The organism is Variovorax sp. CCNWLW235, from assembly GCF_037204085.1.
Classification (GTDB): Bacteria; Pseudomonadota; Gammaproteobacteria; order Burkholderiales; family Burkholderiaceae_C; genus Variovorax.
Genome location: NZ_JBBCBW010000021.1, coordinates 1 through 57671 on the forward strand (window position 1 = coordinate 1; position 57671 = coordinate 57671).

Genomic DNA, 57671 nt, shown 5'->3' on the forward strand with positions numbered 1-57671 from the left:
AGCGAAATAAAGGAGGAGGGGCGCAGCCCCGGGGGACATTCGCGGAGGGGAGTACCCGGTGGCCTTTGCACGCGCCCCGAACAGCAGCCCCGAACAGCCCCCCAAATCCGGAGACCGTCAGGCCGCAGCAGTCGCAGGATTCGGGCGCGCAGTACGCGACGTCCCTTGCGTATAGCGGTCCATCGCCAGCCCGTCCGTACGAATCTCCGGCCGCTGACCCGTCACCAGGTCGGAGATCAGCTTGCCCGAGCCGCAAGCCATCGTCCAGCCCAGCGTGCCGTGACCCGTGTTCAGGAACAGGTTCGGGTAGCGCGTGGCGCCAACGATGGGTGTGCTGTCTGGCGTCATCGGGCGCAGGCCGGTCCAGAAGGTGGCGCGCGGCAGATCGCCACCGGGGAACAGGTCGCTCACCACCTTCTCGAGCGTGGCGCGGCGATGCGGGTTCAGCCGCAGGTCGAAGCCGCCGAGCTCGGCCATGCCGCCCACGCGAATGCGGTTGTCGAAACGCGTGACCGCCACCTTGTAGGTTTCGTCGAGCACGGTCGATTGCGGCGCCAGCGATTCGTCGACAAGCGGCACGGTGAGCGAGTAGCCCTTGACTGGATACACCGGAATGTCCAACCTCAGCGATGCGATGGCCGCGCGCGAATAGCTGCCGAAGGCCATCACGTAGCGGTCGGCCGTAAGAATCTTGCCGGCCTTGGTGCGCACGCCGGTGATGCGGCCGCCGTCGGTCTCCAGTCCGTCGATGGTTTGCCCGAAGCGGAAGTCCACGCCCAGGCCGCGTGCAATGTCGGCAAGGCCGCGGGTGAACAGGTGGCAGTCGCCGGTTTCGTCGTTCGGCAGGCGCAGGCCGCCCGTGAGCCGGTCGCGCGCGCCGGCCAGCGCCGGCTCGACACGCGCGAGCGCATCGCGGTCGAGCAGTTCGTAGGGCACACCGCATTCCTCGAGCACCGCGATGTCGCGCTGCACTGCATCGAGCTGCGCCTGCGTGCGGAACAGCTGCAGCGTGCCGCCGGTGCGTTGTTCGTATTGAAGGCCCGTTTCGGCGCGCAGTTGCTGCAGGCAGCCGCGGCTGTATTCGGCCACGCGCATCATGCGTTCCTTGTTCACCGCGTAGCGCTCGGGCGAGCAGTTGCGCAGCATTGCCGCCATCCAGCGCAGCTGGAACAGCGTGCCGTCCGGGCGGATCGACAGCGGCGCGTGCTTCTGGAACATCCACTTGATCGCCTTCAGCGGAATGCCTGGCGCGGCCCATGGCGTCGAGTAGCCCGGCGACACCTGCCCGGCGTTGCCGAAGCTGGTTTCTTCGGCCGGGCCGGCCTGCCGGTCGAGCAGCGTCACGTCGGCACCCGAGCGCGCGAGGTAGTAGGCCGTCGTGGTGCCGATCACGCCGCCGCCAAGAACGATGACTTTCATGGATATTTACCAGAATGAAGGTGAATACACGAAATCTAAGGCGCACAATGCGGTGAATTTCATTGTTTTAAAGAGGTTTTCAGTGAAATCCACTGAAAACTTTTGCCCAATGCCCCGCGAGGAGTGAAATGCCCGAACTCGACCGCATCGACCGCAAGATCCTCGACCTGCTGCAGCGCCAGGGCCGCATTTCCATGACCGAATTGGCCGAGCGCATCGGCCTGTCGGCATCGCCTTGCGCCGAGCGGGTGAAGCGCATGGAACGCGAGGGCGTCATCAGCGGCTACCACGCGCATGTGTCGCCCGAGGCGCTGGGCAAGACGCTGCTGGTGTTCGTCGAAATCAAGCTTTCCGCCAAGTCCGGCGACGTGTTCGACAAGGTGCGCAAGGAGCTGCTCCACATGCCCGAGGTGCTCGAGTGCCACCTGGTTTCGGGCAGCTTCGACTACCTGGTGAAGGCGCGCCTGAGCGGCATGAGCGAGTACCGGCACCTCTTGGGCGACATCCTCAAGAAGCTGCCCGTGGCGGCCGAGTCGCACAGCTATGTGGTGATGGAAGAAATCAAGGAAACGCTGATGCTCGCGGTCGACCGCTGAGCAAAGCCAGGGGCTACCATCGCGCCCGGCATTCACACCCACATCCACCACCAAGGACATCGGCATGAGCATCACGGTCCGGCGCGACGGCATCACGGGCACGCGTCACATTCTCAAGATTCGCAGCCACGAGATTCCCATCGATGCCTCACCGGCCGGCGGCGGCAGCGATGCGGGGCCCGAGCCCCGCGACCTGTACGACGCGTCGCTCGCGGCCTGCAAGGCGCTCACGGTGTTGATCTACGCGCGGCGCAAGGGCATGCCGGTGGAAGACATCGAGGTGATCGTCGACCGCGACGACAGCGAGGAGCGCAAGGGCGTCTACCGGCTGAAGTCGAGCCTGCGCGTGACCGGCGAGCTCACCGAGGCGCAGCGCGACGAACTGCTGCGCGTGGCGGGCAAGTGCCCGGTGCACCGGCTCATGACCGAAGTGAAGACCGAAATCGAAACCGGCTGGGCCTGACCGGCACCGGCACGCGGGGCACCGGCAAAGCTCAGCGCGCCGCCCCCGCGCGCTTGGCGTAGCGGTCGCCCCAATCGGCCAGGGGCCCGAGCGCCGCATTGAGCGAAGCGCCGAGCTTCGTCTCCGAATACTCCACCCGCGGCGGCACTTCGTGGAACACCTCGCGGTGCACGATGCCGTCCGCCTCCAGTTCGCGCAACTGCTGGATCAGCATCTTCTCGCTGATGTCCGGCAAGAGCCGCTTCAGCTCGCCGAAGCGGCGCGGCTGGGCATGAAGCTCCCACAGGATCACGGCTTTCCACTTGCCGCCGATGACCTCGAACGCGGGGCCGATGCCGCAGTTGTAGGGTTTTTTGGCTTTCATCCGTTCTTGCCCTTGCTGGTTCAATACATACGTTTTGGTAAGTACCTCACTTTATTGTAGGTACTTGACCGTTGGAGAGTGCAATTCCTACGATGCAGGCCTCTTCACAACTTGCGGACAAGTGGCATGAGCAACAAGGAAATTACCGTCTTGGGCCTGGGATCGATGGGCGTGACCATCGCGCGGCTCTACCTCGACAAGGGCTACAAGGTTACGGTGTGGAACCGCACGGCCGACAAGGCCGCGGCGCTGGGGGGCCGGGGCGCCGTGCTCGCGCGCAGTGCCGCCGAAGCCTTGCGTGCAAGCCCGGTGGCACTGATGTGCGTGTACGACTACCGCGCAGCCGACGCGATTCTTGGGGCCGAGGGCGTGGCCGCGGCAATGGACGGCCGCCTGCTGGTGCAGCTCACCACCGGCGGTCCGCAGGACGCGCGCGATGCCGAAGCCTGGGCGCACCGCCAGGGCGCGACCTACCTCGAGGGCGCCATTCAGGCCGCGCCCGACCAGATGGGGCAGCCCGATACGCCCATCCTCATGTCGGGCGCACAGCATGTGTTTCGCGCGGCCGAGCCGTTGCTCGGCGTTCTGGGCGGCGGCATCGTGTACCTGGGCGAAAAGGCGAGCACTGCCGCGGCCATGGACCTGGCCACGCTGTCGACCATCTACGGCACCATGCTCGGTTTTTTGCACGGCGCGCGCGTGGCCGAGCATGAGGGCTTCGATGTGGCGGAATACGGCCGCATCGTGGCGGGCATCATGCCCACCTTCGCCGGGTTCCTGCAGCACGAAGGCAGCGTCATCCAGTCGGGCGACTTCGCAATTTCGCAAAGCCCCATGCGCATTTCGGTGGAAGCGACCCAGCGCATCCTGCAGACCGCGCAGCAGGCCGGCATCAATACAGAGTTTCCGGCCTTCGCGGCAGGGTTGTTCCAGCGGGCCGATGCAGCGGGGCTGGGCGGAGAGGAGCTGGCGGCGCTGATCAAGCTGCTGCGCGGCTGAAGGGGCATGTAAAGGGCATGAAAGGCCGCAGCCAGCCGGAACAAGTGTGAAGAATTACACTACGACCCGCTTTACAGGACACTTTAATGAAGTGGGTCATTCTCGCCATCTTCGCGCTCAGCGCACTCTACGTTCACTTCCGCGGCCAGGTCCGGCATCGTTTTTTCAGGCAGCTTTCTGATCATTCGACCTTCCTGGCGCCGTTGAACGCCTTCATGTACATCTTCTCGAAGGTGCCGAGCACGCCGTACCTGTCGCCCGCGCAGTTCCCCGAGATGCGCGTGCTCGAAGAGAACTGGGAAGTCATTCGCGAAGAGGCGCTGGCCATGCGCAATGGCGGCAGCATCAAGGCCTCGAGCCAGTTCAACGACGTGGGCTTCAACTCCTTCTTCAAGAGCGGCTGGAAGCGCTTCTACCTCAAGTGGTACGACGATGCGCATCCCTCCGCCGCCGTGCTGTGCCCGCGCACGACCGAACTGCTGAAAGGCATCGGCACCATCAAGGCAGCCATGTTTGCCGAGCTCCCGCCGGGCAGCCGCCTCGTGCGCCACCGCGACCCGTTTGCGGGCTCGCTGCGCTACCACCTGGGCCTGTGGACGCCGGGCGTGGAGGGCTGCTACATCGACGTGGACGGCCAGCGCTACCACTGGCGCGACGGCGAAGCCGTGGTGTTCGACGAAACCTACATCCACTACGCCGAGAACACGACCGACAAGGACCGCGTGATCCTGTTCTGCGACATCGAGCGCCCGCTGAAGTACCGCTGGGCCAGCGCCGTCAACCGCTGGTTTGCAAAGAACCTGCTGGCCGCGGCCGCTTCGCCCAACGATGTTGGCGACAAGACCGGCGGCATCAACCGCGCGTTCAAGTACATCTACCAGATCCGCGTCATCGGCAAGCGTCTCAAGGCCTGGGACAAGCGCGCGTACTACCTTGTGAAGTGGTCGATCTTCGGCGGCCTTGCACTCTGGATCTTCTGGTAAGGCGCCATCCTGTCCTTTGCCGCGCGGTCCCCGGCCACCGCTGCCAGCACATGTCCTTCGCAGACAAAGACCTGCCCGTTCCGGTCGACCTTGCCAGCGCCCAGGCGCTGATAGCGGCGGTTCAGAGCGAGGCCAGCGCGCAGCAAATCGCGTTGCGCGTGCCGCCGCCCGAGCCCACCACCTGCTGCGGGCGCGGCTGCAACGGCTGCGTGTGGGAAGGCTGGCTGGCAGCCATTGCGTACTGGCGCGACGAGGCGTCGCTGCTGCTGGTGCAGCGCGACTAACGCGCTTCCCAGAAGCCGCGGTGCGTGGCGATCATTTCTTCTGCCACTTCGGGCACCGGTCCGATCACATCGATCTTCTTCTGTCCGCGCGCGAATACTTCGCGGCAGGGCAGGCTCAGCGTGGGGTTCTCGGGATGGTCGCCCGTGAGCGCGAGCAATGCGCTTTCTTCCGCGCCATAGACGACGCGGCCGATGTGGGCCCAGTAGCTGGTTCCCGCGCACATGGCGCAAGGCTCGAAGGTCGTGACCAACGTGCATTGCCACAGGTAGTCCGCCGGCCAGTTCTGCGCGGCATGGCGCGCGAGCGTGGCTTCGGCGTGATTCACCGTGTCGATGTTGCCCTGCTCGGCGAGGATGGTCTCCCCGTCGGGCGCGACGAGCACGGCACCGAAGGGATGCCGGCCCATTCCCATGGCGCGTCGGGCCACTTCGTCGGCTCGGCGCAAGGCGCGGATGATCTGGTCGCGCGTCATCCGTGGTGCCTTATTGGTTTTGTGAACCGCGGTGCGCCCACCCGGTCGTGTGTTTCTCGATCACGCTGAAGAGTTCATACATCAGCATGGCCATCGCGCCCACCACCATCAGGCCTGCAAAAGCCAGGCCCATCTGCATGGCCGAGCCAGCGGAAATCAGCAGGTAGCCGATGCCTTCGTTGGCCGCCGTCATCTCGCTCACCGTGGTGCCGACAAAAGCCAGCGTGATCGCGACCTTGAGCGAGCCGAAGAAGTAGGGCATGGAGCGCGGCAGGCCGATTTTCATGAGCACGTCCCAGCGCTTGGCGCCGAGCACGCGCAGCACGTCTTCCAGCTCGGGCTCCAGCGTGGCAAGGCCGGTGGCAATGTTGACCATGATCGGGAAGAAGCTGATCAAGAAGGCCGTAAGAATGGCCGGCCCGACACCGATGCCGAACCACACCACCAGGATGGGCACGAAGGCCGCCTTGGGCAGTGCGTTGAAGGCCGTCATCAACGGATAGATCGCCGCATACGCGATGCGCGAACTGCCGATCACGAAGCCCAGCAGCACGCCCACCACAATGGCCAGGCCGAAGCCCGCCATCGTGACCCAGAAGGTGCGCCATGCATGGCCCGCGATGATTTCCTTGAATTCCCAGAACTGGTTCCAGATGCGCAGCGGGCTCGGAAAGATGAAGTCCGAAACGCCGAAGCCCGCGCAGATCACCTGCCACAGCAGGATTACCGCAACCAGCAGCAGCCAGGGCGACCAGCGTTCGATTTGCTTGGTGTTCTTCATGGCTCGCCTTCAGTGGGACACCGCGGCGGCCGTTTGCGCCGCGCTGATGCCCGTGTTTCGAATGGCGCCGATGTGCCCGCGCAGTTCCAGCACGATGTCGGTGAACTCCTTGGTGTAGGTGAGCTCAAGCTCGCGCGGACGCGGCAGCTCGATTTCACGCTTGACCACGAAGCGGCCCGGGCTCTTGCTCATCACATAAACCGTGTCGGCCAGGAATACGCTTTCGCGCAGGTCGTGTGTCACCAGGATGACGTTGAACTGCTGCTCGGTCCACAGGTCGCGAAGAATGCACCAGAGCTCTTCGCGCGTGAAGGCGTCGAGCGCGCCGAAGGGCTCGTCGAGCAGCAGCATCTTGGGCTCGTGAATGAGCGCGCGGCAAATGCTTGCGCGCTGCTGCATGCCGCCCGAAAGCTGCCAGGGAAACTTGTCTTCATACCCAGCAAGGCCCACCTTCTGCAGCAGCTTGCGCGCGCGCTCGACGTATTCCTTGCGCTTGGCCTTGAAGCTCGAACGGAAGGGCTCGACGATTTCGAGCGGCAGCAGCACGTTGTCGACCGTGGTGCGCCACGGCAGCAGCGAAGGCGCCTGAAAGGCCATGCCCGAGATCTTGAGCGGCCCGGTCACGGGCTGGCCGTCGATGCGGATCTTGCCCATCGAGGGCATCTTGAGGCCCGTGGTGAGCTTCATGAACGTCGACTTGCCGCAGCCCGACGGGCCGACGATGGCAATGAACTCCCCGCGCTTCACCTTCAGGTCGATGGCCTCGACCGCGAAGTGGTTCTCGCGCAGCAGCTCTTCGTTGTAGGCGAGCCAGACGTCCTGAAAGTCGACGAAGGGAGCCGCGTCCGTGCTCGATGCGTCCGCCATCACTTGCGCAGCACGCCGTTGAGTTCGGCCGCAGGGGGCAGCATTGCCGCGGTCCACACCGCGTCGGGGCTCACGCGCGTCTTGGTGTTGAATGCGTCGGACACTTGCGAGGCCATCAGCGACATGCGGCCAGCGTTCACGGCGCCGAAGCCTTCGCTGCGCGCATCGGCGCTGTTGATCACGGTGTCGATGGCCAGTTGCAGGCGGCGGGTTTCGAGCTTGCTGTCGATGATGCCGTCGCGCGCCTTTACGGATTCGATTGCCACGGCCGGGTTGGCGATGACTTCCTTCGCGCCCTTGGCAAAGGCCGAGAGGAATTTCTTCACTGCCTCGGGGTTCTCCTTGATGAGCTTGGGCGACGCGATGATCACGTTGCCGTAGAGCTTCACGCCGTAGTCGGGGTAGGGCAGCACGACGATGTCGGCGGCCTTGGCGCCGCGTGCCTCGAGGTTAAGCAGCGATGTGAAGGTAAAGCCTGTGATCGCGTCGATGTCGCCGCGAATCAGCATGGTTTCGCGCAGCGTCGGGTCCATGGCGGTCCAGTTGACGGCGCCGATGTTGTTGGCCTTGGCAAAGATCGGGAATGCGCGGCGGCCCGCGTCGAACACCGGTGCGCCGAGCTTCTTGCCGGCCAGGTCGGCCGGCTTGGTGATGCCGCTCTTCTTGAGCGTCATGACCGAGGCCGGCGTGTTGTTGTAGACCATCATCACCGCGACCGGCTTGTTGGGGCTGTCGGGGTTGTTGGCGTGGAATTCCATCAGCGCCGCAAGGTCGGCAAAGCCCATTTCGTAGGCGCCCGAGGCCACGCGCGTGACCGTGCCGCCCGAGCCGTTGCCCGCGTCGATGGTTACGTCGAGGCCCGCGGCCTTGAAGTAGCCCTTGGCGGCGGGGTGAAGGAACAGCGCGGCCGGCCCTTCGAAGCGCCAGTCGAGCTGGAACTTGATCGGCGTCGTGGTCTGGGCAAGGGCCGAAGAGAGGCCGAAGCTGAGGGCCGAGGCGGCGAGGAAGGACTGGAGCAGTTGGCGCTTGTTCATGCGAAATCCGTTAGAGGTGAATGCTTCCGCATTCAAGCAAAAACGGTGCCCGCACGCGATTGGTGCGAACCCTCCCGATGAACTGCCACGGTGCGCACTAGGGTGGCGGTGTGGCTGCGGTGCACCTGTTTTGTGAGTTCTCGCGAATCCCAGCCGAAAGAAGCTTGAAGCTTGAACCAATTTGGGGCGCCGGCTTGCCGGCCGGCGCCGCGGGTGCCTGCCTCGCGCGCAGGCTCAGAGAGCAGCGCCGATCTTGCGCAGCTCGGCGATCTGCGGGGCCTTGGGCAGCCAGATCTTGTCGAACTCCGCAATGATCGGCGCGGGGTTGTAGCCGGCGTCGCTCTTGATGGTGATGCCGCTCGTCTTGAACTTGTCGATCAGGCCGAGCTCGGTGGTCACGATGTCCCTGATCTGCGCGTCGAGCGACTGCTTCACCAGGTCGGTGATGAGCGACTTGTCCTTGCCGTCCAGCGTCTGCCAGATGCGGCCGGAGACCAGCGGCGCAAAGGGCATGAACAGCGCATTCATCGGCAGCATGGTCTTGGCGACGCGGTCGAAGCGCTGGTTCCATGAAAACTCGATGTCCGCCTCCAGCCCGTCGACCTGGCCGTTCGACATGGCGTCGAAAACAGCGGGTGTGGGAATCGGCGTGGGAGCGGCACCGAGCAATTGATAGAAGTCGCGGTACACCGGCGTCGGGTTGATGCGCAGCTTCATGCCCTTGAGGTCGGTGGGCGTGGAAATGGGCTTGGTCGAAAACACCACGCGCATGCCGGTGATGCCCCAGCCCAGGCCGATGGTGCCGGTTTCGCGCGGCAGCACCTCGAGCAGCTTGAGCGCGGCGGGCGTGCGCACCAGCGAGGCCACGTTGGTGGTCGAGCGCACGAGGTAAGGCGCGTTGATGGCCGCCACGCTCGAGACGCGCGAGCCGAGTTCGGCCGCCTGGATCCAGCCCATGTCCAGCGCGCCGGATTGCAGCTGCTGCATCATGGCCGATTCGTTGCCCAGCTGGCCCGAGTGGAACACCGTGGCGCTCAGGCGGCCATCGGTCGCCTTCTTGAGTGCTTCGCCAAAGCCCACCGCGGCGCGGTTCCACGAGTGGCCGGCCGGCGTGATGAGGCCGAGTCGGAATTCCTTGGCGGCCGCTGCACGCGACACGGTGCTGAACAGGACGGACGACGCGGCGGCGGTACCGGCGGCGGCCTGGACGACGAATTTGCGGCGGGAAAGGGACATGCGAGGCTCCGGTTGAGTGAAGGAAAAAGGGGGCGCTTGCCGGGCTTACTTGAGCAACGCCAGCGACAGGCTCGGAAAGAGCGACAGCAGCACCAGCGCCGCGCAGCAGATCAGGAAGAACGGCAAGGTGACGATGAACATCTTTCCAGGCTTGGCACCGGTCACGGCCGAAGCCACGAAGAAGCTCAGGCCCACGGGCGGCGTCATGAGCCCGAGCACGAGGTTGATTACCACCACCACGCCGAAGTGGCGGGGGTCGATGCCGTAGATCTCGGTGGCAATGGGCAGCAGGATCGGCACGGTCATGATCAGCCCCGGAATGCCGTCGATCACGGTGCCGATCACCAGCAGGATCAGGTTCACCAGCAGCAGGAAGGCGATCGGGTCCTTCGCCACGGTCTGGATCCAGGCGGCCGTGGCCTGCGGCACCTTGCCGTAGATCAGGAGCCACGAGAACACCGCCGCCGCGGCTACCAAAAACAGCACCACCGCCGAGTAGATTGCCGACTTCAGCAGGATCTGCGGAATCATCGCAAAGCGGAATTCCTTGGTGACGTAGCGGCCGATCAGCACCGCGGCCACCGCGCCCACGGCGGCGGCCTCGGTCGGGTTGGCAAAGCCACCGAGGATGGAGCCGACGATCACGATGGGAATCAGCAGCGTGGGGCAGGCCGTGAGCATGGTGTGCAGCCGCTGCTTGACGGTGCGCTTCGCGGTGCGCGGGTAGTTGTAGATCAGACCCATGCACGCAATCACGACGAAGAATGCCGCCGTGAGAATCACGCCGGGAATGATGCCGGCAATCAGCATGTCGCCCACTGCCACTTGTGCAAGCACGCTGTACACCACGAACATCACCGAGGGCGGAATGATCGGCCCCAGCATGCCGCCGTACACCGTGATGCCGGCGGCAAAGGTCTTGTCGTAGCCCTGCTTCTCCATCTCGGGCACCATGATCTGGCTCATGATGGCCACCTGCGCCGTGGCCGAGCCGATGATCGACGACACCAGCATATTGGCCAGGATGTTTACGTAGGCCAGGCCGCCTTTCACCGAGCCGATGAAGGCCAGCGCCAGGTCGACCAGGCGTTTGGTGATGCCGCCGCCGTTCATGACCTCGCCGATCAGGATGAACAGCGGAATCGCGATGAGGCTGTAGCTGTCGACACCGCCGAACATCTGCACCGGAAACGACTGGAACAGCACCGTGTCGCCCGAGTTGAGGATGTACACGATGCCCGCAAGGCACAGGCAGGCGCCGATCGGCACGCCGACCAGCATGATCAATAGAAAGAATGCGGAGGTCAGCATGTCAGTTCACCGCGTCCGCGTTGGTCACATGGAACTCGGCGTGCGTGCGCCGGGGCTGCAGGCCGAGGTCTTCGAGAAGGTTGGAGAGCGCATGCAGGCTGAGCGTGGCCGAGAAGACCGGCAGGATCAGCTGGATGGCCCAGGTCGGCCAGTTCAGCGTTTGCGTGCGCTCGGTATATAGAAAGTTGAAGGATTCGGCGGCGTATTCCTTCGCGTCGAAGCCGTGGCGCACGATGCCCACCGGGTCCATGTAGAGCCAGCACATCGCCAGCAGCGCAAGGCCCAGCAGCAGCACGCCGCCCGAAGCGGCGGCCTTGGCAACGCGCACCGCTTTTTCACCGAGCTTGTCGGTGAGCAGCGTCACTGCAAAGTCCAGCCGCAGCCGCGTCATTGCCGAGGCGCCGACGAAGGTGAGCCACACCACGCAGTACACCGAGGCCTCGTCCACCCAGTAGAGCGGCACGCCCCCATAGCGCGTGACCACGTTCAGCAGCACCAGCACCATGAGCAGGCCCATCAGCCCGGAAAGGAGGCGGCGCTCCCAGCGCAGCACGAAGTCGGACGCGTCGAGCACCCGGCGGGAAAAGGTCCCGCGTTCCAGGGCGTGTTCTTCCATGTGAGAAGGGAGGGAAGGTTGAAGAAGGGCCAGAAGGCCGAGGTTTTAAATATATTAATAAGATATTTGGAATATCCGCTCAGGGTATTAGCAGATTGCATGCCAGCCGAAAAAATGATGAGCGGGCGGAAACGGTGCATGCGACGTACCGCGCCGCAATGAAAAACGCCCCGCTGCGTGCTGCAGCGGGGCGTCGGTCCGGTGGAGTTGCGGGCTGCTACTTCAGCGCGGTCGTCGCGTTCGCCACCGCCAGCGCCGTCATGTTGACCACGCGCCGCACCGTCGACGAAGGCGTGAGCACGTGGGCCGAGCCCGAGGCGCCCAGCAGGATGGGGCCCACCGTGATGCCGTTGGCGCCCGTCATCTTGAGCACGTTGTAGAGGATGTGGGCGGAGTCCAGGTTCGGGCACACCAGCAGGTTGGCCTCGCCGGTGAGCGTGGTCTCGGGCAGCGCGACGCGGCGCACTTCTTCGGACAGCGCCGAGTCGCCGTGCATTTCGCCGTCGCATTCGATGTCGGGCGCCATCTGCGCGAACAGGTCGCGCGCCAGCCGCATCTTGCGCGCCGAGCCGCGGCTCGAGGTGCCGTAGTTCGAATGCGAAAGAAACGCCACCTTCGGCGGCAGTCCGAAGCGGCGCACTTCTTCTGCGGCCATCATCGCAATGCTGGCGAGCAGCTCGGCGCTCGGGTCCTCGTTCACATTGGTGTCGGTAATGAACACCGTGCGCTTTTCGAGGGTGAGCGCGTTCAGCGTGGCAAAGCCCGGTGCGCCGCGCTTCAGGCCGATGAGGTTGCGGATGTGCTCCAGGTGCACGTCGAAGCGTCCCACCAGCCCGCAGATCATGGCGTCGGCATCGCCCAGGTGCAGCATCAGCGCGGCAATGATGGTGTTGGAGCGGCGCACCATGGTCTTGGCGGCCTCGGGCGTTACGCCGCGGCGGCCCATGAGCTTGTGAAAGCTCTCCCAGTAGATGCGAAAGCGAGGGTCGTCCTCGGGGTCGACAATTTCCACGTCGGTGCCCACGCGGATGTGCAGGCCGGCCTTCTTGATGCGCGCCTCGATCACCGCCGGGCGGCCGACCAGAATGGGCTGCGCCAGGCCTTCGTCCACGGCCAGTTGCGCGGCGCGCAGCACGCGCTCGTCTTCGCCCTCGGCATAGGCCACGCGCTTGGCGGCGGCAATCTTGGCGGCGCTGAACACCGGGCGCATGAACATGCCGGTCTGGTAGACGAAGCGCGTCAGGTGCTGGCGGTAGGCGTCCATGTCCTCGATGGGCCGCGCGGCCACGCCCGATGCATGCGCCGCCTTGGCCACGGCCGGTGCAATGCGCAGGATGAGCCGCGAATCGAAGGGCTTGGGAATGATGTAGTCGGGCCCGAACGACAGCTCTTGGCCGGCATAGGCGGTGGCCACTTCTTCGCTGATGTCGGCCTTGGTGAGCTCGGCGATCTCGCGCACGCAGGCCAGCTTCATTTCTTCCGTGATCTTGCTGGCGCCGCAATCGAGCGCGCCGCGGAAGATGTACGGAAAGCACAGCACGTTGTTGACCTGGTTCGGGTAGTCCGAGCGGCCGGTGGCAATGATGCAGTCGGGCCGCACGGCCTTGGCAAGTTCGGGCCGGATCTCGGGCTCGGGGTTGGCCAGCGCCAGGATGATCGGCTGCGTGCCCATGGTCTTGACCATCTCGGCGCTCATCACGCCCGGGGCCGAGCAGCCGAGGAACACGTCGGCGTCCTTCACCACGTCGGCCAGGGTGCGGGCGCCGGTGTCTTTTTGCGCGTAGCGCGCCTTGGAGTCGTCGAAGCCGCCCGCGCGGCCCATGTAGATCAGGCCTTTCGAATCGCAGGCGTAGATGTTGGCGGGCTTGGCGCCCAGGCCCACCATCACGTCGAGGCAGGCAATGGCGGCCGCGCCGGCGCCCGAGACGGCAATCTTCACGTCTTCGATCTTCTTGCCGACCAGCTCGAGCCCGTTGATCAGCGCCGCGGCCGAGATGATGGCCGTGCCGTGCTGGTCGTCATGGAACACCGGAATGTTCATGCGCTCGCGCAGCTTCTTCTCGATGTAGAAGCACTCGGGCGCCTTGATGTCCTCGAGGTTGATGCCGCCCAGCGTGGGCTCCAGCGCCGCGATGATGTCGACCAGCTTGTCGGGGTCGGTCTCGGCCAGTTCGATGTCGAACACGTCGATGCCGGCGAATTTCTTGAACAGGCAGCCCTTGCCCTCCATGACCGGCTTGGCGGCCAGCGGGCCGATGTTGCCCAGGCCCAGCACCGCGGTGCCGTTGGTGACAACGCCCACCAGGTTGCCGCGCGCTGTGAAGTCGGCCGCCAGCGATGGGTCGGCCGCGATGTCGAGGCAGGGGTAGGCCACGCCGGGCGAATAGGCCAGCGACAGGTCGCGCTGGTTCAGCAGCGGCTTGGTCGGCGTGATGGAAATCTTGCCCTTGACGGGCGAGCGGTGGTATTCGCGCGCTGCATCGCGAAGAGCTTCTTCTGCGGGGGAGAGGGGTGCAGCCATGAAATGTCTCCTTGTTTCTGACGGGGAATGAGGCTACCGCAAAAGCATGGCTTGCTCCCAAAGGGGAAATGCCGAAAACGCCTGACCCCATAGCCTGCACGGAACCGAAGCGCCGGTTCGCTAAACTCCGAAAGTGTTAGCCAAGGTCAACCAGGGTTAAACAAGGCAATGCAGAGCCGTGCAGCCAAGGCCGCCGGCCATCGTCAATCAAGACACACAAAAGACAACGAAGAGGGGCAGCGCATGACACCCGGAGCTTTCACCACCACCGACCCCGACGTCGTGGTCATCGGCGGCGGGCCTTCGGGCTCCACCGTGGCGGCGCTGCTCGCGGACAAGGGGCACGACGTGGTGCTGATCGAGAAGGCGCAGCACCCGCGCTTTCACATCGGCGAATCGCTGCTCCCCATGAACATGCCGCTGTTCGACCGGCTGGGCGTGCGCACCGAGGTCGAGGCCATCGGCATCAAGAAGCACGGCGCCGAGTTTGTCTCGCCCTGGCACGACCATTCGAGCCACTTCGACTTCGGCGAGGCAATGGACAAGAGCTTTCCGTACGCCGTGCACGTGCGCCGCTCCGAGTTCGACGAACTGCTGTTTCGCCATGCCGGCAAGCTCGGTGCGCGCACCTTCGAAGGCCAGCGGGTGACCGGTGTCGATATGGACGCCGGCAAGGGCACGGCCGACAACCGCCCGCTGGTGAAGGTCAAGGCCGACGACGGCACCGAGACCCAGTGGCGCCCGCGCTTCGTCATCGATGCCAGTGGCCGCGACACGTTGCTGTCGAGCCAGTTCGACGCCAAGCAGCGCAACCGCAAGCATGCGAGCGCGGCGCTCTACGGCCACTTTGCCAACGCGGAGCGCCGTCCGGGCCGCTTCGAGGGCAACATCTCGCTCTTCTGGTTCGACCACGGCTGGTTCTGGTACATCCCGCTGAAGGACGGCACCGTGAGCGTCGGCGCCGTGGCCTCGCCTGCGTATTTCAAGGGCCGCCAGGGCAAGTCGCTCGAAGACTTCCTGATGGAAACCATCGCGCTTGCGCCCAAGCTGGCCGCGCGCCTGAAGAACGCCACGCTGATGGAAGGCGCCACCGCCACCGGCAACTACGCCTACGACTCCAAGTTCTGCCGCGGCGACCGCTTCATGATGGTGGGCGATGCGTATGCCTTCGTCGACCCGATGTTTTCTTCGGGCGTGTACCTGGCGATGAACAGCGGCTTCGAGGCTGCCAAGGCGGCCGACCTGTGGCTCAGGGGTGAGGCGAAGGAGGCTGAAAAGGCCTTCCGCCACTACGAGAAGGTGATGAAGCGCGGACCGAAGATGTTCTCGTGGTTCATCTACCGCATCACGTCGCCGGCCATTCGCCGGCTGTTCATGGCGCCGCGCAACATCTGGCGCATGCAGGAGGCGCTCTTGTCTATATTGGCGGGCGACCTGTTCCGCGACACGCCCATCGGCCCGCGTTTCTGGGGCTTCAAGGTCACGTATTACGCCTCGTGCATCGGCATCCTGCCGCAGGCCGTGAAGACCTGGGCATGGCGCCGGCGCAACCTCAAGGAATCCCTAGAGGCTGCAAAGACCTGAGCCGCAGGCTCAGTCCGGCGTAACGGTGTGCTGCGCGAGCGCTTCGAGAGCGCGCACCAGCGCCGAATGGTCCTGCTGGCCGTGGCCGAGGGCCGCGCAGGCGTTCATCAGCTGCGCCGCGCCCGCCGTCTGCGGCAGGGCCACACCCAGCGCCCGCGCACTCTGCAGCGCCAGGTTCAGGTCCTTCTGGTGCAGCGAGATGCGGAAGCCCGGCGCAAAGGTGCGCTTGATCATGCGTTCGCCATGCACTTCGAGAATGCGCGAGCTGGCAAAGCCGCCCATCAGCGCCTGTCGCACCTTGGCCGGATCGGCACCTGCCTTGGACGCGAACAGCAGCGCCTCGCCCACCGCCGCGATGTTCAGCGCCACGATGATCTGGTTGGCCACCTTGCAGACCTGGCCGTCGCCCACGTTGCCGACCAGCGTGACGTTCTTGCCCATCTTCTCGAGCAGTGGCCGTACCTGGCCGAAGGTGCCTTCGTCGCCGCCGCACATGATGGTGAGGCTCGCGGCCTTGGCGCCCACTTCGCCGCCCGAAACCGGCGCGTCGATGTAGCCGCAGCCCAGCGCGATGATGCGCTTGGCAAAAGCCTTGGTGGCAATCGGATCGATGGAGCTGCAGTCGACCACGATCTTGCCGCGCGAATCCTTCAGGCCTTCGGCCACGCCCTGCGTGCCCGGCTCGCCGAACAGCACCTTCTCCACGTCGGGCGTGTCGGGCACCATGATGAAGATCACGTCGGCTTGGCGCGCCACTTCGGCCGCCGAGGCGCAGATGGTCGCCTTCGAGATGAAAGGCTCGGGCGTGTTGCCCTGGGTGTTCACGAACAGCTGGTAGCCCGCGTCGAGCAGATGGCCCGCCATGGGCGCGCCCATGATGCCGAGGCCGATGAATCCGATTTTTTGAGATTGCGACATGTCTTCAGTTTCCTTGGATGCTGTTGTCTGGGTTCACTTCTGCTGGGTCAGGGCCTGCCGCCATCCGAGGCCGTCGACGGTGTCGCTGCGCGGCTTGTATTCGCAGCCGATCCAGCCGTCGTAGCCGATCGAGTCGATGTGCCTGAAGAGCCACGGGTAGTTGATTTCGCCCGTGCCCGGTTCGCCGCGCCCGGGGTTGTCGGCCAACTGGATGTGGCCGATGCGCGCGAGATTCTTCGACAGCGTGTTGCCGAGCTCGCCTTCCATGCGCTGCGCGTGATAGATGTCGTATTGCACCCGAAGGTTGGAAGAGCCCACCTCGTCGATCAGCGCCAGCGCCTGGTCGGTGCGCGTGAGAAAGAAGCCGGGAATGTCGAAGGTGTTGATCGGCTCGATCAGGAGCCGGAGACCTGCCGCCTCGAGCTCGCCGGCGGCAAGGCGCAGGTTCTCGACCACGGTCTTGTGCGCGGCCTCGGTGCTTACGCCGACCGGCACCTTGCCGACCAGGCAGTTGAGCTGCGGGCAGCCCAGGGCCGTGGCGTAGTCGATGGCCATGGCAATGCCTTCGCGGAATTCGCCGGTGCGGTCGGGGTGGCAGGCGATGCCGCGCTCGCCCTTGTCCCAGTCGCCGGCCGGCAGGTTGTGCAGTACCTGCTGCAAACCGTTGGCGCGCAGCGCGGCAGTGAGCTCCTTCTTTTCGAAGGGGTAGGGAAACAGGTATTCCACCGCCTCGAAGCCCGCCTTGGCGGCGGCCTCGAAGCGCTGCATGAACGGCAGCTCGGTAAAGAGCATCGTGAGGTTGGCTGCAAACTTTGGCATGGCGTGTGTCTCCTCGTTCAGTCCAGCATCTCGGCCGCAACGGCGGTCGGTGCATCGGCCGGGTGTTCGGCCAGAGGCTCGAACTCGGTGATGTTGTCGATCTCGGTGCCCATCGCGATGTTGGTCACGCGCTCGAGCATCACTTCGATGACGACCGGCACGCTGAACTCGGCCATCAGCGCTTCGGCGCGCTGGATGGCCGGTGCGATCTCTTCCTGCTTGTTCACGCGGATCGCCTTGCAGCCCAGGCCTTCGACAACCTTGAGGTGGTCCACGCCGTAGCTGCTCTCGATGCCCGCATCGGGCCCTGCGTTGATGTTGTCGAACGCGAGCTGCACGCAGTAGTCCATCTCGAAGCCGCGCTGTGCCTGGCGGATCAAACCGAGGTACGAGTTGTTGACCACGATGTGGATGTAAGGCAGCTTGAACTGCGCACCCACTGCCAACTCTTCGATCATGAACTGGAAGTCGTAGTCGCCCGAGAGCGCAACGATCTTGCGCGAGGGGTCGGCGGCGCGCACGCCCAGTGCGGCGGGAATGGTCCAGCCCAGCGGGCCGGCCTGGCCGCAGTTGATCCAGTGGCGCGGGTTGTACACATGCAAAAACTGCGCAGCCGCAATCTGCGAGAGCCCGATGGTGCTCACGTAGCAGGTATCGTTGCTGAAGTTGTTGTTCATGCACTGGTACACGCGTTGCGGCTTCATCGGCACGTCGTCGAAGTTGGTCTTGCGCAGCATGGTCTTCTTGCGCTCGATGCACGATTTGGCCCACTCGCGGCGGTCGCGCAGCTTGCCGGCGGCCTTCATCTCCTCGGCCACGGCCACGAACTGCTCGAGCGCGGCCTTGGCGTCCGACACGATGCCGAAGTCGGGCGTGAACACGCGGCCGATCTGCGTGGGTTCGATGTCCACGTGCACGAATTTGCGGCCCTTGGTGTACACATCGACCGAACCCGTGTGGCGGTTGGCCCAGCGGTTTCCAATGCCCAGCACGAAGTCGCTCGCCAGCATGGTCGCGTTGCCGTAGCGGTGGCTGGTCTGCAGGCCGCACATGCCGGCCATCAGCGGATGGTCGTCGGGAATCGCGCCCCATCCCATCAAGGTGGGAATCACCGGCACGCCGGTGATCTCGGCAAAGCGCACGAGCAGGTCGGACGCATCGGCGTTGATGATGCCCCCGCCAGCCACGATCAGCGGGCGCTCGGCCGCCTGGAGCATGCCGATGGCCTTCTCGATCTGGGCGCGCGTGGCAGCGGGCTTGTAGGGAGTGAGCGGCTGGTAGGCGTCGATGTCGAATTCAATCTCGGCCATCTGCACGTCGAAGGGCAGGTCGACCAGCACCGGGCCGGGGCGCCCCGAGCGCATGAGGTGAAAGGCCTGCTGGAACACTTGCGGCACCTGGCCCGGCTCGCGCACGGTCACGGACCACTTGGTGACCGGCTTGGAGATCGACTCGATGTCGACCGCCTGGAAGTCTTCCTTGTAGAGCCGTGCGCGCGGCGCCTGGCCCGTGATGCAGAGGATGGGAATCGAATCGGCCCAGGCCGAATACAGGCCCGTGATCATGTCGGTGCCCGCGGGCCCCGAGGTGCCGATGCACACGCCGATGTTGCCGGCCACGGCGCGGGTGTAGCCCTCGGCCATGTGCGAGGCACCCTCGACGTGGCGCGCGAGGATGTGAGAAATGCTGCCGCGTTGGCGCAGCGCCGAATACATCGGGTTGATGGCCGCGCCGGGCACGCCGAAGGCCTGCGTTACGCCTTCTTTTTCCATTACCAGTACGGCGGCCTGGACCGCTTTCATCTTTGCCATGGGACTGTCTCCTTGAGTGGAGCCCACTGTAGAAAGCACAGGCCATTCGAAGAAGACGGCTGCGGACCATAAAGCCTATTCCAGATTGGAATAAGTGATTACGATGCCGACCATGGACAGATTGTTGGCAATGGAAATGTTCGTGCGCGTGGTCGAGACCGGCAGCTTCTCGAAAGCGGCGCTCGAGTTCCACACCACGCAGCCCACCGTCACCAAGCAGGTCGCGGCCACCGAGGCGCGGCTGAAGGTGCGGCTGCTCAACCGCAACACGCGCGGCGTGAGCCTGACCGAACCCGGCGCGCTGTACTACGAGAAGTGCAAGAACATCGTGCGAGAGGCCGAGGAGGCCGAAAGCATCGTGCAACTGCGGCAGAACCAGGCCCAGGGCCTCTTGCGCGTGGGAACCTCGGTGGCGTTCGGACGGCGGGTGGTGGTGCCGCTGGCGCTCGAGTACATGCGCCGGCATCCGCAGGTGCAGCTCGACCTGAGCTTCGAGGACCGCTATGTCGACCTGATTGCACAGGGCATCGACGTGGCCATCCGCATGGGCAAGCTGGCCGATTCGTCGCTGGGGGCACGCTACCTGGGCACCAACCCCTGGGCCATGGTAGCGGCGCCGGGCTACCTGAAGAAGCACGGCACGCCCAAGCGCGCGCAAGACCTGAGCGCGCACGTGGCGCTCATCTACAGCAGCGTGGTGGGCGACGAGTTCTGGCGCATGCACACGCCCAAGGGCGATCCGGTGACGGTGCCGGTCTCCGGGCGCTTTCGTTCGAACAACCTTTCCGCGGTGCTGGCCGCGGCGCGCGACGGCTTGGGCATTGCGCTCATGCCGCGCTACGTGGCGAGCGAATCGCTGGCCTCGGGCAAGGTGCTCGAAGTGCTTGGCGACCATAAGCTGCCCGAGCAGGAAATCCACGCCGTCTTTCCCTCGCCCAAGCTGGTGCCGGGCAAGGTGTCGGGCTTCGTGGCCTTTCTGCAGGGGCGGTTTGCCGAAGGGTGGTGGGGCGGCTGACTGCGCCCACCATCTTCTTCTTCAGGCCGGCACGAAGGCGCCGTGCAGGCCCAGAGGCAGCGTGTAGGGCAGCGTGGCCTGCGCCACCGGGCCGGCCGACAGCCTGTCGGCCGCAAAGCACGAGAGCAGCGTTTTCTGCTGCTCGAAGTCGAGCACGGTGCCCAGTACCCAGCCGGGCTTGGCCCCGTCGGGCACGAAGATGTGCTCTTCGACGATGGCCTGCCTGCCGTAGGCGTAGCGCTGGCTGCGGCCGGTCTCGACATTGGTGCGCGCCACCGCGGCAAAGCCGGGGCGGTCTGCCATGCCCTGTGTTGCATGGATCAGGTGGCGGTGGCGCAGGCCGACGCGGCGCGGATCGATGCGCGGAAACTCGGCGTCGAGCGCCAGCGCGTTCTGACTGGCGCGCCCGGTGCGCAGGTTCAGCGTGGCGACTGTCAGGTGCGGATCGGCTCGCTTCACCCATCGCCCGCGCATCACTTCGCGGTTGGTGGTGAACACGGGGTCGGGGTTGTCCGAGCGCATGTAGTCGATGTGGATCAGCGTGCCGCCGGGCGTGTCTTCTTCCCAGGCGTTGCCCACGTGAAAGAGAAAACCGGCCGGCAGCGTCAGCAGCTGGCGGCGGTCCCAGTCTTTCTTGTCGACCACCAGCACGCGCATTTCGAGTTCGGGCCGCCAGACATGCGCATCGAGAAAGCTCGCACCGGCTTCCTTGCGTTTGCCGTCGTACACCAGCGGCGGCATCAGAAAGACCAGGTGCCGTTCGGTCACCGCAAAGTCGTGAATCATCGGCAGGTCGGCCACCGGCGTGGCGCTTGCGCGGCGCAGCGCGCCGTCGGGCGCAATCTCGTAGAGCGCGAGCATGCTCTGGCCGGCGCTTACGCCGAAGTTCCACACGGTGCCGTCCGGATCGACCCTGGGGTGGGCCGAAAAGGGCATGCCCGCGAGATCGGGGCGCCAGGTTTTCACGCCCAGCGTTTCGAGCGTGCGCGCGTCCAGCCGCGTGGCCGAACCGCCTTCCCACAGCGCCAGCAGCTCGCCTTGCATCGGCAGCACGTTGATGTTGGCCACGTTGATGCTGTCCGGCGAGCTTGGCGGTTCGGCGCCCGGCGGCATGGTGCCGAAGCCTTCGGCCAGGCGGCGGCCGGCCCGCAGTTCGGCGGCGCGCTTGGGCGTGGCGACATAGCGGCCCTGGTGCCGCACGTCGGCCCCGTCGATCACGAAGCGGTGCACCATGCCGTCGCCGTCGAACCAGTGGCGGTAGCGCTGGCCGCCAAGGTCGTGCCCTGCGGGGCCGTTGCGAAACAGCGTGCCGGTAACGGCATCGGGAAAGCGGCCGTGCACCTTGGCGCGCGTGAGCGGCAGGTCGCCGGCCGGCGTGGCGAAGCCGGATTTCCACGGCGTGCCGGCGGCTTCGAATTCAGCCTGCCAGGCGTCCGGGCCGCTAGCGGCGCGGGCAAGCGTGGGCAGCAGGGGCAGGGCGCCGGCTGTGGCCAAGAGGCGCAGGAGTTCGCGTCGTTCCATGATGTGAACCTCAGCGCAGGTGAATGACGGTCTGCACGTCGGCTTCGACATTGAGCGCGGCGGCTTCGAAGTCGGGCGCGCCGCGGTTGCCCTTGGCGTCGTTCGAGAAGCCGTAGCGCTCGATGGGCATGCCCACGGGGTTGGTGTCGAGCTTGCCGTTGCCGTTCTCGTCGGCGAACACCCGCAGCGCATAGCGGCCGGGCGCCAGCCCGGTGAACCGGAGCTGGGCCGCGCCGCCGCGCAGCGGTGTGGTCTGCGCGGCGAGCGACTTGCTGCCGGAAAAGCCCGCGGCGCTGTCGTACAGCGCCACGTAGAGAGTGGCTTCGGCGGCAGGCCCGTCGGCCACGCTCAGGCTCAGGTCGGCGGCAAGCGCGCCCAGCGGCGCAAGAAGTGCGGCGGCGCACAAGGCGTGCGCGCCGCGCCGGTGCGAAAGGGCAAGAAAGTGCATGGGAGACCTCGTCTAGGAAGTTGGAGGTCCCGACGATCCCGCAGGCGCCGTGCGCTGCCCAGCGTCATGCGACGAAATGCGGCAGCGCCCGCGCCAGATGCACGCGGCAGGCGCAAGGCGCGCCCGCTTCGGCCGCTCCAGGCTGGCGGCGGTGCAGCGGCGTTCAGTTGCTCTTGTGGTCGTCGCCCGTGTTGGCGGAACCCGCGGCGGGCGGGTTCTCCCACTGGCCCGATTCGATGAACAGGCTCCACGCCGCCATGAAGAGCGCGGCAATCACCGGGCCCACCACGAAGCCGTTGATGCCGAAGATCGCCATGCCGCCGATGGTCGACATCAGCACGATGTAGTCGGGCATCTGTGTGTCCTTGCCCACCAGCACTGGCCGAAGGATGTTGTCGACCAGCCCGATCACGAACACGCCTACGAAGATCAGGATGCCGCCCTGCCAGAAGTGGCCCGTGGCAAGGAAGTAGATGGCCACCGGCCCCCAGATGAGCGCCGCGCCCACGGCCGGCAGCAGCGAGAGAAACGCCATCAGCACCGCCCACAGCAGCGCGCCCTGCACGCCCAGCATCCAGAACGCCAGCCCGCCGATGGCGCCTTGCGCTATGGCCACCGCCACGTTGCCCTTCACGGTGGCGCGGATCACGGTGGTGAACTTGTTGAGCAGGTAGTGCGTGTGCGGCTTGGCAAGGGGTACTGCTTCGCGCATGGTCTTGGAAAGCGCCGAGCCGTCGCGCACCAGGAAGTACAGCAGGTACAGCATCACGAAGAAGCTGATGAGGAAGTCGAAGGTGTTCTGGCCGATGGTGAGCGCCTGGCCGGCGATGAGCTGGCTGCCCTGCGCCGCGCCGGCGGAGATACGTTCCTGCCACGCTTCCATGTCGCCCAGGTTGAAGCGGTCGAAGATGCTCATCAGCCATTGCGGCATGGCGTTGAGGATCTGCTGGAAGTAGGCCGCGAAGTTGATCTGCCCCGAGCGGATGCTCTGCGTGACCTGCACGATCTCCTGCACCAGCGACACCCCGACCATGGCCAGCGGAAGAATCACGATGAACAGGCAGATGACCAGAGTCGACAGTGCCGCGACGTTGCGCTTGCCCGGCATTTTCTTGAGCAGCCACTTGTAGAGAGGCGTGAACAGGATGGCCAGCGCCACCCCCCACAGCACCGCGCCGAAGAAGGGCACCAGCACCCAGAGGAAGGCGACCGTGACGATGGCAAGCAGGGCGAGGAATACGCCGCGCTGGAGTTGGGGTGAGTTCATATGTGACTCGGACTGTAGCCGAGCCTGAACGCACGTTTATGTCGGTCGAAATGCCTAGTCGGCTAGCGCCTTGCGCGCGGCAGCGCCACCGGCGACAGGGTGGCGCGCAGGCGGGCCGGCGCGTCGGGGCCGGCGGTGGTGTCTACCTCGAGCGAACGCTCGACATTGCCGATGTGGTCGATCATCAGCTTGCGCGCCGTGGCGGTGTCGCCGGCCTCCAGCGCGGCGACGATGGCGCCGTGCTCCGCGCAGGACTGCCCGGCCTCATGCTTCGACTGGTAGAGCGTGGCAGCCAGCGTGGTGCGGGCCGTGAGGTCGCGCAGCACGTCGACCAGCAGCTGGTGCCCCATCTGCTCGGCCAGGCACACGTGAAAGTCGGCCAGCAGGAAGGCGCGCGTGGCGGCATCGGCCCCCTCGATGGCGCGCCGCTCGTCGGCAATGTGGTCGCGCAGCTTGCGTATGGCCTTTTGCAGCGGCCGGCCCTCGCTTTCGGCCAGGATGCCCGCCTCCACGATGCGGCGCGCCGAAAAAGCGTCGCGCGCTTCCTCGGCCGAGGGCTCCACCACATACCAGCCGCGGCGCGACTGCACCTCGACGAAGCCGCGCGCCTGCAGCTGCATGAGCGCCTCGCGCACCATGGTCCGGCTGACCGCGAAGTTCTCGGCCAGCGCCTGCTCGCCGAGCCGCTCGCCCGGCGCGAGCTTCTGCGCCAGGATGGCCTCGACCACCCGCTCGGCAATGGAGGTGGGATTGACGTTGTCGGCAGCCATCGGTTTCAGCGGCTGCCGGCGCCCGCGCCAAGCGGTACCACCGGCAGTTCAGGTTCGGCCAGCGGTTCGTCGTCGGGGGCGTAGGTGCCGTTGAGCACGGCGTGGGCCCGCTCGCGGTCGATGTCGCCCTCCCAGGCTGCCACGGCCACGGTGGCCACGCAGTTGCCGATCAGGTTGCCCAGCGCGCGGGCAATGCCCATGAACCAGTCGACCGAAAGCACCAGCACCAGCCCGATGGCCGGGATGGCCGGAATCGCGTGCAGCGTGGCGGCCAGCACCACGATGGCCGAGCCCGGCACGCCGTGCGCGCCCTTCGAAGTGACCAGCGCAATCGCCAGGATGGTCAGCAGGTCGGCCATCGAGATCGGCGTGTTGGTGGCTTGTGCAATGAACACCGCAGCCAGCGTGATGTAGATCGAAAACGCGTCCAGGTTGAACGAGTAGCCCGTGGGAATCACCAGGCCCACGGTCGAATCGCGAATGCCCATGCGGCGCAGCTTGGCCATGATTTGCGGCAGCACGCTGTCCGACGAGGTGGTGGCGAACACGATGGCGAGCTCTTCGCGCAGGTAGCGCAGCAGCTTGAAGAGGCTGAACCCCGACATGCGCATCACCAGCCCGAGCACCACGAAAACGAACACCAGCACCGCGCCGTAGAAGAGGGCGACCAGCATGCCCAGCTGCTTGAGCGAGCCGATGCCGTATTTGCCCACGGTGAAGGCAATGGCGCCCAGCACGCCGAGCGGCGCCAGCTTGATGATGATGCCCATGATCTTGAACAGCACCAGCGACAGCGAGTCCACCACCGCGCTCACCGGCTTGCCGCGCTCGCCCAGCAAAGACAGCGCGCAGCCGAACAGCACCGCGAACAGCAGCACCTGCAGCACGTCGCCCGTGGCAAAGGCGTTGACCACCGTGGTGGGAATCAGCTTCATCAGAAACTCGACCGTGCCGCCGCTGGTGAGCTTGTCGGCGTTCGAGGCATAGGCGCTCATGGCGGCGGCGTCGAGCTTGCCCGGGTCCACGTTCATACCCACACCCGGCTCGAACACAAAGGCCAGCACCAGCCCCATGGCCAGCGCAATGGTGGTCAGCACCTCGAAGTAGATTAGCGCCTTCACGCCGACCCGCCCCACGCGCTTCAGGTCGCCCGCGCCGGCAATGCCGTGCACCACCACGCAGAACACCAGCACCGGGATGATCATCTTGATCAGCTTGATGAAGCCGTCGCCAAGCGGCTTGAGCTTGACGGCGAACTCCGGCACGAAGAGGCCGGCCAGCACGCCGAGCACCAGCGCGACGACGACCTGGCCGAAGAGGGATTTGACGAAGCGGGGCATGGAGGAACCTTCCATTGGGTTGAATGCAAGATTGGGGAAATCTTGTATGCAAGCAATGTAGGCAAGAATGCGCCGCAGTGCAGCAGGGTATTCCCGGGCCCGGAGGTTCAGGGCTTCGGTATCAGCGGTGAAGAGGGCACTGACGGCGGCGGGCGCTGCGGGTAGACCGAAGTGCCGAAGGTATTGCCCATGCGATGGCCGGTTGCCGCGCGGTTGAACAGGCCAAGCTGGTTCGAAGGGCGCTGGGTGATGGCTTCGGACGCCATGCCCGGCGGTGCGTCGCCGGCCGTGCGTGCCGGGGCTGCGGGACGCAGCTTCTGTGTGAGGCAGGCATAGGAAGGGGTGCGTTCGCCGTTGACCGTCACTTCGACGCAACTGTCTGCGCCGGCATTCTCTACCGGCGATGCCGCCTGCACCGGTGCCTGCGCCGCCGCGTTATCGCAAACGACGCACACCGCGAGCACCGCAACACCGTATAAAAAGTTCACGCGCATCTGCTCGCCTCCATCGCCGGGAACCCGGCAGTCTAGGCCGCATGCAAGTCAGGTGAAAGACGGCCGCCGCCGCATGCCGAGGCGGCCGCGTGCAAGCCGCGGCGTGCAAACCAAACGTCACAGTTCGGTCATGCGCGCCGGATAGGCTCGTTCGCATGCTTCCCAAGGCCGCAAGGCGGACGGCCGAATCTTCCAAGACTTCCTCGCTGCTGATTTCCGCCAAATGACACGTACTTCCGCACCGGGCGGTGCCCTGACACTGTCCTGGTGCCTTGTCATGGCGCTGATGATGGGCGCGCGGCTCGCTGCCGCGCAGGCAGATCAAGGCGCCGCCGCGATGCGGTTCGACCTGCCGGCCCAGCCGCTGGAAATTTCCCTTTCCGTCTTCGGCCGCATCACCGGGCATTCGGTGCTCGTTGCCAGCAGTCTCACGGCCGGTCGCGAGGCTGCCGCGGTGCACGGCGACTTCACACCTCGCGAGGCATTGCAGCAAATGCTCGCCGGCACGGGCCTGGTGGCGCGCTACACCGGCGCCGACGCCTTCACGCTGGTAGCCGTTCCGGCCGCACTGCCGGCAGGCGATCAGGCACCGAAGGCCGAAGGCGCCTTCACCGAAGCAGCCCGCGCCCACGACGGCTATGCGGCGGTGCTGCAGGCCTCGATCACACGCGTGCTCTGCATCGCGCAGCCCGACGCTTTCGGCCGCTATCGCCTCGGCATCCAGCTGTGGATCGACCCTGTCGGCGATGTGAGCGACGCCCGCGTGCTCCAGGGGAGCGGCCTGGCGCCGCGCGATGCGGCCGTGCTCGCGAGCTTGCGCGCCATGGCATTGGATGCACCGCCGCCGCCAGGCATGGCGCAGCCCATCACCATTCTCCTGACGCCGCGCGCCGATCCCGCGCGCGACTGCCGCCGCTACCGCGCTGCGGGCGCCGGCTGAGGGCAGGCCTCGAACATGCCCGATTCGATCAAGACCGCCCTGCGTGCGCTGTTTCTCGCGCGTTATGCGCAGTTCAGGAAGCACCTGCAGATCCGGCTCGGCTCGGAAGACCTGGCCAACGACGCGCTGCAGGAGGCCTACCTGCGCGTGGAAAGCACCAACGTGCGCAGCGCGGTGCGCTATCCGTCTGCCTATCTGTTCCGCATTGCGCTCAACGTGGCGGAAGACCAGCGCAAGAGCAATTCGCGGCTGCTGAGCGTGGGCGAGGTCGAGGCGCTCTACGACATGGCCGACGAGATGGCCGACCCGGCACGCGGCGCCGAGGCCCGCAATGAGTTGGAGGCGCTGGAGCGTGCGCTGGCCGAGCTGCCGCGCCGCCGCCGCGCCATTGTGCTGGCCGCGCGCGTGGACGAGATGCCGCACAAGGACATTGCCGCGCGCTACGGCGTGTCGGCGCGCACGGTCGAGAAAGAACTGCGCGCCGGCCTGGAGCATTGCTGCGAGCGGCTGGGAAGAGATTTTGTCCAGCGCTTCGGTCCCGGTGCCGGAAAACAGTCTAAGCGTGATGGCAGCTGAACAACCCGAAAAATCCGCCGAGGCCGAGGACATGATCACCTTGCAACGCGAAGCGCAGGCCTGGGTCGTGCGGCTCGGATCGCACCAGGTGACGGAAGAGGACGCTCGCGCTTTTCGCCTCTGGTGCGCGCAGAGCCGCGCGCATGCAAGCGCCTTCGCCCAGGCGCGCGAAGTCTGGAAAGCCATGGCGCCGGCCGCGCTGCGCGTGCGCCGGCAGGAACAGCGCGGCGCCGGCGGGCGCACGCCGGTCGCGGGTCGCCGCGCACTGCTCGGCGGGGCCGTGGCGGCTTCGGTCACTTATCTTGCGGTGTCGCCGCCCCTCGGGCTGTGGGCTCCGGCTGCGGAATGGGGCGCCGACTATCGCACCGGCACTGGCGAGCAGCGCGAGGTGGCCATGGCCGATGGCGCGGTGCTGCAGATGAATACGCAGACGCGCGTCAACCTGCAGCCCGCAACCGGCGGCGAAGGCATCGAATTGCTGGCGGGCGAGGCCGAGGTCCTGACCGGCGGCTCATCGGTGGCGCGCGTCACGGTGTCTGCCGCGGGTGGCACCGTGTCTGCTGTGCGGGCGCGGTTCAATATTCGCAACCTCGACGGCGAGGTGTGCGTCACCTGCCTTGCGGGCCAGGTCGACGTAATTCGAGGTGAGCGCCAGGTGCGGCTCGACGAAGGCCGGCAATTGCGCTACGGCGCTGCGGGGTTGGGGTTGTCCGCACCGGTGGACACGGGGCCCGTCAGTGCATGGCGGCGCCGGCAGCTGGTGTTCAACGAAGTGCCGCTGGCCGACGTGGTGGCCGAGGTCAACCGCTACCGGCGTGGCCGGCTGGTGCTTACCAGCGAGGCCCTGGGCCGCAGCAGGGTGCAGGCCAGCTTCTCGATCGACCGGCTCGACGACGTGGCCTTCCTGGTGCGCGACGTGTATGGCGCAGAGCTCACGCAGCTGCCGGGCGGCATTGTGCTGCTGGGCCTGGCAAAGGCATGAGCCCGGCTCGGCTTGTATGAAGATTTCGTGACATGGTGCAGTCGCGGTGGGGCTTCGCTGTCATAGCTCGGTAGACCACGGGCCGTCCGACTTGCGGGCGAGCTTCGTGGCAGCGATCGAGCAATGAAGCAACACGAACCCATGGAAGTCCGCATGCAACGCAGCAGCACGGTGTCCCGGCGCAACACGAATCCGTCTTTCTCCTTTCCGAAGGCCCGGCTCACGCCACTGGTGCATGCCATCGTGCTGATGCTGTCCGCCGGCGCCACGGCCACCGGGGCGCATGCGCAGCAAGCCTTCAGCGGCGCGTGGATGGCGCAGAAGAACATGGCGCAGAACGCCGTCATTGCCACCGGCCGGCTGCCCAACGGCATGCCCGCATCGGCGCTGACCAGCCCGCAGGCGCAGCAGCAGCGCGCAAACGAGCAACTGCAGCGCTCCATCGGCAACCTGAACCTTGCGGCACGCAACATTGCGGCGCAGCAGGCCGCGCAGGAAGCCGCGCGGCGCACGGCGCTCGCGAGCGGGCAGAGCGTGCCGGACGGCCTGGCAGAGGGCGGCCTGCAGGTCGACACCGCGAGCCTCACGGCGGGCTGGGCGAATGCGAATGCGCCGGTGCAGACACACGCCGACGGCCGCACGCAGGTCACGGTCACGCAGACCGGCGAGCGCGCAATCCTGAACTGGGAAACCTTCAACGTCGGGCGCAACACCACGCTCCGGTTCGAGCAGCAGCCGAGCTGGGCGGTGCTCAACCGCGTCAACGACCCGAAGGCACGTCCCTCGCAGATCCAGGGGCAGATCCAGGCAGACGGCACGGTGATGGTCGTCAACCGCAACGGCATCGTGTTCAGCGGCAGCAGCCAGGTGAACACACGCAACCTGCTGGCCTCGGCCGTGGGCATGACGGATGCGCAGTTCAATCGCGGCATCTACAGCCAGGCGCTTGGCACGGGCCATGTGCCCACGCTGGCCAATGACCTGGTGGTGACTGCTACAGACTCGTCGAACGGCAATGCCACCGCCGACGTGATCGTCGAGGCGGGCGCGCGCATCGAGACGCGCAAGCCGCAATCCGTGACCGAGGGTGGCGGCTACGTGTTGCTCGCAGGGCGCGAGGCACACAACCGGGGCACCATCGTCACGCCGGGCGGCCAGACCACGCTGGCGGCGGGCGACAGCTTCGTGATCCGCAAGGGGTTGGGCACCGACGGCAACCTGCAGTCGAGCACGCGCGGCAACGAAGTGATCGTGGCGCGCAACGAGGGCAGCAGCGCCGGCCGTGTTTCGAACACGGGCCTCATCCAGGCGCTGACCGGCGACATCACCCTGACCGGGCACACGGTCGAGCAAGCGGGCGTGCTGGTGTCGAGCACCAGTGTGAACACGCGCGGTACGCTGCACCTGAGCGCGGCCGGCGATGCGGATGCGCGCGTCACGCTGGCGCCCGGCAGCGTCAGCGCGGTGCTGCTCGACGAGAGCAACGCCACCGCACTCGACGTGCAGCGCGACACGCTCGTGAAGGAGTCGGTCGTCCTTTCGGACGGCGCCTACAACCGGCGCGACCAGTCGCTGGTGCAGATTGCCTCCAGCGGCAACGTCGCGTTCGACGCCGACTCGATGACGCTGGCAACCGGCGGGCAGGTCAATGTGAATGCGGCGCGCCGCATCCAGCTGGCCGAGCGCGCAGCCATCGACGTCGCGGGCGCGGTGGGCGTGCGCGTGGCCATGGCGTCGAACAACGTCGAGGTCAATGTCCAAGGCAACGAGCAGCGCGATGCACCGGGCAACCGCGACAGCAAGAACCTCAACAATGCCAATCTCTGGATCGACCGCCGCTACCTGGTGCGCGTGCCCGCCGGCACCAACGGCTATGCCACCGACCGCTGGTACACGGGCGGCGGACTGCTCGAGGTCAGCGGCTACCTGAACACCGGCGGCCATGGCATCGGCGAGTGGGCGGCCTCGGGCGGTACCGTGGCCTTCGGCGGCGGCGAACTCGTGGCGCGCGCCGGCTCGGCCATCAACGTCTCGGGCGGCTCGCTCGATGTGCAGACCGGCATGCTCAAGCAGAGCTGGCTCAAGGGCAGGGACGGCCGGCTCTACAACCTGTCGAGCGCGCCCGGCGACATGCTCTACGACGGCGTGTACCGCGGCTTCGAGAGCCCGCACGAGCGCTGGGGCAAGAACACCACCGAGTTCTTCTACAACCCGCTGATCGCCCCGCGAGAGCGGCTCGAGAACGGCTACACCGTGGGCCGCGACGCGGGCCGAGTGATCGTCGGCACGCAGTCGGCGGTGCTCGAAGGGCATATCGAGGCCACGGTGTTCCAGGGCAACCGCCAGCGCAACGCGCCGGATGCGGGGCTCGACGGCTACCGGCAGTCCCAGGCGGCGGCGCCGCGCGCGGGCCAGCTCGTCATCGGCCAGGTGCAGCCGGCACTCGATGGCGCCACCGGCACGCTGCGCGACAGCCCGCAGGCGGTGGCCGAGCGCATCGACATCGGCGCGGTGCAGCGCATTGCGCACGGCCTGCAGCTCGACGGCGCGCTGCCCGCCGAGCTCGAAGGGAAGATCGGTATCGATGCGGACTGGCTCAACGGCTTGCGCCTGGGCGGCTTCAGGGCCTATGCGCAGGGCAGCATCAACGTCGACGCCGATTTGGCCGTGGGCCACGGCGGCAGCATCGCGCTGCATGCGACGCAGGTCGACGTCGACGCAAACCTGTCTGCGCGCGGCGGCAGCATTGCACTGGGCAACATGGTCGGCCGCCTGCAGGCCGGCAGCACCACCAACTGGATCGACCAGCCCGTTGCCGCAACGCCGCCCGAAGGCTACACGCCGGGCGTGACGGTGGCCCGAGGCGTCACGCTCGACACGCGCGGCCTGTGGACCAACCTGCGCACCGATCCGACGGACATCGGTGGCCTGCCGTACATGAACGGCGGCAGCGTTTCGATTGCCAGCACCGGCGACGTGCGGCTGCACGCCGGCTCGGTGATCGACACCTCCTCGGGCGCTGCCCTGATGGCGGACGCTTCGATGCAGGGCGGCCGCGGCGGCGACATCACGCTGCGCTCAAACCAGTACGACAGCACCGGTCGCGGCGCGGGCGCGCTGCTGCTCGACGGCGAGCTGCGCGGCCACGGCGTGAAGGGCGGCGGAACGCTGACGGTCGACACCGGCATCGGCATTGCGATCGGCGGCGGCCTGCTCGCCCATGCGGGCCGGCTCTCGGCAGGCGAGGCGGTGCCGGTGCACCTCACGCTGGCCGAGGCCTTCACCATTCCGGCGGGCACCGTGCTGCCGCAGGATTTCAGCTACATCGCGAACACCGTGGCGCCGGGCGAGGCGCTGCGCGTGGCACCGATGTTCACGGCCACGCGCAGCTACACGCTCGCGGCCGACTGGGTGGTGCCGGCCGCGACAGTGGCCTGGGAATACGTGTACGTCTACGCCAAGAATGGCACCTTGTACCCAACCGGCAGCACCGTGCCTGCGGGCACCGAACTGGTCAACATCAACGGCAAGATGGCGCCCGGCTATGTGGTGCCCGCCGATGCGTTCCCCAACGGCATGCCCGTACCAGACTACACCGCCACGGTGGCCGCGGGCACACCGTTCAGCCGCGAGGTGGTGCTGGGCGAGGGCGCGCTGCTGCTGGCCGGCAACCGGCTGCCGACCGACGTGGCGGTCAAGCCGCTGCTGGTGCTCGACGACAGCTTGTTCCGCAGTGGCTTCTCGCGTTATTCCGTGACTGCGCAGCAGGGGGTGCAGGTAGCCAACGGTGCGCGCATCGACGTGGCCATGCCCGTGCTGCGCGCGGACCCCGCCGCGGCCCTTGCCACGGCGACCGGCGCCGATCCGTCGGCGGTGTTGCAGCCCTGGCTGCCGCCGCTGTGGCAGGAAGATCCGCGCAAGGGCGTGCTGACGCAGCGCGCCGGTGCCGATCTGGCGCTCGCTGCGGGCTCGGTCTACAGCCAGGCGCCACTGGTGGTGGGGCACGGCGCGACGATCTCGGTCGACCCGGGCCGCTCGCTCACGCTCACAGGCAACGGGCAGATCACCATCGACGGCACGCTCAACGCCTGGGGCGGCCGCATCGGCGTGCTGCCGGGCGCCTTCGGCACCGGCAACGACGCCAACCGGCCGTCCGGGGATGCCAGCGCCACGTCGATCTGGATCGGCGACGACGCGGTGCTCGACGCCGCGGGCCGCGCGACCACCGCGGTGGATTCGCGCGGGCGCCGCTACGGTCATGTGGGCGAGGGCGGGCGCATCGAGATCGGCGCGGCGCATGTCGCCGGCGCGCGCGAGGTCGATGCGGCCGACGCCTTCGTGGTGCTGCGGCCCGGCGCGCGGCTCGATGCCTCGGGCGCTTCCGCGCGGCTCGAGCTGCCGGGGCGCGGAGAGATCGACGTGGCCACCGACGGCGGCGTGATCGCGCTGAGTTCGTACCGCGGCCTGTTCCTCGACGGCGACATGCGCGCTGCGGCCGGCGGTGCGGGCGCGGCGGGCGGCACGCTGGCGCTGAACCTCGAAACGCCGAACTACGGCCCGGTCGCCAACCAGACCTTCCTGGGCATCAACGTCGACGACGCGGTGCGCGTGGCGCGCGAGCTGGTGCTCGCGCAGGTGCAAGGCGACAGCGGCCTTTCTGCCAGCCTCGCGCCCGGCGAGCGCGAGGCTGCGCTGGCGTACGGCCGCGCACGCATCGGCGTGGACCGCATCGGCGCGGGCGGCTTCGACAACCTCTCGCTCATGGCCAACGGCCTCGTGAGCTTCGACGGCAACGTCGACCTGCGCCTGGGCCAGAGCCTGCATCTCACGGCCAGCGCGATCGCCCTGGGCGAAGACAGCGCCGCGGGCACCCAGGTGCGCCTGGCCGCGCCCTCCATCCGGCTGGCCGGCAGCACGCGCATGCAGGCCGACAACCACATCATGCCCAACCCGGTGCGCGGCTCGCAGAACGGCGGCTCGGGTGCCGGCGCACTCGGCCTGCCGCTGGTGGCCGAGGGCTCGGGCCTGACGCTCGACGCGCAGCTGATCGACATCGTCGGCCAGGTCAACATGGGCGCGCGCGGCAGCATCGTGCAGAACGCGGGCGATCCGCTCGTGGTCGAGCGCGACGCCTTCGACCGCATCGTGATGCGCGCTGGCGGCGACCTTCGCCTGTCGCAGGCGGCAGCGTTCTACACGCCCGGCAGCCTCCGGCTCGCGGCCTCGCAGATCTACCCCGCCATGAACGACAGCGGCAGCTTCGTGGTGGGCGAGCGCGGTGCGTTCAACGAATACGGCACGCTGCAGCGCGAGTTCGACCCGGCGCGCAGCCTCGACATCGAACGCATCGATCCGTCAGCGCCGCTGCCCGCGCAGCCGTACTCGGTGTTCGGCCGCCTGAGCTTTGCCGCGGCCACCGTGAACCAGGGCGGCGTGGTGCGCGCGCCGCTGGGCGAGATCGTGCTCGGCGCGGTCGCGGCCCCGGTGCTCTCGGGAGAGATCAACCTGCTGCCCGGCAGCGTCACCTCAGTGAGCGCCAACGGCCTCACCATGCCCTACGGCGGCACGCTCGACGGGCTGAGCTACGTGCACGACGGCAAGGACGTGGCGTGGAAGGGCGTCGGCAACGACCCCTCGGTCACGCTGGCCGCGCACGCGGTGAACGTGCAGCAGGGCGCCAGCATCGACCTGAGCGGCGGCGGCGAGCTCACGGGCGCCGCATTCCTCGTGGGCCGCGGCGGCTCGACCGACGCGCGCCTCAATCCGCTGGTGCAGACCAGCGCGCGCGGCAGCTTTACCTTGCCGGGCCTGGCCACCAACCCGGTGTACGCCATCGTGCCCGGCGCGCAGGCCGGCTACGCGCCGCTGGTCAACGAGCACGGCGCGGGCGATCCGGCGCTGGGCCGGCAGATCACCATCGGTGCGGGCGTGCCGGGCTTGCCCGCCGGCACCTACACGCTGCTGCCTTCGACCTTCGCACTGCTGCCCGGCGCCTTCCGCGTCGAGCTCAACGGCCTGGCGCCGAACCTGCCGCCCGCGGGCGTGACGGTGCCCATGCGCAACGGCTCCTATGCGGCCGCGGCGCAGTTCGGCACCGCAGGCACGGCCATCCGCGACGCGCTGCCGACCCAGGTCTTCCTGACACCGGCCGACACGCTGCGCAGCTATTCGCAATACAACGAGACCAGCTACGCCAGCTTTGCGATCGCGCAGGCCGAGCGCAACGGCGTGCCGCGGCCGCTGCTCGAGCGCGATGCCAAGACGCTGCGCTTCGACTTGGCCGCGCCCGAGCGGCTCGGTGCCATCGGCGACGCGCCCGCACTGCGCTTTGCGGGCCAGGTGGACTACACGCTGGCGGCCGGCGGCTTCGGCGGCAGCGCGCTGCTGGTCGGCGGCTACCGTAGGAACTACGAAGTGCTGGCGGACGGCGCTGAGCCCACGCCGGACTTCGAGGGGGTGTCGGTGCACGCGAGCGCACTCAACGCGCTGGGCGCGCCGCGCCTGGGCATCGGCGGCCTGCCGAGCGTGGTCTATGTGGACCACACCGGCAGTTCGCAGCGCGCCAACATCGCGCGCTTCCTCACGGGCGCCGGCAGCATCGTGCTGCGCGAAGGCGCGGTGCTGCGTGCCGGCGAGGTCTACCTCGTCACCAATACCAAGGCCGGCGGCATCGTGGTCGAGCAGGGCGTGGGCATCAACACGCTGGGCCGCGGCCGCGCGGCCTGGGATTCGCGCGACGGCTTCGTCTATGCACCGGGCACGGCCAGCGTGCTCGCGGTGTCGAACGGCTGGCTCGACCTGCTGGCTCCGGAATTCAGCAACTCGCCCGACGAAGGCGCGGGCCGCATCGACATCGGCGCCTGCGCCACCGGCTCGCTGTGCCAGGGCATCACCCAGCTCTATTCCGAAGGCACCATCGCGGCCTCGACCGACCAGAGCTTCGAGCTGCGCGACGCGGCGCGCTACGGCACGCGCAACCTCGTGCTGTCGGTGGGCGGCATCAACGTCGGCAGCGAAGCCGCGCTGGCCGATGCGGCGGCGCGCAACGCGCTGCCGCCGGGCCTTACGCTGAACCAGGGCATCCTCGACCGGCTGCTGCGCGGCGACACATCGAACGGCGCGCCCGCGCTCGAGAACCTGGTGCTGACCGCGCGCGACGCCGTCAACTTCCACGACTCGGTCGAGCTCTCGACCATCGACCCGGCCACCGGCCGCTCGTCGCTCGAACGGCTGGTGCTCGGCGCGCCCGCCATCTATGGCGCAGGCGATGCCGACGCACTCGCGCGCATCCACACCGGCATCCTGGTGTGGAACGGCGCCACCACGCCGCCGGGCCTGGTGGCCGCGGGCGGTGCGGGCACGGGCAGCGGCCGGCTGCAGATCGATGCCGACCAGATCGAGTTCGGCTACGGCCCGGGCAGCCGGCCCGACACCATCCACGGCATGGACCGGCTGATCCTCGGCTTTGGCGACGTGGTGTTCAACGCCAGCGAGCGCATCACGGCCAACCACACGGGCTCGCTCTCGGTCTACCAGTCGCAGGGCGCCTGGGACGATGCGTTGAAGGGTTACGCCTTCACCGGCGGCAACCTGCGCATCCAGACGCCGCTGCTGACCGGCCGGGCCGGCTCGGTCAACCGGATCAAGGCCGGCGGCGACATCGTGCTCACGGCGCCGGACGGCGCTGAGGCGCCCGCGCTCTCGGGCCAGTCGCTGGCCGAGGCGCTCGGCGCCGAGATCGGCCTCGACGCCGGCGGCAACCTCACGCTCGCCAGCCGCATCGCGCTGCCGAGCGGCAAGCTCACGGCCTCGGCCGGGCGCGACCTGCGGCTCGAGGACGGCGCGCAGCTCGACCTCGCGGGCCGCCGCATCGACTTCTTCGACGTGCCCAAGTACAGCTGGGGCGGCGACGCGATCCTCGAAAGCCGCGGCGGCGACGTGCGGCAATCGGCCGGCTCGCGCATCGACCTGTCGGCCGAGCAGAACCGCGCGGGCAAGCTCACGGTGCTGGCACTGGGCGAAGGCGCCGGCACCGTTGCGTTGCACGGCACCATCGCGGGCGCGAGCAGCGGTGGCTACGACGCGGGCGGCACGCACGTGCCCTACGCAGCCGGCGGCGCCGACATCCGCGGCCAGCACATCGACGACTTCGCGGGGCTGAACCGTCGCCTCACCGAAGGCGGCGTCATCGGCAGCCGCAGCTTCCAGCTCAAGCAGGGCGACTTGGCGGTGGGCGACGAACTGCGGGCGCGCGAGATCAGCGTGTCGGTCGACGGCGGCCGGCTGGCCGTCAACGGCACCGTCGACGCGAGCGGTGCGCAGGCCGGCAGCATCCGCCTGGCCGCACGCGACGGCGTCACCATCGGCGGCGCAGCCGTGCTCGACGCGCACAGCCGCGTGCTGCGCACCGACAGCTACGGCCAGGTGATCGAGGCGCCCAACCGCGCCGTGATCGAAATCGACGCGGGCAGCGGCCGCCTCGTGCTGGAGAGCGGCGCGCGCATGGACGTGCGCGCCGGCACCGACGGCACGCCGCAGGCACTGGGCACGGTCGAACTCAGCGCGCAGCGCCTGGGCGGCGCGCGCGGCAACGACATTGCCATCGACGCGGGCGGCCAGGTGCGCATCGACGGCGCGCGCAGCGTCACCGTCAACGGCTTCTGGACCTACAAGGACGCCGAACCCGGTACTGACGCCACGGCCGACGGCCGTCCCTACCAGGTGGTGAACCAGGCCTATCTCGACGCCAAGCACGCGGACAGCGTTGCCTTCATGGGCAACGTGCGAGGCAACGGCGATCTGATGGACACCCGGCTCGCGGGGCTGCGGGCCTACGGCGACGCCTTCCACCTGCGCCCCGGCGTGGTCATCACGAGCGCCACGCCCGACGGCGACCTGCACATCGACGGCGACATCGACCTGTCGGGCCACCGCTATGCGAGCGTGAATCCGCACACGCAGCAGACCGGCGTGCACGGCTCGGGCGAAGCGGGCGCGCTGGTGCTGCGCGCCGGCGGCAACCTCAACGTGTACGGCAGCATCACCGACGGCTTCGACACCTCGGTGCTGCAACCGACGCCGAGCGACCGCGGCTGGGTGCTCATCAAGGGCCGCGTGCCCTGGGGCGGCGACGTGGTGGTGCCGCGCGGCGAGACGGTCGAGCTGGCCGAGGGCACCTTCTTCCAGCCCGGCCGCACGCTCAACTACGCGTTGCCGATGCAGGCCATGAGCCTGCGCGCCGGCACCGTGCTGGCCACCACCACCACGCTGGCCGAAGACTACGTGCTGCCCGCGGGCACTGTGCTTGGCGGCGCGGTGCGCGACGCATTGGGCAACGTGCTGCATGCGGCCGGTACCGTGCTGGCCACGGCCGTGACGCTGCAAAGCGGCATGAAGCTCGACGCCGGCAATCGCCTGGCGAGCGGCGCGCGCGTCGCGGCCATGACCTGGCCGGCGGGCGTGCCGCTGCCGTTCCCGGTCGGTGCCATCAACGACACGCCGAGTCCCGATTACGACGGCGACGGTTTGCCCGACCAGCCGGCCAACGGCGTGATCCTGGCCGGTTCGCTCAAGCTGCCCAAGGGCGCCGTGGTGCCGGCCGAAACCCTGGTGAAGCTGCCGGGCGACGTCGACTTCGTCAGCCTGCGTCCGGTCGGCGCGGGCGGCGACCAGGGCCGCAACCTGGCGCTCGCGCCGATGTTGGCCGAAGGCTCGCAGTCTTGGTCGATGCGGCTCGTGGCCGGTGCCGACACCGGCGCCGCGGACACCCGCGCGCTGCGTGCGCGCCATGCCAATGGCCAGCTGCTGCTGGCCGACACGCACTACGGCATGGGCAGCGGCCTCGCGCTGCAGCTGCCGACACCGGGCGTGGCCGGGCAGTTCTACTGGATGGGCAATTCGCTCAACGTCATCGGCCATGCGCCGGGCACGCTCATCAACCTCGACGAATGGGGCGGTGAAGAGGCGGTGCTGGAGCTCAACAATGCCGGCCTCGGCAATCTCGTGACCTGGGCGCCCGAAGGCGAGCAGCCCAAGACCGTGCCGCTGCCGGCCACGCAGCAGCTCTTCAGCGTGCTGCGCACCGGCACCGGCGACCTCGACCTGCTCGCGGGCGGTGATTTCACGATGAGCTCGCCCTACGGTGTGTACACCGCAGGCACGCAAGCCCGCGGCGTTGCCGCGGCCTACAACCTGCCGCGCGCCCGGGTCGGCGACACCGTGCTCGGCCCCGACGGCGCGGCCTACGAGCCCTTCGTCGACGGCGGTGCGCAAAGCCTCTACCGCGCCTGGTACCCGGAGCACGGCGGCAACGTGCTGGTGCGCGCGCAGGGCGACGTGCGCGGCGACCTGATCGGCCGGCCAAGCAACCAGACGCGCACCGACGCAATCGGCGTCATCCGCCCGATGGGCGCGAGCACCGACGTGGGCAACTGGCTATGGCGCCAGGGCACCGGCAGCGCGGTGGCCGGCAGCGAGGGCGTGCCCACCGCATGGTGGATCAACTTCGGCAGCTACGTGCCCGGCCCCTCCACCGCCTACGACCTGTTCGGCACCGTGCCGTTCATGACGGGCTTTACCGGCATCGGCACCCTCGGCGGCGGCAACCTCGTGCTCGAGGCTGGCGGCAACGCAGGCATGCTGACGCAGCGGATGGACCAAGCCGGCAACTTCGTGCCGCGCAGCACCGGCCTCAACCTGGTGGTGGGCAGCACCGGCCGCGTCTCGGCCGATGGCGGGCAACTCACGCTCACCGGTGGCGGCGACCTGGACGTGCGCATCGGCGGCGGCCTCAATCCGGTGGCCGAGCTGCGTGCGTTCCCCAACAACACCGAGATCACGCCGCAGACCACCTACCAGGGCGCGCGCCCCGACCTCAACAGCACCTTCGTCAACCTGCGCGGCGCGTTGCGCATGCAGGCCGGCTCGGTCGGCGGCATCGAGCTGCGCTTCGACCGCGCCGACCCCGAGGAATCGCGCGCCTACGAGGTCTACACCGCCACCTCGTCGATCGCGGGCGGCGGGCCCATGCTGGTGCCCGGCGATGCCGCGGTGCAGATCGACGCGCGCGGCGACCTGGTGCTGGGCGGCGTGGCCGATGCCGGCCGCGTGGCGCAGTTCAACAACGGCACGCCGTTCGTGGGCGAAGGCGTGCAGCGCCCGGGCGACGGCTACAGCTGGTTCTCGCTGTGGACCCCGGCCAGCGGCATCGACCTGTTCAGCGCGGGCGGCAACCTTGCGCCGTCGAGCGCCATCGCCGGCTACCGCGATCGCAGCGACGCCCAGCCGACCGACGGCCGCTTCGTCGTGCCTTCGATGTTCAGCGCGGTCGCGGCCAGCGGCAGCCTCTACTACGGCAACTCGATCACCGGTGCCATCGACGGCTCCAACAACAACAAGCCGATCCAGCCGGGCACCGGCGTCATGCTGGCGCCGCCGCCGGCGGGGCCGCAATTCGCCCACTCGGGCGCGGGCCGGCTCGAACTGATCGCGGGCGACTCGATCTATGCCGGCGGCTACAGCTTCACGCAGTCGGGCGCCGACCCGGCCGGCCTGCCGAGCCCGTTCAACCCGGGCTTCAGCGGCAGCCTGGAGCAAACCTGGTTCGGCATGCGCAAGCTCAGCAACGTGAGCCCCGATGCACTCGCGCCCACCGTCTTTCTCAACTCCTTCCGGCCAAGCGAAGGCAGCCAGGTCTACCCGCTGTTCAGCCTCGGGTCGCCGAGCGTGTCGGGCCACAGCGTGCCGAGCCAGCAGCCGGCGCGCTTCTACGCGCTCGAGGGCGACCTGATCGGCGTGCGCACGGGCGCCGTCGTCTACCGTGGCCGGGGCGGCAGCATCGGTGTGCCCGGCGAGTTGCCCACCTGGTACGAAGGCGGTGGCCCGGTGGCGCTGCGCGCGGGGCGCGACATCGTCAACGCCGGTACCGGCCTGGGCGAGTACGAGGAGGTACCCATCGGCGCGCTCGGCTGGACCACGCAGATCAACCGCGCCGATGCCAGCGCGCCGCTGCAGCCGATTGCGGTCGAACTCGGCAGCGCGCGCGGCAACCTGATCGTGCACAACAACCCGGACGACGTCTCGGTGGTGTCCGCCGGGCGCGACGTGCGCTACAGCAGCTTCTACGTGGCGGGCCCCGGCCTGCTCGAAGTGACGGCCGGACGCGACCTTTACATGGCCGACAAGGCCGAACTCAAGAGCATCGGCGCGGTCGCGAAGAACGCCGCGCCGGGCGAGCGCAGCGGCGGCGCGGGCATTGCGGTGGCCGCGGGCGTGGGCGCCCGGGGGCTCGACTTCTCGGCCTTTGCGGCGCGCTACCTCGACCCCGCCAACCTGGCCGACGCGGGCCGGCCGCTGGCCGACCAGCCCGGCCGTGCCGTGGCGGTGTACAGCGGCCGCCTCACGCTCGCGCAATGGCTGCGCGAACAGTTCGGCTATGGCGGCGACGAGGCCGGTGCGCCGGCCTACCTGGCGGGCAAGCAGGCCGAGATCGACCGCGCACGCGCCGCCGTCGCCGAAGGCAGCGGCGCACCGGCGCGCGACCTGCAGCGCGAGTACGGCCAGCGCAGCCAGCTGCACCTGGTCAACTGGCTCGAGGAGCGCTTTGGCGACGGCAAGCGCAACGGCCTGGGCCTGCGCTTCGACGCCGCCTCGATGGACGCGCGCGCCTTCTTCGCGGCGTTGCCGGCCGAGCAGCAGCGCGCCTTCCTGCGCCCGGTGTACTACGCCGAACTCAAGGCCGCCGGCCGCGAGTACAACGCCGCGGGCGGACCGCGCGAGGGCAGCTACCTGCGCGGGCGCGAAGCCATCGCCACGCTGTTCCCGACGCACGACGCGCAAGGCAGGGCGACCGACTACCAGGGCGACCTGACGATGTTCAGCAGCGCGCTCTACTACGAGGACCGCGTGAACGCAGTGCCCACGACGCGGCCGAAGCCTGGGGTGAAGTACATCACCGAGGCGGAGTGGATCGCCCTCGGCCGGCCCGCGTACGAGACGCCGCACTACCAGGTGCAAGACGCGGGCATCCACACCAACTTCGGCGGCGACATCCGCGTCATGGTGCCGGGCGGGCGCACGCTGGTGGGCGTGGATGGCGGCTTCGTGCCGGGCGAGGGCTCGGGCGTGCTCACGCAGGGCACGGGCGACATCGAGATCTTCTCGAACGGCAGCATCCTGCTGGGCCAGAGCCGGGTCTTCACCACCTTCGGCGGCAACATCCTCGCGTGGTCCGCGCAGGGCGACATCAACGCGGGCCGCGGCTCCAAGTCGACCGTGGTCTACACGCCGCAGCGGCGCGTGTACGACGAACTGGGCGCGGTGACGCTGTCGCCGACCACGCCCAACACGGGCGCGGGCATCGCCACGCTGAACCCGGTGCCCGAGGTGCCGCCGGGCGACATCGACCTGATCGCGCCGCTGGGCACCATCGATGCGGGCGAGGCCGGCATCCGCGTCTCGGGCAACGTGAACCTGGCGGCGCTGCGCGTGGTGAACGCGGAGAACATCCAGGTGCAGGGCGAGGCCACGGGCATACCGGTGGTGGCGGCGGTGAACGTTGGCGCGCTTTCCAACGCCAGCGCGGCGGCGTCGCAGGCCGCGACCGCCGCGCAGGAGGCGGTGCAGCGCGAGCGCGCGGCTCAGCGGCAGGCGCTGCCCTCGGTGTTCACGGTGCGCGTGCTGGGCTTCGGAAACGAAGGCGCGGGCGGCGCCGGGGAGGGCGGCAACAGCAGCGCGGCGCCCCCGCGGGACTCGCGCGCGGCCTACGACCCGCAGGGCGTGGTGCAGGTGCTCGGCGCCGGCACGCTCACGGCCGCACAGAAGCAGGCGCTGACCCCGGGCGAACGCGGGGGGCTCGAACGCTGAGCCACCGGCGCCGCGAGCCCCGCGATTCGAGGCCTCCCCGCAAGGGAGGCCTTTTTTCTTGATGAAGTTTTTATGACAAACCGCAGTCGTTGCGTACGCCACGCGTCTAGGTAACGGTACGCAGCAGCGACATGAAGGCTCTTCATCATGAGCCGCTGCAAGCGAGCTTCATTCTTGAGAACCGAGCTGTAAATGCATGACATGAAGAAGAGCGGCCCACCGAAGTGCTGGAGAGCGGTGTGGCTGGCAGTGATGGCGCTGGCCGCCCCGGCGGCGGCCTTTGCCCAGGCGCCCCCGGCCGCCGCCGAGCCGGTCCGCAAGGTCGACATCGCCGAATACATCGTGCGCGGCAACACCGTTCTGGACGCACGCGCCATCGAGAAGGCGGTCACGCCGTTTCTCGGACCCGAACGCACGCTCAAGGACGTGGAAGCCGCGCGCGATGCGCTGCTTGCGGCCTACCAGGCGGCGGGCTACCAGTCGGTGTACGTCGACCTGCCCGAGCAGCAGGTGACGCAGGGCGTAGTCTTCCTGCAGGTCAACGAGACCCGGGTTGGCCGCGTGCGGGTGGTGGGCGCCGAATACAACTCGCCGCTCGACGTGCGCGACCAGGTGCCCGCGCTGAAGGAAGGCGGCGTGCCCAACTTCAACAAGGCGCAGTCCGAACTCGCCGCGCTCAACCGCGGTCCCAAGCGCCAGGTGATGCCGCTGGTACGACAGGGCAGCATGCCCGGCACGATGGACGTCGATCTGAAGGTCGAGGACCAGAGTCCGTGGCGCGCGAGCATTGGCCTGAACAACGACTACAGCGCCGACACGCGCAAGCTGCGCGCCACCGCAACGCTGGGCCACGACAACCTTTGGCAGCTGGGCCACAGCGCCTCCATCAGCTTCTTCGGCGCGCCGCAGGACCTGAGTCAGACCAAAGTGATATCCGCCTCTTATGCGGCGCCGCTTGCGGGCACCAACTGGAGCGTGGAGGCCAATGCTTTCGTGTCCGACAGCAACGTGGCCACCGTGGGCGGCACCGACGTGCTGGGCAAGGGCCACTCGATCGGCCTGAAAGCGACCTACACCGTGCCGAACTCGGGCAACTGGTGGCACGCGTTCAGCGTGGGCATCGACTTCAAGAACAACAAGGAGGCGCTGAGCCTGAACGGCAGCGCCGACACCGTGCCGCTCAAGTACGCGCCGGTCACGCTGTCGTACACGGGCTTCCGGCAGTCGGAGAAGAGCCAGTACGGCGTGGGCATTTCGCTGGTGGTGGGCACGAGCAGCTCGTTCAACTACGGCAGCGACTGGGCGGCCTTCGACTACAAGCGCTACAAGGCTTCGCCGAGCTTCATGGTGCTGAAGACCGACCTCAACGGCACGCACACCTTCAGCGGCGGCCAGCAGCTGGCCTTCCGCGTCAACGGCCAGATGACCGATTCACCGCTGGTGTCGAGCGAGCAGATCGCCGGCGGCGGCATGAACTCGGTGCGCGGATATCTCTCGGCCGAAGCCACCGGCGACTACGGCGTGGTCGGCTCGCTAGAGCTGCGCAGCCAGCCGCTGACCTTTCTCGGCAGCACGGTCGAGAACTGGCGGGTCTATGCCTTCGCCGATGCGGCGCGGCTGCGCTTGAAGAGCCCGCTGCCTGAGCAGGACGACCGCTTCTCGCTGTATTCGGTGGGCCTGGGCACCACCTTCAAGGTGGGGCAGTACCTCGCGGGGCGTGTCGATATCGGCTACCCGCTGATCGACGGGCCGCGCACCAGGAAGCACGACCCGCGCGTGAATTTCAGCCTTACCGCGACCTATTGATTGCGCAGCGCGAATTCCCTCTCTTTCCATTTGTTGTCTCTCTCTCACGAGCTTTCCGGAGAACCCTGTCATGCGACGCATTCTTTTCATCGTGCTCACGCTGCTGAGCACGCTTTTGCCGGGCCTGGCCCACGCCTGGTGGCAGGCCGAATGGGCCTACCGCAAACCGATCACCATTGACGGCGGCCCGCAGGCCGGAGCCATCGGCAGCGACGCCGGCCGCGTGCCGGTGCTGGTTCGCCTGCACACGGGCAACTTCAAGTTCGAAGGCGTGAGCGAGACCGGTGCCGACCTGCGCTTTGTCGCAGCCGACGACAAGACCGTGCTGAACCACCAGATCGAGCAGTTCGATCCGCTGCTGGGCATGGCGCTCGTCTGGGTCGACGTGCCCAGCGTGTCTGCAGGAACGCCGCAGAAGCTGTGGATGTACTACGGCAACCCGAAAGCCCCCGCATCGGGCAACGGCCAGCGCAGCTTCGACCCCGACTACACGCTGGTCTACCACTTTGCCGAGGGTGCCGTACCGCCGCGCGATACCACGGCGTACGGCAACAACGGCCAGACTGCGGCCGTGCCGGTCGAAGGCACGGTCATCGGCAAGGGTGCCCAGCTGGGCAGCGGCGCGTTGATGCTGCCGGCCACGCCGTCACTTGCCGTTGCGGCCGGCGGCGCGCTGACGTTCTCGGCCTGGGTGCGGCCCGACCAGTTGGGCGCGCGCCAGGCGATCTACGCACGTCGCGATGGCGCCGGCGAGTTCGTGGTGGGCATCGACCAGGGCGTGCCCTTCGTGCAGGTGAACGGCCAGCGCAGCACCCCGGGCCAGCCGGTCCAGGCCGGCCAGTGGTCGCACCTGGCCGTCAAGGCCGAGGGTGAGAGCGTGGCGCTGTACGTGGGTGGCCGGCCCACGGTAACGCTGGCGGCGCGGCTGCCGGCGCTGAACACCCCGGGTGCCCTCGGCGCCGACGCACCGGCTGCCGCGACTGCGGCGCAGGGCGCGCAGCCCGCCGCGGCTTTTGCGCCGTTCACCGGCGCCATCGACGAAGTGCGGCTCTCGAAGGTGGCGCGCGCCGACGCACTGCTGCTGGCCGATGCCGTGTCGCAAGGCGCGGAGTCGCGCCTCACCGTGTTCGGCGCCGACGAGCAGCAGGCCGGCAAGAGCCACTTCGGCTTCATCTTGGCGGCGATGCCGCTGGACGCGTGGATCGTGGTCGGCCTGCTGGGCCTGATGATGGTGCTGTCGTGGGCCATCATGATCGGCAAGGGCCGCAGCTATGGCGCCACCTCGCGCGCCAACGCGGCCTTCATCGAGCACTTTCGCGAAGCCGCCGGTGCGCCGCTCGACCGCTTGGCCGTGAGCAACACGGTGCCACAGGAGGTGCGTGCCGACTCGTCGCTGTGGCGCCTGTACGAAGTGGCCATCGACGAGATGCGCCGCCGCCATGACCGCGGCTACGACTTGAGCGCGGTGTCGAGCGCCACCATCGGCGCCATCCGCGCCGCCATGGACGGCGTGATGGTGCGCGAGACCGAGCGCATGTCCAAGCGCATGAACTGGCTGTCGACCACCATCGAGGGGGCGCCCTACGTGGGCCTGTTCGGCACGGTGATCGGGATCATGCTGGTGTTTGTAGTGGCGGCCATGGCCGGCGCGGTGGACATCAACTCGGTGGCGCCCGGCATGGCGGCGGCGCTGCTGTGTACCGCGGCCGGCCTGGGCGTCGCGATTCCTGCGCTGTTCGGCTACAACTGGCTTGCCTCGCGCTCGGATGCCATCGGCGCCGACATGGCCGTGTTCGTCGACGAGTTCGTCACGCGCCTGGCCGAAGAGCAGGGCGAGGGCCGCTCGGTGCCGGTGGCCGTGGCCAAGCGCGCCTGAGGCTGCAACGCCATGGCAAACAGTGCAGCCAAGTTCGCCGTGCGCAAGCGCACGGGCGGCATCAACATCACGCCCTTCGTCGACGTGCTGCTGGTGGTGCTGGTGATCTTCATCCTCACCAGCAACGCCAGCATTCCGGGCATCAAGGTCGACCTGCCGAAGGCCAGCGCCTCGGTGGCGCTGGAGAAGCCCAAGACGAAGGCCATCACCATCGACAACGCCGGCAACGTGTTTCTGGACGCCTATCCGGTAACGCTGCCCGAATTGGAAGAGCGCCTGCGCACCGAGAAGGCGCTGTCGCCGGACTTCCCGGTGATTGTGCGCGGCGATGCCAGCGTGCAGTACGCGAAGGTGGTCGATGTGCTCGACCTGCTGCGCCGCATCGAACTCAACCAGATCGGCCTTGTGACCGGCAAGCAGAAGTGAGAGGCGGAGCGTGAAACCTCGCGATCCGACCTCCGGACTCTGGCGACGCTGGGGTGGGGTGGTCATCGGCCTGGCGATCCTTGCCGCGCTGGTGGCCCTGGTCTGGCATCTGCTGTCCGACACCGCGAGCACGAAGCGCGTGGTGGCCGACGCGCCAATGCTGATGCTGCCGCCCCCACCACCGCCGCCTCCGCCGCCCGAACCCGAGAAGCTGCCGGAACCTGAACCGGAAAAGATCAAGCCCGAAGTGGTCGAGCGCGAGCCCAAGCCGGTCGAGCCGCTGGAGCCGCCCAAGGACGACGCGCCGCCCAGCCCTTCGAAGGACCTGGGCGACCCGGTGACCATGGACAGCGCCGCGCAGGCGGGCAACGACGCCTTCGGCATCCAGGCAGGCAGTGGCGGCGGCATGAGCGGCACCGGTGCCGGCGGCGGCCTGGGCAGCGGCTCGTATGCGCGCTATGTCTCCAGCCTTTTGCAGCAGGCCCTGTCGCGCGACCCGCGCACGCGCCAGCTGGTGTTCGACGACATCCAGATCGACCTGTGGCTTGGCGCCGACGGCAAGACCACGCGGGTCCAGCTGGTGCGCGGCACCGGCACCGGCGAGATCGACGACACGGTGCTCGCGCTGATCCGCAACCTCGACCGCGTCGACGAGAAGCCGCCGGCTTCGCTGCGCTTTCCGATGCGCGTGTCCATGAAGGGGCGCCGGCCATGACAGAAGCGGCCACCGCCGCGGCCCGTGCCGAAGCCCTGCCACTCCCATTCAATCCAGTGAACGAAGCGATGAACCATCTCACCAACACCCAGAGCCGGGGCGGCATGCCGACCCTGCGCAAATGCGCGCTCGCGGCGGCCGTGGCCTCCGTGCTTGTCTTCGCGGCCGGCAGTGCCGCCGCGCAAACGGCCGCGCCCGCCGAGACCGCCATGGTCAAGCTGATCCGCGGCCTGATCCAGAGCGGCACGCTCGCCAAGGACGTGGGCGAGGCGCTGCTGGCCCAGGCCCAGACCGAAGCCATGGCCGCGCAGCAGGCGCAGCGCATGGCGGCAACCGCCACGGCCGCATCGGCAAGCACCGCCGGCGGCGTGCGGCTCGAAGCCGGCGACGTGCGCGTGCCCTACATCTCGCAGACGGTGCGCGACCAGATCCGCGACGAGGTCAAGGCGCAGGTAATGGCGCAAGCCAAGGACGAAGGCTGGGCCGCGCCAAACGAAACACCCGAGTGGAGCAAGCGCATCCGCGTGGAAGGCGACGTGCGCGTGCGCAACGAATCGCGCAGCTACGCCGGCAACAACAGCAACATCGAGATCAACTGGCCGGAGCTCAACAGGGGCAGCGGCTACGACGTCAACCCGAACACCAACCTCGCGCTGCCCTCGATCCTCAACACGCGGCAGGACCGCCGCAACCTGTTCCGCGCCCGGGCCCGGCTCGGCGTGTATGCCGACATCTCGGAGAACACCAAGGCCGGTGTTCGCCTGGCCTCGGGCAGCGACGAGAGCCCGGTTTCGACCACCCAGACGCTGGGCGGCGGCCTGAGCAAGAAGAGCGTGTGGCTCGACCAGATGTGGATCTCGCACAAGCCGGTCGACTGGCTGACCGTGACGGGCGGCCGCTTCGGCAACCCGTTCATGTCGACCGACCTGGTGTATTCCAATGACCTGAACTTCGACGGCATTGCCGCGCAGTTCGAGAAGAAGCTGGCGTCCAACAAGGACCTGACGCTATTCGGAACGCTGGGGCTGATCCCGCTCGAATACTCGTCCGACAATTCGCCCAGCCGAAGCCAGGACAAGGCGAAGAGCGAGAACAAGTGGCTGCTGGGAGCCCAGTTCGGCGCCGACTGGAAGATCGACGAAGACAACCGCGTACGCGGCGCGCTCGCGTACTACAACTTCCGCAACATCAGCGGCCAGGTCTCGCAACCCTGCGCGCTTTATGCCGGTGCCGACGGCTGCAGCACGGACTGGTCGCGCCCGGCCTTCATGCAGAAGGGCAACACGCTCATGCTGCTGCGCGATATTTCGCTCGATCCGCTCAACCCGGCGGGCACGCCGCAGCCGCAATACGTGGGCCTGGCGTCGAAGTTCCGCCTGATCGACCTGAACCTGCGCTGGGACACCGCGGTGGCGGGCAACAACCTGCGCCTGGACGCCAACTTCGTGCGCAACACCGCCTACGACGCGAACGACATCTGGAACCGCGCGGGCATTCGCGGCGCCATCGTCAACAACTTCGGCGCCACCGGCGGCACGTCGAAGAGCGACTTCAAGAGCGGCGGCAACGCCTACATGCTGCAGGCCACCTACGGCAAGCCGGCACCGGCCGCGCGCGGCGACTGGAACGTGCTTGCGGGCTACAAGCGCATCGAACCCGATGCGATGCCTGACGGCTACAACGACTCGACCTTCCATGGCGGCGGCACCAACGCGCGTGGCTACTTCCTGGGCGGCTCGTATGCGATCGACAAGAACATGTGGTTCACGGGCCGCTGGATCTCGACCAAGGAAGTCTATGGACCGCCGTTGTCGATCGACACCCTGCAGCTTGAATTCAATGCGCGTTTCTAAGGAGCCCGCCGTGTCCAGAAAAATTCTCACGGCCCTGGTGCTGGCGATGCTGGCCTGCGGGAGCGGCATCACGCATGCACAGCAGCCGCAAGGCCAGAGCATGGAGGAGCGGCTTCGCGCGCAGCTGCGCGTGACCACCTCGCAGCTCCAGCAAGCGCAGAACGAACTGGCCGCACTGAAGGCCGGGCAGCCGACGGGCGCGCCCGCAGCGGCAAGTGCGGCGCCGGCGAAGCCCGAGCTCGAGGCGATCAAGAAAGAGCTGGCCCAGAGCCAGGCCCAGTTGGCGGCCGAACGCCATGCGCGCAGCCAGGCGAGCGCCGGTACCGAACAGTCGCGCCAGCAGGCGCAGGCCACGACCGAGAAGGCCACGGCGCAGATCGCGCAGTACCGCGGCGCGTACGACGAGTTGCTGAAGATGGCGCGCGCCGCCGAGGCCGAGCGCCAGCGGCTCGCGACGGAAACCGCCACGCAGCGCACCGCGCTGACCCAGTGCGAGGCCAAGAACGCGCAGCTCTATGCGGCCGGACAAGAAATCCTGCGGGCCTATGAAACGGTGGACGTGGGCAGCGTGCTCGCATCGCGCCAGCCTTTCGCGGCGCAGAGCCGCGTCAAGTTCGAGCAGATCGCGCAGCAGTACGGCGACAAGCTGTATGAGGGCAAGTTCGATGCGCGTGCGGTGAACGCACCGGCGCCCGGCGCCCCGGCGTCGCCTGCAACACAGGAGAAGCAATGAAACGCAGGAAGTCCTCATCGGCCACGCTCGCGCAAGGGCTGCGCGCCGCGGCCGGCGTGCTGCTGGTCTCGTCGGTAGGCGTGGCTGCCGCGCAGGCGCCGGCACAAGGCAACCCGGTGGTCGCGCGCATGGGCGAAGTCACGGTCGGCCAGGAAGAAGTCGAGAAGCTGCTGCAGGCGCTGCCCGAAGCGGAGCGCGCCGCCGTCAAGGCCGACCGCGCAAGTCTCGATGGCTGGTTGCGCCAGCGACTGCTGAGCGAGGCGCTGCTGCGCGACGCCGGGGCCAAGGGTTGGGCCGACCGGCCCGAGGTGAAGGCGAAGGTCGATGCCGCCATGCGGGAGGTTGCTGCGCGCATCGTGACCGCCAGCTACCTCGAATCGGTGAGCCAGGTGCCGGCAGGTTTTCCGTCCGAGACGGAAGTGCAAGCGGCGTACGAGCAGGGCAAGGCCAATTTCAACCTGCCGGCCGCTTATCGCGTAGCGCAGATCTATCTGGCTGCGCCCGAACGCGATGCGGCGGCCGTTGCCAAGGTGCGCGATGAGGCGGGCAAGTTGGCCCGCCAAGCCCGTGCCGGCGATTTTGCCGCCGTGGCGCGCGCGAGCTCTCAGGACAAGCTCAGCGCCGAGCGTGGCGGCGAGGTCGATACCTTGCCGCTGGCGCGCATCCTCCCCGAACTGCGCGACACAGTGGCCAAGCTCAAGGTGGGCGAGGTCAGCGAGCCGGTGCAGGCGCAAGCCGGCTTTCATGTGGTGAAGCTGCTCGGCGTTCAGCCGGCGCGCACTGCGACGCTCGACGAGATGAAGCCGCAGCTTCGGACTGCCTTGCGCCAGCAGCGGCAACAGCAATTGGTGCAGGCCTACCTCGCTCAACTTGCGCCAGCCACCCAGTTGAGCATCGATGCTGCGGCGCTCGATGCCGCGCTCAAGAAAACGAATTGAACAACCCAAGCCAAACGGTCAAACACATGAACAACACGCAAACGAACACCGAAGTGCCCAGCAACGATGTTGCCGCGACGCAGAACAACGACCTGCTGGACGCCGTGACGCCCGAGCAGGTGTCGGACGCAATCAAGGCAGCCGGGGCTGCAGTCACCATCATCGAGCAAGACGGAGTGGTGCGCCTTCACAGCGCGAGCCACGGCATCGGCTTTCAGGTGCTGTGGGGCAGCCCTGTCACCACCTCGCAGTACACCGACTTCACCCTGAGCTGTCCGCTGCACGTGCAGGGCGGCACCTTGCCGGAGGCCGTGCTGGCGTCGTGGCACCGCACCAAGCGATTCGCGCGTGTGGCACAGCATGGCGACTTCGTTGTGCTGGAAATGGACGTGTGGGTTACCGGCGGCGTAGCGCCGGCCTATCTGGCCTTCGCCATGCGCTTGTGGATGCAGATGATGGGCGAGTTCTTTCTGCACCTGCGCAACTACAGTCCGGCCGCGGAGACCCGCGGGGATGCTGCGAACTCCGAAGGCCGTGCGGCCGCTGAAGGCGTGGCGTCTGCTGCGTGATGCGCGGGGGCGCTGCGCCGTAGAGGGCGAGCGTTGCCGCCGTAATCAGAGCTTGTAAGAACGCCCGACGGCAAAGCCGATGCGGGTGCGCCCGCCGCCGGAGGTCGCCATGGTGTGCCCCGAATGCATTCGCGCAATGGCTGCCACGATGGCCAGCCCGAGTCCGTGATGCAGGTGTCCGTCCGTGCGCGACTCGTCGGTGCGGAAGAACCGGTCGAACAACCGCGGGATATGCCGCGCGTCGATGTCGGGTCCGGTGTTCTCGACCGAAATCTCGGCACCGCCTTCCGCATTCACGCCGATGTGCACGGTGATTGCAGACCCCTTGATTGCATAGCGCGTGGCGTTGCCCAGCAGGTTCGACACCGCGCGCTTGAACAGCGGCTGGTCCACTGCGACCTGTGCGTCGCCGTCGATGTAGACACGCAGCTGCGCCTCGCTCAAAGGCCCCTCGTGAAAATCCACCACCTGGCGAACCAGGTCTGCGAGGGGTGATGCGGCGTCGCATCTCGCGGTGGCCCCGCGGTCCGCACGCGACAGAAAAAGCATGTCGTTGACGAGCGCCGCGAGCCGCTGCAATTCTTCGAGGTTGCCCGTCAGCGTGTCGCGCAGCGCTTCCGCAGACCGGTCTTCGCGCGACAGTGCCACTTCGGTATGCCCGATGAGCGCGGCCAGCGGTGTGCGCAGCTCGTGCGCAACGTCGGCGTTGAATGCCTCGAGCTGCACATAGGCAGACTCCTGCCGCCGCAGCATCGCATTGAACTGGTCGATCCACGGCTGGAGCTCGGCGACCGGCTCGGCCAGCGAGAGCCGCTGCTCCATTCGGCCCGGTGAGATGGCGCGCGTCTGGTCTGCCAGTGCGCGCAAGGGCTCCATGGTGCGGCGGACCCTCCAGGCGCAGGCGATTCCCGCCGAGACACCGCCCAGGAGGGTTGCCGTCACGAGGATCAGCGCCAGCTTGCCGAGCATGCGGGAGTCTTCGGTGATGTCCAGCAGCAGCGCGCCGTGCGCTTCTCCCACGGTGAGAGGCAGCGTGAACTCCATGCGCTGCGCCTTCGCGTGGTTTGGGAGCACGTCCGGGTCGCGGTACAGCAGCTCGCCATCGGCCGCATGCAGCTCCAGGTAGGTGCCGGCCCGGCGCGGAATGGCGGCCTGCAGGTGCCTGCGCATTTCGGGCAAGCCGCCAGCGCGCTCTGCGGATATGGCCGCATCGCGCGTTGCGGCCAGTTTTGTCGTCAACAGGGCGCGCTGCTTGTCGATGAATGACCATTCGGTGGCAGCGAAGATCCCGGCGCAGAGCAGGCCCAGTCCCAACGCCGTTTGCGAGGCGAGCTGAATGGACAGGCGCGTGGCCAATGAATAGCCGACCTTCTTTTTCATCTTGAGCGTTCTTCCAGCACGTAGCCCATTCCGCGCACGGTGTGCAGCAGGCGTTGCGAGAACGGGTCGTCCATCTTCGCTCGCAGGCGGCGCACGGCCACCTCGACGACGTTGGTGTCGGAGTCGAAATTCATGTCCCACACCTGCTCGGCCAGCGTGGTGCGAGACAGTATCTGGCCGCGGCGGCGCAGCAGTACCGTGAGAAGCAGGAACTCTTTTGCCGTCAGCTCGAGGCGGCGACCGTCCCTCGTGGCCTTGCGGCCAAGCAAGTCCACCTCGAGCTCGGCCAGCCTGAGCGTGGTCGGATGGTTCGATGCGCCGCCGGAGCCGCGGCGCATCAATGCGGAAATCCGTGCCAGCAATTCAGAGAACGCGAACGGCTTGACCAGGTAGTCGTCAGCCCCTTCCTGCAGGCCCCGCACGCGGTCCTCTACCTTGTCGCGGGCGGTGAGCATCAGCACGGGGGTGTTGCTGCGCGCGCGCATGGCGCGAAGAACGCCGAAGCCGTCTATGCCCGGCAACATCACGTCGAGCAGAACGACGGAGTAGTCGCCGCCTTCGGCCAAGCGCCTGCCTTCGATGCCGTCGCGCGCCACGTCGACCACATAGCCGTTCTCGGTCAACCCTTTTACAAGGTAGTCCACCAGCCGGCCTTCGTCTTCCACTATCAGCAGCCGCATCGCTTGCCTTCATTAAAACCACCGCAGACGCGATGATCACAGCAACCTGTCCTGTGGACATTACAAATTTGTCATCCACCCGGCAAGGCCCGCAGGAGGCTTGCAGAAATGTAATGTCGTGGTCACTTTCCGGCGTGTTGGCCATTCTCAAATACCTGCAGCCCCGCCACCGGCGGCAACAGGAGAGAACGCGATGAGCACGCAACTTCAGATCAACGGCCGCCGGGTGCGGGTCGATTCCGTGGCAGAGACACCTCTTTTGTGGGTGCTGCGAGACGAACTGGGCATGACAGGGACCAAGTACGGTTGCGGTGTCGGCCTGTGCGGCGCATGCACGGTCCACGTGGGCAACGATCCCGCGCGCGCATGCATCACGCCCGTCGGGGCACTGGCCCGCCAGCAGGTTCGCACCATCGAAGGCCTTGGGCAGGACCGCATCGGCCGCGCGCTGCAGGCCGCCTGGATTGCCAACGATGTGCCGCAGTGCGGCTACTGCCAGTGCGGACAGCTCATGAGCGCGGCCGTGCTGCTGCGCACCACGCCCATGCCGAGCGACAAGGACATCACCGAAACCATGGCGGGCAACATCTGCCGGTGCGGAACCTACGACCGCATCAGGGCGGCCATCCACGAGGCAGCCCGTGCGCTGTCGGTCTGAAGGAGCCGCCATGTCCAAGCCCGACACTCTCGCCTCTCAATCCTCGCCACAGGCTGGCCATCGCCTGTCGCGTCGCCAATTCGCGCTTGCCGCCGGCGGCGCCTTGTTGACCGTTGCCATTCCGCTGGGTGCGCAAACCCAGCCTCCGGCGGCCGCGCCAGGGAGCCCGCCTGTTCCGCCCGCGCGGCCGCCGGTCAACCGCGCTCCAAGCTCGTTCATCCGCATCGCCGCCGATGGCGTGGTCACCTTCCTGCTGCCCACCTGCGAGATGGGGCAGGGCATTCACACTGCACAAGCGATGATCCTGGCGGAGGAGCTTGGCGCAGACTGGAAGCGGGTTCGCACGGCCATGCCCGATCAGGTGACGCCCGATTACCGGCTCCCCATGGGCCAGCAGCGTTCGGTCGGTTCGTTCGGTGTGCGCTTCTGGCACGACCCCCTGCGCCGTGCTGCCGCGCAGACGAGGGAACTGCTGACGCTGGCTGCGGCGGAGCGGCTGTCGGTTCCGCCTTCGTCGCTTGCCGCTGAAGAGGGGTACATCGTTCATGCGGCGAGCGGCCGGCGCGTGCCTTTCGGCGATCTGGTGCAGGCGGCATCGGCACTGCCGGTTCCGCAGAACCCGGTTCTGCGGCCGGCGGAACAGCGCAAGCTCACCGGCAAGACGATGCGCCGCATCGACACGCCGGACAAGGTCACCGGCCGGGCGCTCTACGCGGTCGACATGAAGGCACCCGGCATGCTGCATGGGGCGATACGCCTGTCGCCCGTGTTCCGCGCCGAAGTGGAATCGATGGACCCGGCGAGCGTGCGCGGAATGCCGGGCGTGGTTGCGGTCGTGCCCGTGCCCGGCGGTGCGGTTGTCGTTGCACAAAACTGGTGGCAAGCCAAGCAGGCGGCCGACAAGCTCACCATTCAATTCAAGGCGACCGCGAACGACCGCGTTGGCACCCCAGAGCTCGACGAACGTATGCGCGCCGCATTGGACAGCGGCCCATTGCCGGCTGCGCTGCAGCGCGGAGACATGGAGGCGGCCTTTCGTGCACCGCACAAGGTGGTAGAGGCCGACTACGCCGTGCCGCTCCTGGCCCACGCGTGCATGGAACCGATCAATTGCATGGCGCAAGCCGGCGCCGACCGGCTGGACCTGTGGACCGGTACGCAGGCCCAAGACATTCTTCTGCGCGACTGCGGCGCCGCGGGCGGCTACAAGCCGGAGCAGGTCTACTTTCACAACGCCTACCTTGGCGGGGGCTTCGGCCGCAAGACACACGCCGAGTCGGCCGTTCAGGCCATGCTGGCCAGCCGCGCCGTGGGCGGCCGCCCGGTGAAGGTGCTCTGGTCCCGCGCCGACGACATGCAGCAGGGTCAGTACCGCCAGACGATGATGTGCCGCATGCGCGCCGCGCTCGATGCGGATGGCCGCATCCAGGGGCTGCGCGTGCGCGTTGCAGGCCCTCAGATGGGGCGCGACAACGGCATACCGCTCACCAACGGCGTGGCCGACGGAATGTCGCTCACGGGGATCATCGACATGCAGTACCAGATACCGAACATGCTGGTCGATCACGCGGTGGTGCCGATGCCGATGGCGCTCTCGCCGTGGCGCTCGATCGCCAACTCCTTTACCGGATTCTTTATGGAAGCCTTCATCAATGAATGCGCCGCCGCAGCGGGCAAGGACCCGCTGGAGTTTCGCCGCCAGCACTTGCAGGGCCGCCCGCGCATGCTCGCCGTGCTGGATCGCGCAGCGCAAAGCGCGGGTTGGGGAAGTCCTGCGCCGTCCGGCGTGGCGCGCGGCCTAGCCGTGGTGGAGAGCTATGGCAGCCCGGTCGCCCAGGTCGTGGAGGCGCGGCTTCGAGACGGCCACGTCAAGGTCGAGAAAGTGCATGTGGCCATCGACTGCGGCCGTGCCATCAACCCCGGCCAAGTCGCGGCGCAGATGAGCGGCGGCGTGGTCGACGCAATGTCCGTTGCCTTGCGCGCGAAGATCACCATCAAGGATGGCCGCGCCGAGCAGTCCAGCTTTGGCGACTACCAGATCCTCCGCATGGGCGAGGAACCGCAGGTGATAACGCACATCGTGGAGATCGGCTCGCCGCTCGGCGGTGTGGGCGAGCCATGCGTACCGCCTTTGGCGCCTGCGCTGGCGGCCGCCGCTTCTATCTTGTCGGGGCGCCCGGTTCGGCGTTTGCCGCTTGCAGACGCGGGGCTGGCCTGAGCGGCACCTGGGCGATGTGATCCCTTGTTCGCTGTGGAGCACGGCACTGTTCGCATTGCCTGACCGCTCACGCCGCTTCCTCCGGCTGTTCTTGACGGCGGGAAGGAGAGCTGCGGACGACTTTCAGCACCAGCAGGGCTGACAGGCAGGACAGCACCGCCGCATGCAGCATCATGTAGCGCCATGCCGTCAGGTCGACCAGCAGCCCCAGGAAAGCCGGCATCAGTGTCTGGCCGATTGCCGCGGCGGTCCAGTACAGGCCGGTGTAGGTGCCCAGGTACTTCTGGTTGGGCACGATGCTCCAGAGAATCGCGATCGCATTGATGGCAAAGGCGGCCCATCCGACGGCGACCAGGGCCATGGCCATCGACACCTGGACCGTGCTCGTCGCGAAGAAGACCGCGATACAGCCAAGGGCGACGACGAGCATGCCGAGCATGCAGACCGCCGCACGGCTCGTCCGATCGGCAATGATGGCCACCGGTATTGCCGCCACCAGGAAGGCGATACCCGCCGGAAAGCCGATCGACCCGGCGGTGCCCCGCGACAGGTCGAGCACTTCCATCAAATAGGGCGTCAGCTGGGAGCGAATTGCCGTCCAGGTGCCGTTTGCGCCAAAGACCGCAAGCAGGAGCAGCAACCGGCGCTTGTCCGGCGAAGTGAAGATGTCCAGCACCAGCGCTTTCAGGCCGAGCTGCGGGCTCTCGTCCGCTCCTTGCGCGGTGCCGTGCGGCGCTTGCGAGGACAGCCCCTTGCATGCGACGTACATGCCGATGACAAGGAGCACCGCCGGAATGAAGAAAGCCAGGCGCAAGTCCTTGTCCACCACGACGTAGCTGATGGCGGCGGACGCAAGGATGGTCAGCGCCACGCCGATGCGGGCCACCGCGTTGCCCTTGCTTCGATGGTTGGGCGCCTGGTAGTCCGCCGTGAGCGACTCCGCAATGGACTTGAATCCGTTGGCCACGAACGCGAAGCCGACCATCGCAACCAGCAGCATCTCGAACGAGATCGCCCATGGAATGAACGCGAACAGCACCGCGGCCACGGGCGCACCAATGAGCAGAAAGCGGAACCGGTTGCCGCCCTTGGCCTTGTGCTGGTCGGCCTTGTGCGCCATCCACGGCTGGACGAAGATTCCCAGAAGGTTGTCCATACCCATCAGCAGGCCGATCACGGCGGCACTGCCGATGTACTGCCTGAGCGATGCAGGAACCTGTGCGTCGTAGAAGTTCCAGACCGACTCTTGGGCGAACATTGCCAGCGCCACGAAGAAGGCGGCCTTCTTGTTGAAGCGGCTGATGTCAGGATTTCGTTCGGCCATTGCCTGATACCTTCTGGTTGGGTTCGCAATATCTGGAGACGAGGCGCGCCATCCGGGGCGCCAGCATCGTGACGACGATGAGCCGCGTCACCTGCACCGCAAGAATCACCGGCACGGAGGCTTGCATGCCGTGAGCCACTGCCACGGCGGCATCGATGCCTCCGGGCATGATGGCGAGAAAGGCCGTGAGCGGATCGATC

44 protein-coding genes (1 of these 44 running past the window's edge) are annotated in these 57671 nt (G+C 67.6%); 21 read left to right on the top strand and 23 right to left on the bottom strand.

Annotation, left to right across the window (positions count from 1 at the left end):
• Positions 1-117: 117 nt before the first annotated feature.
• Positions 118-1419, bottom strand: coding sequence for a D-amino acid dehydrogenase (locus V9L21_RS20455; RefSeq protein ID WP_337314753.1), 1302 nt, complete (start codon positions 1417-1419; stop codon positions 118-120).
• Between the two features lie 128 nt (positions 1420-1547).
• Here V9L21_RS20455 and V9L21_RS20460 point away from each other — a divergent pair, with 128 nt between their 5' ends.
• Together V9L21_RS20460 and V9L21_RS20465 are read left to right on the top strand one after the other, a co-directional pair.
• A complete protein-coding gene (locus V9L21_RS20460) occupies positions 1548-2015 on the top strand; it encodes a winged helix-turn-helix transcriptional regulator (RefSeq protein ID WP_055803119.1) in 468 nt (155 codons plus the stop codon).
• A 64-nt stretch (positions 2016-2079) separates the two neighbouring features.
• Positions 2080-2478: an OsmC family protein gene (locus V9L21_RS20465; protein ID WP_337314754.1), complete on the top strand. Its 399-nt coding sequence runs from the start codon at positions 2080-2082 to the stop codon at positions 2476-2478.
• 31 nt (positions 2479-2509) lie between these two features.
• Here V9L21_RS20465 and V9L21_RS20470 read toward each other — a convergent pair whose 3' ends face one another.
• Positions 2510-2842 (bottom strand): winged helix-turn-helix transcriptional regulator, encoded by a 333-nt coding sequence (locus V9L21_RS20470; protein ID WP_337314755.1) that lies wholly within the window; start codon positions 2840-2842, stop codon positions 2510-2512.
• A gap of 126 nt (positions 2843-2968) precedes the next feature.
• Between V9L21_RS20470 and V9L21_RS20475 the strand changes: the two genes are divergently transcribed.
• The 3 genes from V9L21_RS20475 to V9L21_RS20485 all read left to right on the top strand — a co-directional run bounded on the left by V9L21_RS20475 (position 2969) and on the right by V9L21_RS20485 (position 5108).
• Positions 2969-3841 carry an NAD(P)-dependent oxidoreductase gene (locus tag V9L21_RS20475; RefSeq protein WP_337314756.1) on the top strand — a complete coding sequence of 291 codons (873 nt, stop codon included), beginning with the start codon at positions 2969-2971 and terminating at the stop codon, positions 3839-3841.
• Positions 3842-3927: 86 nt separating this feature from the next.
• Complete coding sequence (gene lpxO, locus V9L21_RS20480; RefSeq protein ID WP_157615143.1) at positions 3928-4824, top strand: lipid A hydroxylase LpxO; 897 nt, start codon at positions 3928-3930, stop codon at positions 4822-4824.
• Between the two features lie 50 nt (positions 4825-4874).
• Entirely contained in the window at positions 4875-5108 is a 234-nt protein-coding gene (locus V9L21_RS20485; RefSeq protein ID WP_337314757.1) for an oxidoreductase-like domain-containing protein, read from the top strand.
• On the opposite strand, the gene V9L21_RS20490 is transcribed toward V9L21_RS20485, so the two are convergent.
• The 8 genes from V9L21_RS20490 to V9L21_RS20525 form a co-directional block, all read right to left on the bottom strand.
• Complete coding sequence (locus tag V9L21_RS20490) at positions 5105-5581, bottom strand: nucleoside deaminase (RefSeq protein ID WP_337314758.1); 477 nt, start codon at positions 5579-5581, stop codon at positions 5105-5107. The two genes, V9L21_RS20485 and V9L21_RS20490, sit on opposite strands and share 4 nt — an antisense overlap.
• A 10-nt stretch (positions 5582-5591) precedes the next feature.
• Entirely contained in the window at positions 5592-6362 is a 771-nt protein-coding gene (locus V9L21_RS20495) for an ABC transporter permease (protein WP_124956406.1), read from the bottom strand.
• 9 nt (positions 6363-6371) lie between these two features.
• A complete protein-coding gene (locus V9L21_RS20500) occupies positions 6372-7229 on the bottom strand; it encodes an ABC transporter ATP-binding protein (RefSeq protein WP_337314759.1) in 858 nt (285 codons plus the stop codon).
• Entirely contained in the window at positions 7229-8263 is a 1035-nt protein-coding gene (locus V9L21_RS20505) for an ABC transporter substrate-binding protein (RefSeq protein WP_281146347.1), read from the bottom strand. The genes V9L21_RS20500 and V9L21_RS20505 overlap by 1 nt, the downstream gene beginning before the upstream one ends.
• A 234-nt stretch (positions 8264-8497) precedes the next feature.
• Positions 8498-9499: a TRAP transporter substrate-binding protein gene (locus tag V9L21_RS20510; protein ID WP_337314760.1), complete on the bottom strand. Its 1002-nt coding sequence runs from the start codon at positions 9497-9499 to the stop codon at positions 8498-8500.
• Between the two features lie 45 nt (positions 9500-9544).
• Positions 9545-10810: a TRAP transporter large permease gene (locus V9L21_RS20515; RefSeq protein WP_337314761.1), complete on the bottom strand. Its 1266-nt coding sequence runs from the start codon at positions 10808-10810 to the stop codon at positions 9545-9547.
• A 1-nt stretch (position 10811) separates the two neighbouring features.
• The gene (locus tag V9L21_RS20520; protein ID WP_337314762.1) at positions 10812-11426 is read right to left on the bottom strand and encodes a TRAP transporter small permease; all 615 of its coding nucleotides are present in this window, start codon (positions 11424-11426) and stop codon (positions 10812-10814) included.
• Positions 11427-11643: 217 nt separating this feature from the next.
• On the bottom strand, positions 11644-13947 hold the full coding sequence (locus V9L21_RS20525; protein WP_309957600.1) for an NADP-dependent malic enzyme: 2304 nt from the start codon (positions 13945-13947) through the stop codon (positions 11644-11646).
• Between the two features lie 243 nt (positions 13948-14190).
• Here V9L21_RS20525 and V9L21_RS20530 point away from each other — a divergent pair, with 243 nt between their 5' ends.
• Complete coding sequence (locus tag V9L21_RS20530) at positions 14191-15531, top strand: NAD(P)/FAD-dependent oxidoreductase (RefSeq protein ID WP_281146353.1); 1341 nt, start codon at positions 14191-14193, stop codon at positions 15529-15531.
• 9 nt (positions 15532-15540) lie between these two features.
• Here the strand turns inward: V9L21_RS20530 and V9L21_RS20535 are convergent, their stop codons facing one another.
• From V9L21_RS20535 to gcl, 3 genes are read right to left on the bottom strand one after another with little or no spacing between them, the layout of a single operon-like run.
• Positions 15541-16449, bottom strand: coding sequence for a 2-hydroxy-3-oxopropionate reductase (locus V9L21_RS20535; protein ID WP_337314763.1), 909 nt, complete (start codon positions 16447-16449; stop codon positions 15541-15543).
• A 33-nt stretch (positions 16450-16482) separates the two neighbouring features.
• Complete coding sequence (gene hyi, locus V9L21_RS20540; protein WP_337314764.1) at positions 16483-17268, bottom strand: hydroxypyruvate isomerase; 786 nt, start codon at positions 17266-17268, stop codon at positions 16483-16485.
• A 17-nt stretch (positions 17269-17285) separates the two neighbouring features.
• Positions 17286-19079, bottom strand: coding sequence for a glyoxylate carboligase (gene gcl / locus V9L21_RS20545; protein WP_337314765.1), 1794 nt, complete (start codon positions 19077-19079; stop codon positions 17286-17288).
• Between the two features lie 112 nt (positions 19080-19191).
• Between gcl and V9L21_RS20550 the strand changes: the two genes are divergently transcribed.
• On the top strand, positions 19192-20094 hold the full coding sequence (locus tag V9L21_RS20550) for a LysR family transcriptional regulator (RefSeq protein ID WP_337314766.1): 903 nt from the start codon (positions 19192-19194) through the stop codon (positions 20092-20094).
• A gap of 21 nt (positions 20095-20115) precedes the next feature.
• Here the strand turns inward: V9L21_RS20550 and V9L21_RS20555 are convergent, their stop codons facing one another.
• From V9L21_RS20555 to V9L21_RS20580, 6 genes are all read right to left on the bottom strand, one after another.
• Positions 20116-21615 carry a carotenoid oxygenase family protein gene (locus V9L21_RS20555; protein ID WP_337314767.1) on the bottom strand — a complete coding sequence of 500 codons (1500 nt, stop codon included), beginning with the start codon at positions 21613-21615 and terminating at the stop codon, positions 20116-20118.
• A 10-nt stretch (positions 21616-21625) separates the two neighbouring features.
• Positions 21626-22063, bottom strand: coding sequence for a DUF2141 domain-containing protein (locus tag V9L21_RS20560; RefSeq protein WP_337314768.1), 438 nt, complete (start codon positions 22061-22063; stop codon positions 21626-21628).
• Between the two features lie 163 nt (positions 22064-22226).
• On the bottom strand, positions 22227-23330 hold the full coding sequence (locus V9L21_RS20565) for an AI-2E family transporter (protein ID WP_337314769.1): 1104 nt from the start codon (positions 23328-23330) through the stop codon (positions 22227-22229).
• 62 nt (positions 23331-23392) lie between these two features.
• A complete protein-coding gene (locus V9L21_RS20570; RefSeq protein WP_337314770.1) occupies positions 23393-24100 on the bottom strand; it encodes a GntR family transcriptional regulator in 708 nt (235 codons plus the stop codon).
• 5 nt (positions 24101-24105) lie between these two features.
• Entirely contained in the window at positions 24106-25440 is a 1335-nt protein-coding gene (locus V9L21_RS20575; RefSeq protein ID WP_337314771.1) for a C4-dicarboxylate transporter DctA, read from the bottom strand.
• A 107-nt stretch (positions 25441-25547) separates the two neighbouring features.
• The gene (locus tag V9L21_RS20580; protein WP_337314772.1) at positions 25548-25928 is read right to left on the bottom strand and encodes a hypothetical protein; all 381 of its coding nucleotides are present in this window, start codon (positions 25926-25928) and stop codon (positions 25548-25550) included.
• Between the two features lie 229 nt (positions 25929-26157).
• On the opposite strand from V9L21_RS20580, the gene V9L21_RS20585 reads away from it, so the two are divergent.
• The 12 genes from V9L21_RS20585 (at position 26158) to V9L21_RS20640 (ending at position 51211) form a co-directional block, all read left to right on the top strand.
• A complete protein-coding gene (locus V9L21_RS20585; protein ID WP_337314773.1) occupies positions 26158-26874 on the top strand; it encodes a TonB family protein in 717 nt (238 codons plus the stop codon).
• A gap of 15 nt (positions 26875-26889) precedes the next feature.
• Positions 26890-27450, top strand: a complete 561-nt coding sequence (locus V9L21_RS20590) for an RNA polymerase sigma factor (protein ID WP_337314774.1) — start codon at positions 26890-26892, stop codon at positions 27448-27450.
• Positions 27440-28432: a FecR family protein gene (locus V9L21_RS20595; protein WP_337314775.1), complete on the top strand. Its 993-nt coding sequence runs from the start codon at positions 27440-27442 to the stop codon at positions 28430-28432. Before V9L21_RS20590 ends, V9L21_RS20595 begins: the two co-directional genes overlap by 11 nt.
• A 153-nt stretch (positions 28433-28585) precedes the next feature.
• Positions 28586-42295 (top strand): filamentous haemagglutinin family protein, encoded by a 13710-nt coding sequence (locus V9L21_RS20600; protein WP_337314776.1) that lies wholly within the window; start codon positions 28586-28588, stop codon positions 42293-42295.
• Between the two features lie 192 nt (positions 42296-42487).
• Positions 42488-44101: a ShlB/FhaC/HecB family hemolysin secretion/activation protein gene (locus V9L21_RS20605; RefSeq protein WP_337314777.1), complete on the top strand. Its 1614-nt coding sequence runs from the start codon at positions 42488-42490 to the stop codon at positions 44099-44101.
• 70 nt (positions 44102-44171) lie between these two features.
• The gene (locus V9L21_RS20610; protein ID WP_337314778.1) at positions 44172-45977 is read left to right on the top strand and encodes a DUF2341 domain-containing protein; all 1806 of its coding nucleotides are present in this window, start codon (positions 44172-44174) and stop codon (positions 45975-45977) included.
• Between the two features lie 12 nt (positions 45978-45989).
• The gene (locus tag V9L21_RS20615; RefSeq protein WP_337314779.1) at positions 45990-46403 is read left to right on the top strand and encodes an ExbD/TolR family protein; all 414 of its coding nucleotides are present in this window, start codon (positions 45990-45992) and stop codon (positions 46401-46403) included.
• A gap of 10 nt (positions 46404-46413) precedes the next feature.
• Positions 46414-47118 carry a hypothetical protein gene (locus tag V9L21_RS20620; protein ID WP_337314780.1) on the top strand — a complete coding sequence of 235 codons (705 nt, stop codon included), beginning with the start codon at positions 46414-46416 and terminating at the stop codon, positions 47116-47118.
• Positions 47115-48971: a putative porin gene (locus tag V9L21_RS20625; RefSeq protein WP_337314781.1), complete on the top strand. Its 1857-nt coding sequence runs from the start codon at positions 47115-47117 to the stop codon at positions 48969-48971. The genes V9L21_RS20620 and V9L21_RS20625 overlap by 4 nt, the downstream gene beginning before the upstream one ends.
• Positions 48972-48981: 10 nt before the next feature.
• On the top strand, positions 48982-49704 hold the full coding sequence (locus tag V9L21_RS20630; protein WP_337314782.1) for a hypothetical protein: 723 nt from the start codon (positions 48982-48984) through the stop codon (positions 49702-49704).
• Positions 49701-50642: a peptidylprolyl isomerase gene (locus V9L21_RS20635; RefSeq protein WP_337314783.1), complete on the top strand. Its 942-nt coding sequence runs from the start codon at positions 49701-49703 to the stop codon at positions 50640-50642. The genes V9L21_RS20630 and V9L21_RS20635 overlap by 4 nt, the downstream gene beginning before the upstream one ends.
• Positions 50643-50668: 26 nt before the next feature.
• On the top strand, positions 50669-51211 hold the full coding sequence (locus V9L21_RS20640) for a YbjN domain-containing protein (protein WP_337314784.1): 543 nt from the start codon (positions 50669-50671) through the stop codon (positions 51209-51211).
• 45 nt (positions 51212-51256) lie between these two features.
• On the opposite strand, the gene V9L21_RS20645 is transcribed toward V9L21_RS20640, so the two are convergent.
• Together V9L21_RS20645 and V9L21_RS20650 are read right to left on the bottom strand one after the other, a co-directional pair.
• Positions 51257-52591, bottom strand: coding sequence for a heavy metal sensor histidine kinase (locus V9L21_RS20645; RefSeq protein WP_337314785.1), 1335 nt, complete (start codon positions 52589-52591; stop codon positions 51257-51259).
• A complete protein-coding gene (locus V9L21_RS20650; RefSeq protein ID WP_337314786.1) occupies positions 52588-53271 on the bottom strand; it encodes a heavy metal response regulator transcription factor in 684 nt (227 codons plus the stop codon). The genes V9L21_RS20645 and V9L21_RS20650 overlap by 4 nt, the downstream gene beginning before the upstream one ends.
• A 193-nt stretch (positions 53272-53464) precedes the next feature.
• Between V9L21_RS20650 and V9L21_RS20655 the strand changes: the two genes are divergently transcribed.
• Positions 53465-53929, top strand: a complete 465-nt coding sequence (locus V9L21_RS20655) for a (2Fe-2S)-binding protein (protein WP_337314787.1) — start codon at positions 53465-53467, stop codon at positions 53927-53929.
• 10 nt (positions 53930-53939) lie between these two features.
• Positions 53940-56147, top strand: coding sequence for a xanthine dehydrogenase family protein molybdopterin-binding subunit (locus V9L21_RS20660; RefSeq protein ID WP_337314788.1), 2208 nt, complete (start codon positions 53940-53942; stop codon positions 56145-56147).
• A 67-nt stretch (positions 56148-56214) separates the two neighbouring features.
• On the opposite strand, the gene V9L21_RS20665 is transcribed toward V9L21_RS20660, so the two are convergent.
• Complete coding sequence (locus tag V9L21_RS20665; protein WP_337314789.1) at positions 56215-57471, bottom strand: MFS transporter; 1257 nt, start codon at positions 57469-57471, stop codon at positions 56215-56217.
• Positions 57452-57671, bottom strand: partial view of an AbrB family transcriptional regulator gene (locus V9L21_RS20670; protein WP_337314790.1) — the end only. Its footprint extends 875 nt past the window's final position; the window shows 220 of its 1095 coding nt (coding positions 876-1095); its start codon lies off the right edge, out of view; its stop codon occupies positions 57452-57454. Before V9L21_RS20670 ends, V9L21_RS20665 begins: the two co-directional genes overlap by 20 nt.

Coding starts and splice junctions, on each gene's coding strand:
- V9L21_RS20525 (WP_309957600.1), bottom strand. CDS start 13,947: ATGGCTGCACCCCTCTCCCCCGCAGAAGAAGCTCTTCGCGATGCAGCG.
- V9L21_RS20600 (WP_337314776.1), top strand. CDS start 28,586: ATGCAACGCAGCAGCACGGTGTCCCGGCGCAACACGAATCCGTCTTTC.
- V9L21_RS20585 (WP_337314773.1), top strand. CDS start 26,158: ATGACACGTACTTCCGCACCGGGCGGTGCCCTGACACTGTCCTGGTGC.
- V9L21_RS20515 (WP_337314761.1), bottom strand. CDS start 10,810: ATGCTGACCTCCGCATTCTTTCTATTGATCATGCTGGTCGGCGTGCCG.
- V9L21_RS20455 (WP_337314753.1), bottom strand. CDS start 1,419: ATGAAAGTCATCGTTCTTGGCGGCGGCGTGATCGGCACCACGACGGCC.
- V9L21_RS20465 (WP_337314754.1), top strand. CDS start 2,080: ATGAGCATCACGGTCCGGCGCGACGGCATCACGGGCACGCGTCACATT.
- V9L21_RS20535 (WP_337314763.1), bottom strand. CDS start 16,449: ATGTCGCAATCTCAAAAAATCGGATTCATCGGCCTCGGCATCATGGGC.
- V9L21_RS20475 (WP_337314756.1), top strand. CDS start 2,969: ATGAGCAACAAGGAAATTACCGTCTTGGGCCTGGGATCGATGGGCGTG.
- V9L21_RS20650 (WP_337314786.1), bottom strand. CDS start 53,271: ATGCGGCTGCTGATAGTGGAAGACGAAGGCCGGCTGGTGGACTACCTT.
- V9L21_RS20520 (WP_337314762.1), bottom strand. CDS start 11,426: ATGGAAGAACACGCCCTGGAACGCGGGACCTTTTCCCGCCGGGTGCTC.
- V9L21_RS20615 (WP_337314779.1), top strand. CDS start 45,990: ATGGCAAACAGTGCAGCCAAGTTCGCCGTGCGCAAGCGCACGGGCGGC.
- V9L21_RS20505 (WP_281146347.1), bottom strand. CDS start 8,263: ATGAACAAGCGCCAACTGCTCCAGTCCTTCCTCGCCGCCTCGGCCCTC.
- V9L21_RS20640 (WP_337314784.1), top strand. CDS start 50,669: ATGAACAACACGCAAACGAACACCGAAGTGCCCAGCAACGATGTTGCC.
- V9L21_RS20625 (WP_337314781.1), top strand. CDS start 47,115: ATGACAGAAGCGGCCACCGCCGCGGCCCGTGCCGAAGCCCTGCCACTC.
- V9L21_RS20550 (WP_337314766.1), top strand. CDS start 19,192: ATGGACAGATTGTTGGCAATGGAAATGTTCGTGCGCGTGGTCGAGACC.
- V9L21_RS20610 (WP_337314778.1), top strand. CDS start 44,172: ATGCGACGCATTCTTTTCATCGTGCTCACGCTGCTGAGCACGCTTTTG.
- V9L21_RS20635 (WP_337314783.1), top strand. CDS start 49,701: ATGAAACGCAGGAAGTCCTCATCGGCCACGCTCGCGCAAGGGCTGCGC.
- V9L21_RS20500 (WP_337314759.1), bottom strand. CDS start 7,229: ATGGCGGACGCATCGAGCACGGACGCGGCTCCCTTCGTCGACTTTCAG.
- hyi (WP_337314764.1), bottom strand. CDS start 17,268: ATGCCAAAGTTTGCAGCCAACCTCACGATGCTCTTTACCGAGCTGCCG.
- V9L21_RS20595 (WP_337314775.1), top strand. CDS start 27,440: ATGGCAGCTGAACAACCCGAAAAATCCGCCGAGGCCGAGGACATGATC.
- V9L21_RS20565 (WP_337314769.1), bottom strand. CDS start 23,330: ATGAACTCACCCCAACTCCAGCGCGGCGTATTCCTCGCCCTGCTTGCC.
- lpxO (WP_157615143.1), top strand. CDS start 3,928: ATGAAGTGGGTCATTCTCGCCATCTTCGCGCTCAGCGCACTCTACGTT.
- V9L21_RS20555 (WP_337314767.1), bottom strand. CDS start 21,615: ATGGAACGACGCGAACTCCTGCGCCTCTTGGCCACAGCCGGCGCCCTG.
- V9L21_RS20530 (WP_281146353.1), top strand. CDS start 14,191: ATGACACCCGGAGCTTTCACCACCACCGACCCCGACGTCGTGGTCATC.
- V9L21_RS20575 (WP_337314771.1), bottom strand. CDS start 25,440: ATGCCCCGCTTCGTCAAATCCCTCTTCGGCCAGGTCGTCGTCGCGCTG.
- V9L21_RS20470 (WP_337314755.1), bottom strand. CDS start 2,842: ATGAAAGCCAAAAAACCCTACAACTGCGGCATCGGCCCCGCGTTCGAG.
- V9L21_RS20605 (WP_337314777.1), top strand. CDS start 42,488: ATGCATGACATGAAGAAGAGCGGCCCACCGAAGTGCTGGAGAGCGGTG.
- V9L21_RS20460 (WP_055803119.1), top strand. CDS start 1,548: ATGCCCGAACTCGACCGCATCGACCGCAAGATCCTCGACCTGCTGCAG.
- V9L21_RS20510 (WP_337314760.1), bottom strand. CDS start 9,499: ATGTCCCTTTCCCGCCGCAAATTCGTCGTCCAGGCCGCCGCCGGTACC.
- gcl (WP_337314765.1), bottom strand. CDS start 19,079: ATGGCAAAGATGAAAGCGGTCCAGGCCGCCGTACTGGTAATGGAAAAA.
- V9L21_RS20570 (WP_337314770.1), bottom strand. CDS start 24,100: ATGGCTGCCGACAACGTCAATCCCACCTCCATTGCCGAGCGGGTGGTC.
- V9L21_RS20490 (WP_337314758.1), bottom strand. CDS start 5,581: ATGACGCGCGACCAGATCATCCGCGCCTTGCGCCGAGCCGACGAAGTG.
- V9L21_RS20660 (WP_337314788.1), top strand. CDS start 53,940: ATGTCCAAGCCCGACACTCTCGCCTCTCAATCCTCGCCACAGGCTGGC.
- V9L21_RS20590 (WP_337314774.1), top strand. CDS start 26,890: ATGCCCGATTCGATCAAGACCGCCCTGCGTGCGCTGTTTCTCGCGCGT.
- V9L21_RS20560 (WP_337314768.1), bottom strand. CDS start 22,063: ATGCACTTTCTTGCCCTTTCGCACCGGCGCGGCGCGCACGCCTTGTGC.
- V9L21_RS20485 (WP_337314757.1), top strand. CDS start 4,875: ATGTCCTTCGCAGACAAAGACCTGCCCGTTCCGGTCGACCTTGCCAGC.
- V9L21_RS20655 (WP_337314787.1), top strand. CDS start 53,465: ATGAGCACGCAACTTCAGATCAACGGCCGCCGGGTGCGGGTCGATTCC.
- V9L21_RS20665 (WP_337314789.1), bottom strand. CDS start 57,471: ATGGCCGAACGAAATCCTGACATCAGCCGCTTCAACAAGAAGGCCGCC.
- V9L21_RS20645 (WP_337314785.1), bottom strand. CDS start 52,591: ATGAAAAAGAAGGTCGGCTATTCATTGGCCACGCGCCTGTCCATTCAG.
- V9L21_RS20495 (WP_124956406.1), bottom strand. CDS start 6,362: ATGAAGAACACCAAGCAAATCGAACGCTGGTCGCCCTGGCTGCTGCTG.